At 47.9% G+C, this 56,590-nt stretch carries 63 protein-coding genes (1 of these 63 cut by a window edge); 52 read left to right on the forward strand and 11 right to left on the reverse strand.

The genetic code is table 11. From position 1 onward, the window contains the following. Positions 1-94 precede the first annotated feature (94 nt). The 20 genes from BM359_RS00005 (at position 95) to BM359_RS00100 (ending at position 18,455) form a co-directional block, all read left to right on the forward strand. Positions 95-1,126, forward strand: a complete 1,032-nt coding sequence (locus BM359_RS00005; protein WP_074930731.1) for an IS110 family RNA-guided transposase — start codon at positions 95-97, stop codon at positions 1,124-1,126. Positions 1,127-1,495: 369 nt separating this feature from the next. Next, positions 1,496-2,332, forward strand: a complete 837-nt coding sequence (locus tag BM359_RS00010; protein ID WP_054486725.1) for a CheR family methyltransferase — start codon at positions 1,496-1,498, stop codon at positions 2,330-2,332. Between the two features lie 94 nt (positions 2,333-2,426). After that, positions 2,427-2,831: a flagellar basal body rod protein FlgB gene (gene flgB / locus BM359_RS00015; RefSeq protein WP_054486727.1), complete on the forward strand. Its 405-nt coding sequence runs from the start codon at positions 2,427-2,429 to the stop codon at positions 2,829-2,831. Between the two features lie 6 nt (positions 2,832-2,837). Next, positions 2,838-3,290: a flagellar basal body rod protein FlgC gene (gene flgC, locus BM359_RS00020; RefSeq protein ID WP_054486729.1), complete on the forward strand. Its 453-nt coding sequence runs from the start codon at positions 2,838-2,840 to the stop codon at positions 3,288-3,290. Positions 3,291-3,305: 15 nt separating this feature from the next. Continuing rightward, positions 3,306-3,989, forward strand: coding sequence for a flagellar hook assembly protein FlgD (locus tag BM359_RS00025; protein WP_054486731.1), 684 nt, complete (start codon positions 3,306-3,308; stop codon positions 3,987-3,989). A gap of 15 nt (positions 3,990-4,004) precedes the next feature. Then, complete coding sequence (gene flgE, locus BM359_RS00030) at positions 4,005-5,354, forward strand: flagellar hook protein FlgE (protein ID WP_054486733.1); 1,350 nt, start codon at positions 4,005-4,007, stop codon at positions 5,352-5,354. A 114-nt stretch (positions 5,355-5,468) separates the two neighbouring features. Next, positions 5,469-6,212 carry a flagellar basal-body rod protein FlgF gene (flgF, locus tag BM359_RS00035; protein ID WP_054486735.1) on the forward strand — a complete coding sequence of 248 codons (744 nt, stop codon included), beginning with the start codon at positions 5,469-5,471 and terminating at the stop codon, positions 6,210-6,212. Positions 6,213-6,234: 22 nt separating this feature from the next. Continuing rightward, positions 6,235-7,023, forward strand: coding sequence for a flagellar basal-body rod protein FlgG (gene flgG / locus BM359_RS00040; protein WP_054486737.1), 789 nt, complete (start codon positions 6,235-6,237; stop codon positions 7,021-7,023). A gap of 23 nt (positions 7,024-7,046) precedes the next feature. Beyond that, positions 7,047-7,721: a flagellar basal body L-ring protein FlgH gene (gene flgH, locus BM359_RS00045; RefSeq protein ID WP_054486739.1), complete on the forward strand. Its 675-nt coding sequence runs from the start codon at positions 7,047-7,049 to the stop codon at positions 7,719-7,721. A gap of 10 nt (positions 7,722-7,731) precedes the next feature. Continuing rightward, positions 7,732-8,832, forward strand: a complete 1,101-nt coding sequence (locus tag BM359_RS00050) for a flagellar basal body P-ring protein FlgI (RefSeq protein WP_054486741.1) — start codon at positions 7,732-7,734, stop codon at positions 8,830-8,832. Positions 8,833-8,846: 14 nt separating this feature from the next. After that, positions 8,847-9,824, forward strand: coding sequence for a flagellar assembly peptidoglycan hydrolase FlgJ (flgJ, locus tag BM359_RS00055; RefSeq protein ID WP_054486743.1), 978 nt, complete (start codon positions 8,847-8,849; stop codon positions 9,822-9,824). A 90-nt stretch (positions 9,825-9,914) separates the two neighbouring features. Then, on the forward strand, positions 9,915-11,930 hold the full coding sequence (flgK, locus tag BM359_RS00060; protein ID WP_054486745.1) for a flagellar hook-associated protein FlgK: 2,016 nt from the start codon (positions 9,915-9,917) through the stop codon (positions 11,928-11,930). A gap of 5 nt (positions 11,931-11,935) precedes the next feature. Beyond that, positions 11,936-13,150 carry a flagellar hook-associated protein FlgL gene (flgL, locus tag BM359_RS00065; RefSeq protein ID WP_054486747.1) on the forward strand — a complete coding sequence of 405 codons (1,215 nt, stop codon included), beginning with the start codon at positions 11,936-11,938 and terminating at the stop codon, positions 13,148-13,150. A 240-nt stretch (positions 13,151-13,390) separates the two neighbouring features. After that, positions 13,391-14,836, forward strand: a complete 1,446-nt coding sequence (locus BM359_RS00070) for a flagellin (RefSeq protein WP_054486749.1) — start codon at positions 13,391-13,393, stop codon at positions 14,834-14,836. Positions 14,837-15,043: 207 nt separating this feature from the next. Then, the gene (locus tag BM359_RS00075) at positions 15,044-15,445 is read left to right on the forward strand and encodes a flagellar protein FlaG (protein ID WP_053952963.1); all 402 of its coding nucleotides are present in this window, start codon (positions 15,044-15,046) and stop codon (positions 15,443-15,445) included. A 13-nt stretch (positions 15,446-15,458) separates the two neighbouring features. Next, positions 15,459-16,847, forward strand: a complete 1,389-nt coding sequence (gene fliD, locus BM359_RS00080; protein WP_054486752.1) for a flagellar filament capping protein FliD — start codon at positions 15,459-15,461, stop codon at positions 16,845-16,847. A gap of 16 nt (positions 16,848-16,863) precedes the next feature. After that, entirely contained in the window at positions 16,864-17,286 is a 423-nt protein-coding gene (gene fliS / locus BM359_RS00085) for a flagellar export chaperone FliS (RefSeq protein ID WP_054486754.1), read from the forward strand. Then, a complete protein-coding gene (locus BM359_RS00090) occupies positions 17,286-17,582 on the forward strand; it encodes a hypothetical protein (RefSeq protein WP_054486756.1) in 297 nt (98 codons plus the stop codon). The genes fliS and BM359_RS00090 overlap by 1 nt, the downstream gene beginning before the upstream one ends. 106 nt (positions 17,583-17,688) lie before the next feature. Continuing rightward, a complete protein-coding gene (locus BM359_RS00095) occupies positions 17,689-17,922 on the forward strand; it encodes a hypothetical protein (protein WP_200795856.1) in 234 nt (77 codons plus the stop codon). Next, positions 17,919-18,455 (forward strand): helix-turn-helix transcriptional regulator, encoded by a 537-nt coding sequence (locus tag BM359_RS00100; RefSeq protein WP_054486758.1) that lies wholly within the window; start codon positions 17,919-17,921, stop codon positions 18,453-18,455. The genes BM359_RS00095 and BM359_RS00100 overlap by 4 nt, the downstream gene beginning before the upstream one ends. Before the next feature lie 68 nt (positions 18,456-18,523). Here BM359_RS00100 and rpsT read toward each other — a convergent pair whose 3' ends face one another. Further along, entirely contained in the window at positions 18,524-18,784 is a 261-nt protein-coding gene (rpsT, locus tag BM359_RS00105) for a 30S ribosomal protein S20 (RefSeq protein ID WP_054486760.1), read from the reverse strand. A 193-nt stretch (positions 18,785-18,977) separates the two neighbouring features. On the opposite strand from rpsT, the gene murJ reads away from it, so the two are divergent. From murJ to ispH, 6 genes are all read left to right on the forward strand, one after another. After that, positions 18,978-20,540, forward strand: a complete 1,563-nt coding sequence (gene murJ / locus BM359_RS00110) for a murein biosynthesis integral membrane protein MurJ (protein WP_054486762.1) — start codon at positions 18,978-18,980, stop codon at positions 20,538-20,540. A 61-nt stretch (positions 20,541-20,601) separates the two neighbouring features. After that, on the forward strand, positions 20,602-21,540 hold the full coding sequence (gene ribF / locus BM359_RS00115; protein WP_054486764.1) for a bifunctional riboflavin kinase/FAD synthetase: 939 nt from the start codon (positions 20,602-20,604) through the stop codon (positions 21,538-21,540). Positions 21,541-21,566: 26 nt separating this feature from the next. Next, a complete protein-coding gene (gene ileS, locus BM359_RS00120; protein WP_054486766.1) occupies positions 21,567-24,401 on the forward strand; it encodes an isoleucine--tRNA ligase in 2,835 nt (944 codons plus the stop codon). Then, on the forward strand, positions 24,394-24,921 hold the full coding sequence (gene lspA / locus BM359_RS00125; RefSeq protein WP_054486767.1) for a signal peptidase II: 528 nt from the start codon (positions 24,394-24,396) through the stop codon (positions 24,919-24,921). The genes ileS and lspA overlap by 8 nt, the downstream gene beginning before the upstream one ends. Before the next feature lie 10 nt (positions 24,922-24,931). Further along, entirely contained in the window at positions 24,932-25,372 is a 441-nt protein-coding gene (fkpB, locus tag BM359_RS00130) for an FKBP-type peptidyl-prolyl cis-trans isomerase (protein ID WP_054486769.1), read from the forward strand. A gap of 36 nt (positions 25,373-25,408) precedes the next feature. Continuing rightward, positions 25,409-26,353: a 4-hydroxy-3-methylbut-2-enyl diphosphate reductase gene (gene ispH, locus BM359_RS00135; protein WP_054486770.1), complete on the forward strand. Its 945-nt coding sequence runs from the start codon at positions 25,409-25,411 to the stop codon at positions 26,351-26,353. A gap of 113 nt (positions 26,354-26,466) precedes the next feature. Here the strand turns inward: ispH and BM359_RS00140 are convergent, their stop codons facing one another. Genes BM359_RS00140 through BM359_RS00155 form a run of 4 tightly spaced genes read right to left on the reverse strand, consistent with a single transcriptional unit; the run spans position 26,467 to position 27,941 of the window. Then, positions 26,467-26,811 carry a PulJ/GspJ family protein gene (locus tag BM359_RS00140; protein WP_054486773.1) on the reverse strand — a complete coding sequence of 115 codons (345 nt, stop codon included), beginning with the start codon at positions 26,809-26,811 and terminating at the stop codon, positions 26,467-26,469. Continuing rightward, positions 26,792-26,986 (reverse strand): hypothetical protein, encoded by a 195-nt coding sequence (locus BM359_RS00145; protein WP_054486775.1) that lies wholly within the window; start codon positions 26,984-26,986, stop codon positions 26,792-26,794. The genes BM359_RS00140 and BM359_RS00145 overlap by 20 nt, the downstream gene beginning before the upstream one ends. Positions 26,987-27,021: 35 nt before the next feature. Then, a complete protein-coding gene (locus BM359_RS00150) occupies positions 27,022-27,531 on the reverse strand; it encodes a prepilin-type N-terminal cleavage/methylation domain-containing protein (protein WP_054486777.1) in 510 nt (169 codons plus the stop codon). Continuing rightward, positions 27,525-27,941: a prepilin-type N-terminal cleavage/methylation domain-containing protein gene (locus tag BM359_RS00155; RefSeq protein ID WP_054486779.1), complete on the reverse strand. Its 417-nt coding sequence runs from the start codon at positions 27,939-27,941 to the stop codon at positions 27,525-27,527. Before BM359_RS00155 ends, BM359_RS00150 begins: the two co-directional genes overlap by 7 nt. A gap of 158 nt (positions 27,942-28,099) precedes the next feature. Between BM359_RS00155 and flhA the strand changes: the two genes are divergently transcribed. From flhA to BM359_RS00215, 12 genes are read left to right on the forward strand one after another with little or no spacing between them, the layout of a single operon-like run. Further along, a complete protein-coding gene (gene flhA / locus BM359_RS00160; protein WP_054486781.1) occupies positions 28,100-30,253 on the forward strand; it encodes a flagellar biosynthesis protein FlhA in 2,154 nt (717 codons plus the stop codon). 12 nt (positions 30,254-30,265) lie between these two features. Then, on the forward strand, positions 30,266-31,600 hold the full coding sequence (gene flhF / locus BM359_RS00165) for a flagellar biosynthesis GTPase FlhF (RefSeq protein WP_054486783.1): 1,335 nt from the start codon (positions 30,266-30,268) through the stop codon (positions 31,598-31,600). 56 nt (positions 31,601-31,656) lie between these two features. Beyond that, a complete protein-coding gene (locus BM359_RS00170; protein WP_054486785.1) occupies positions 31,657-32,529 on the forward strand; it encodes a MinD/ParA family protein in 873 nt (290 codons plus the stop codon). Further along, positions 32,522-33,247, forward strand: coding sequence for an RNA polymerase sigma factor FliA (locus tag BM359_RS00175; protein WP_054486787.1), 726 nt, complete (start codon positions 32,522-32,524; stop codon positions 33,245-33,247). The genes BM359_RS00170 and BM359_RS00175 overlap by 8 nt, the downstream gene beginning before the upstream one ends. Positions 33,248-33,284: 37 nt before the next feature. Then, positions 33,285-33,668, forward strand: coding sequence for a chemotaxis response regulator CheY (gene cheY, locus BM359_RS00180; RefSeq protein ID WP_016341317.1), 384 nt, complete (start codon positions 33,285-33,287; stop codon positions 33,666-33,668). Between the two features lie 13 nt (positions 33,669-33,681). After that, on the forward strand, positions 33,682-34,428 hold the full coding sequence (locus BM359_RS00185) for a protein phosphatase CheZ (RefSeq protein ID WP_054486789.1): 747 nt from the start codon (positions 33,682-33,684) through the stop codon (positions 34,426-34,428). A gap of 13 nt (positions 34,429-34,441) precedes the next feature. Continuing rightward, entirely contained in the window at positions 34,442-36,586 is a 2,145-nt protein-coding gene (locus BM359_RS00190) for a chemotaxis protein CheA (RefSeq protein WP_054486790.1), read from the forward strand. A 15-nt stretch (positions 36,587-36,601) separates the two neighbouring features. Further along, the gene (locus BM359_RS00195) at positions 36,602-37,762 is read left to right on the forward strand and encodes a protein-glutamate methylesterase/protein-glutamine glutaminase (RefSeq protein WP_054486792.1); all 1,161 of its coding nucleotides are present in this window, start codon (positions 36,602-36,604) and stop codon (positions 37,760-37,762) included. A gap of 12 nt (positions 37,763-37,774) precedes the next feature. Next, positions 37,775-38,551: a ParA family protein gene (locus BM359_RS00200; protein WP_054486795.1), complete on the forward strand. Its 777-nt coding sequence runs from the start codon at positions 37,775-37,777 to the stop codon at positions 38,549-38,551. 3 nt (positions 38,552-38,554) lie between these two features. Further along, positions 38,555-39,433 carry a chemotaxis protein CheW gene (locus BM359_RS00205; protein ID WP_054486797.1) on the forward strand — a complete coding sequence of 293 codons (879 nt, stop codon included), beginning with the start codon at positions 38,555-38,557 and terminating at the stop codon, positions 39,431-39,433. Positions 39,434-39,451: 18 nt separating this feature from the next. After that, positions 39,452-39,955, forward strand: a complete 504-nt coding sequence (locus tag BM359_RS00210; RefSeq protein ID WP_054486799.1) for a chemotaxis protein CheW — start codon at positions 39,452-39,454, stop codon at positions 39,953-39,955. A gap of 3 nt (positions 39,956-39,958) precedes the next feature. After that, a complete protein-coding gene (locus tag BM359_RS00215; RefSeq protein ID WP_054486801.1) occupies positions 39,959-40,405 on the forward strand; it encodes a DUF2802 domain-containing protein in 447 nt (148 codons plus the stop codon). A 7-nt stretch (positions 40,406-40,412) separates the two neighbouring features. Here BM359_RS00215 and BM359_RS00220 read toward each other — a convergent pair whose 3' ends face one another. Continuing rightward, the gene (locus BM359_RS00220) at positions 40,413-40,694 is read right to left on the reverse strand and encodes an EscU/YscU/HrcU family type III secretion system export apparatus switch protein (RefSeq protein ID WP_054486803.1); all 282 of its coding nucleotides are present in this window, start codon (positions 40,692-40,694) and stop codon (positions 40,413-40,415) included. Beyond that, entirely contained in the window at positions 40,691-42,361 is a 1,671-nt protein-coding gene (locus tag BM359_RS00225) for a flagellar hook-length control protein FliK (RefSeq protein WP_054486805.1), read from the reverse strand. The genes BM359_RS00220 and BM359_RS00225 overlap by 4 nt, the downstream gene beginning before the upstream one ends. Positions 42,362-42,439: 78 nt before the next feature. On the opposite strand from BM359_RS00225, the gene ccmA reads away from it, so the two are divergent. The 11 genes from ccmA to BM359_RS00280 are packed head-to-tail and all read left to right on the forward strand — an operon-like array spanning position 42,440 to position 51,184. Further along, positions 42,440-43,096, forward strand: a complete 657-nt coding sequence (ccmA, locus tag BM359_RS00230; protein WP_054486807.1) for a cytochrome c biogenesis heme-transporting ATPase CcmA — start codon at positions 42,440-42,442, stop codon at positions 43,094-43,096. After that, complete coding sequence (gene ccmB, locus BM359_RS00235) at positions 43,093-43,776, forward strand: heme exporter protein CcmB (RefSeq protein ID WP_054486809.1); 684 nt, start codon at positions 43,093-43,095, stop codon at positions 43,774-43,776. The genes ccmA and ccmB overlap by 4 nt, the downstream gene beginning before the upstream one ends. Position 43,777: 1 nt before the next feature. Next, positions 43,778-44,515 (forward strand): heme ABC transporter permease, encoded by a 738-nt coding sequence (locus BM359_RS00240; RefSeq protein WP_054486810.1) that lies wholly within the window; start codon positions 43,778-43,780, stop codon positions 44,513-44,515. Next, complete coding sequence (gene ccmD, locus BM359_RS00245; RefSeq protein WP_054486812.1) at positions 44,515-44,745, forward strand: heme exporter protein CcmD; 231 nt, start codon at positions 44,515-44,517, stop codon at positions 44,743-44,745. The genes BM359_RS00240 and ccmD overlap by 1 nt, the downstream gene beginning before the upstream one ends. After that, entirely contained in the window at positions 44,729-45,211 is a 483-nt protein-coding gene (gene ccmE, locus BM359_RS00250; protein ID WP_054486815.1) for a cytochrome c maturation protein CcmE, read from the forward strand. Before ccmD ends, ccmE begins: the two co-directional genes overlap by 17 nt. Beyond that, complete coding sequence (locus BM359_RS00255) at positions 45,208-47,163, forward strand: heme lyase CcmF/NrfE family subunit (RefSeq protein WP_054486817.1); 1,956 nt, start codon at positions 45,208-45,210, stop codon at positions 47,161-47,163. Before ccmE ends, BM359_RS00255 begins: the two co-directional genes overlap by 4 nt. After that, complete coding sequence (locus BM359_RS00260) at positions 47,156-47,704, forward strand: DsbE family thiol:disulfide interchange protein (protein WP_054486819.1); 549 nt, start codon at positions 47,156-47,158, stop codon at positions 47,702-47,704. The genes BM359_RS00255 and BM359_RS00260 overlap by 8 nt, the downstream gene beginning before the upstream one ends. Continuing rightward, positions 47,701-48,162, forward strand: a complete 462-nt coding sequence (locus tag BM359_RS00265) for a cytochrome c-type biogenesis protein (RefSeq protein ID WP_054486821.1) — start codon at positions 47,701-47,703, stop codon at positions 48,160-48,162. The genes BM359_RS00260 and BM359_RS00265 overlap by 4 nt, the downstream gene beginning before the upstream one ends. Continuing rightward, complete coding sequence (ccmI, locus tag BM359_RS00270) at positions 48,155-49,363, forward strand: c-type cytochrome biogenesis protein CcmI (protein ID WP_054486823.1); 1,209 nt, start codon at positions 48,155-48,157, stop codon at positions 49,361-49,363. The genes BM359_RS00265 and ccmI overlap by 8 nt, the downstream gene beginning before the upstream one ends. Next, positions 49,360-50,139 (forward strand): MlaA family lipoprotein, encoded by a 780-nt coding sequence (locus tag BM359_RS00275; RefSeq protein ID WP_054486825.1) that lies wholly within the window; start codon positions 49,360-49,362, stop codon positions 50,137-50,139. The genes ccmI and BM359_RS00275 overlap by 4 nt, the downstream gene beginning before the upstream one ends. A 55-nt stretch (positions 50,140-50,194) precedes the next feature. Then, positions 50,195-51,184 (forward strand): response regulator, encoded by a 990-nt coding sequence (locus BM359_RS00280; RefSeq protein WP_054486827.1) that lies wholly within the window; start codon positions 50,195-50,197, stop codon positions 51,182-51,184. Here BM359_RS00280 and BM359_RS00285 read toward each other — a convergent pair. Then, positions 51,153-51,464 carry a DUF6170 family protein gene (locus BM359_RS00285; protein WP_054486828.1) on the reverse strand — a complete coding sequence of 104 codons (312 nt, stop codon included), beginning with the start codon at positions 51,462-51,464 and terminating at the stop codon, positions 51,153-51,155. The two genes, BM359_RS00280 and BM359_RS00285, sit on opposite strands and share 32 nt — an antisense overlap. Before the next feature lie 103 nt (positions 51,465-51,567). On the opposite strand from BM359_RS00285, the gene galU reads away from it, so the two are divergent. After that, positions 51,568-52,452: a UTP--glucose-1-phosphate uridylyltransferase GalU gene (gene galU, locus BM359_RS00290; protein ID WP_054486831.1), complete on the forward strand. Its 885-nt coding sequence runs from the start codon at positions 51,568-51,570 to the stop codon at positions 52,450-52,452. Positions 52,453-52,457: 5 nt separating this feature from the next. Here the strand turns inward: galU and BM359_RS00295 are convergent, their stop codons facing one another. From BM359_RS00295 to cmoA, 3 genes are read right to left on the reverse strand one after another with little or no spacing between them, the layout of a single operon-like run. Beyond that, on the reverse strand, positions 52,458-53,351 hold the full coding sequence (locus BM359_RS00295) for a LysR family transcriptional regulator (RefSeq protein ID WP_054486834.1): 894 nt from the start codon (positions 53,349-53,351) through the stop codon (positions 52,458-52,460). A 22-nt stretch (positions 53,352-53,373) separates the two neighbouring features. Then, the gene (gene cmoB / locus BM359_RS00300; RefSeq protein ID WP_054486836.1) at positions 53,374-54,345 is read right to left on the reverse strand and encodes a tRNA 5-methoxyuridine(34)/uridine 5-oxyacetic acid(34) synthase CmoB; all 972 of its coding nucleotides are present in this window, start codon (positions 54,343-54,345) and stop codon (positions 53,374-53,376) included. 8 nt (positions 54,346-54,353) lie between these two features. Then, positions 54,354-55,085 carry a carboxy-S-adenosyl-L-methionine synthase CmoA gene (gene cmoA / locus BM359_RS00305; RefSeq protein WP_054486838.1) on the reverse strand — a complete coding sequence of 244 codons (732 nt, stop codon included), beginning with the start codon at positions 55,083-55,085 and terminating at the stop codon, positions 54,354-54,356. Between the two features lie 116 nt (positions 55,086-55,201). On the opposite strand from cmoA, the gene BM359_RS13120 reads away from it, so the two are divergent. Continuing rightward, positions 55,202-55,462, forward strand: a complete 261-nt coding sequence (locus BM359_RS13120; protein ID WP_234972442.1) for a hypothetical protein — start codon at positions 55,202-55,204, stop codon at positions 55,460-55,462. Between the two features lie 38 nt (positions 55,463-55,500). Beyond that, on the forward strand, positions 55,501-56,590 hold the 5' portion of the coding sequence (locus tag BM359_RS00310; RefSeq protein WP_234972443.1) for a GGDEF domain-containing protein. The gene runs 41 nt beyond the window's last position; 1,090 of the gene's 1,131 nt are visible here — the first part of the coding sequence; the start codon lies at positions 55,501-55,503; its stop codon lies beyond the right edge, outside the window.

Consider the following 56,590-nt stretch of genomic DNA (forward strand, 5'->3'; position numbering starts at 1 on the left):
TGTAGCCTGATGAGATGGTCCCCTCCCTCTTACGGCATCGCAATGTGCCAATATAGAGGTTCAAGCTTCTATAGGAACAGAGTGGAGAGGACCAATGGCTATTGTAAACAGAATTGCCCTGGATTTGGCAAAGGATTTTATTCAGGTTTTGGCGCTGGATGAAAATGAGCAGGAAGTGTTTAATAAAAAGCTGCGCAGCAACAAGGTGTTAGCGAAGCTGGCGACGCTGAGCCGTACGGATGACTGTGAAGTAGCGGTTGAGTCCTGCGGCATGAGTCATTACTGGCGCCGCGAATGTGAAAAACTGGGTTATAAAACGGTGGCTCTGCCACCACGCTTCGTCAAAGCGTATTTGCAGGGTGAGAAGAACGATGCAAATGACGCCCGGGCGATAGCCGAGGCAGCATCACGGCCTAACCGTCAGACGGTAAGGCTGAAAAGCATTGAGCAGCAGGATTTAGCGCTGATGGTCAACCAGCGAGAAGGCTTCGTGCAGACGAGAACGCAGTTCTCGAACCGACTAAGAGGTCAGTTGGCTGAGTACGGCATTATTTTACCCAAGCGGGTGAGTACCATACTGCAGAGAGTGCCGGAGATACTGGAAGACGACAGCAATGCGCTGACGCTTCAGTCCCGGGACTTAATAAACCGCCTGTATCAAATGCTTCGCACGGTGGACGAAGAGGTTAAAGCACTGGATAAGCGCTTAGCGGCACAGGCTGATAACAACGAAGACAGCCGCAGGCTGATGACGATACCGGGCATCGGCCCGATAACAGCAACATCGTTGTTGGCTCTGATAGGCGATGTGAATGAATTTAAGCGGGGCCGTAACCTGTCGGAATATCTGGGGCTGGTACCACGGCAAAACAGCAGCGGCGGCAAAGACCGTTTAGGTGGTATTACCAAAAAAGGCAATACCAAGCTGAGGACACTGCTGGTGCACGGTGCCCGCTCAGCGCTGCGAGTCGCGCAGAAACGTCAGGACAGGCTGAGCCTCTGGGCACAGGATGTCGCTAAACGCCGGGGCAACAACGTTGCGGCAGTGGCACTGGCCAACAAACACGCCCGGATAATCTGGGCGATGTTAAAGAATAAAGAAGATTACCGAATGACTGCTGCTTAAAAGCAACAGCGTTCAGTAAAAGAGCAAAGCGAAGGCTCATTCCTTCCGGGAGTTGCAAACGTCAACAGGATGGTAAAAAAGGGTAAACCGACGGCAACTGAGACTGGATAACGTCTGTACATATAAGTACGTTAGCCTGATAAGCCAGATGCCGTGCGGAGTTCATCCAGGCCAGGTGCGCAAAGCGCACCATAAACAGGCCGTATATATGCGAGCGCCCCGACATTTACCACGAGTTGCCGTTGCAAAACGGGAGGGGACCATATATGACGTTTACGTCAGGTGAGATATCGGCCCTGACGTAAACGTCAGGCTACGGAGCCGACCCGGCTACGAAACAAGAACCGAAATGGAAGCAGTTTATATAACGTGTTGAATCGCGAATTAAGTTTATCGGAATATCAGGAATTTCGTCAGTTTCTGGAGCATCAGTGCGGAATTGTGCTGGGTGAGAGCAAACTCTACCTGGTGAAGAGTCGTTTAGGTCCTTTGATGGGGCGTTTTAATGTCGACTCTTTAGCTGAGCTGGTAAAACGTTCAATGAAAATTAGTGAACGCGCTTTACGTGCTGCGGTAATTGACGCAATGACCACCAACGAGACTTTGTGGTTCCGTGACACTTATCCGTTCGAAATTTTGAGTAATCGAATCTTCCCCGAATATAAAAATCATTCCGGACCTTTAAAAATATGGTCGGCTGCCTGTTCATCAGGACAAGAGCCGTATTCTATTGCGATGACGTATTTAGAATATAAAGCAAAAAGTCCCGGCGCATTGCGTGCCGGAATAAAGGTAACGGCTACGGATATTTCGAATAAGGTTCTGGAGCAGTGTGGCATCGGAGAATATGACAGCCTTGCTTTGGCCCGCGGCTTGTCAGCAGAGCGACGTAAAAAGTTTTTCACCGACGCCGCAAGTAAGCCTGGTTCTATGAAAATAAAAGATGAACTTAAGCAATTCATTCACTTTCGCCATCTGAACTTATTGGACAGCTATTCTTTGTTGGGTAAATTTGACGTAATTTTTTGCCGCAATGTCCTTATTTACTTTGCCCCGGAAGTAAAGCGGAAAATTATTGCCCAATTCCGGCAATCACTAAACCCCGGTGGCTATCTTTTCCTGGGTGCCTCAGAGTCTATTTCCGGACTCACCGACGATTTTGAAATGATCCGCTGCCAGCCCGGCATTATTTACAGAAGAAAATAACCTTCCGCAGAGAGTACCTGTTAGAAACCTCTCGTAATTAAACTGGCACGCTTCCTGCATTGTCTTCACCATCGAACACTGTGGAGACAAAAATATGGCACTTTCCATGGATAAACTGATGGGAATACAGCAACACACGCTGGGTATACGTACTCAGCGAGCGGAGCTTATTGCCAATAATATCGCCAATGCCGACACCCCGGGCTACAAAGCGAAAGGTCTGGACTTCCAGCAAGCGTTGCAACAAGCGCAGCGTGGTATGGAAAACCATAAAATGGCACGCACCCACGAAAAACACTTCAGCGTTGAGATAAAACCTCAGGGTACAGAAAAGTTCCGAGTTCCATCACAGCCGGATACCGGTGACGGTAATACCGTTGATGTGCAGTTGGAACAAAACTTGTATGCACAAAATGCACTGGAATATGAAATGACCATGAACTTTCTCGACGGCCGTATTAGTGGCGTGAAGAAAGCCTTGGGCGGACAAGGGAGATAATAAGTCATGAGTCTGTTTAATATTTTTAATGTGACCGGTTCTGCCATGAGTGCGCAGTCAGTAAGACTGAACACAACGGCAAGTAACCTGGCCAATGCCAACTCGGTAAGTAGCAGTATTGATGAAACCTACCGAGCGAGAAACCCGGTTTTCGCAACGGCTTTAGCGGATGCCAGAGGGGATTATAAAGGTAACAGTCTGACTAATCAGACTCAGGCAGGACAGGCCGCCGGCGTTAAGGTTTTGGGAATCGTTGAAAGCCAGGACCCACTACAAATTGAATATGCTCCAAATCATCCTATGGCTGACGAAAATGGCTACATCTATAAGCCGAACGTTAACACTATGGAAGAAATGGCCAACATGATTTCGGCTTCGCGTTCCTATCAGACAAACGTGCAGGTAGCGGACACTGCCAAAACAATGACACAGCGTTTGTTGCGCTTAGGTCAAGGGTAAAGCAGGAGATAACAAATGGAAGGCGTAAGCAATAATTCCTACATCGACGGCATGAAGTGGAAAAAAGAAGACGATGCCAGATATGCAGATCCAGACGAGCAGGGAAAGCTGCAGCAAGAAGACTTTTTCAGACTGCTCACTGAACAGCTGAATATGCAGGACCCGTCTAAGCCAGTTGAGAATGATCAGATGATCGCTCAAATGACCAGTTTTACGATGGCAGAAGGCATCACTGGGCTATCGGAGCGTTTTGATCAGTTTGCCACTGACATGACCTCGAATCAGGCGTTACAAGCCTCGACGATGGTGGGTCGCAAGGTATTGGTGCCGACCGATAAGGCAAACCTGGAAGCCGGTGTGGGGGTTTCCGGCATGATAGCCACGCCGCAAACGGCACAAAACGTAAAAATCAGTATTAAAGATTCAACCGGTGCCACGGTGAAAACCATCGACATTGGTGATATGCCCCAGGGAACCAAGGAGTTTGAATGGGATGGAACCACGACAACGGGCGAACAAGCGCCGGCCGGTAATTATACATTCTCAGTGAATGCGACCGTTGGCGGACAAACCGAAGAGCTTCCATTACAAATGCATGCGCGTGTTCAGAGCGTCAGTACTGGCGGTGAACGTGGCGTTGTTCTGAATCTTAAAGGATTAGGTGGCATCACGCTTTCCGATGTCTCTGAAATTAGTTAACAGGTGAGGTGACCTATGTCATTTAAAATTGCACTCAGCGGTATCAACGCATCTCAGAAAGATCTAGATGTAACCGCTAATAATATTTCAAACGTAAAAACGTCCGGCTTTAAACAGTCGCGTGCGGAATTCGCTGACGTTTATGCGACCAGTATTTTCAACGCCGGTAATACGAAAGTGGGTGACGGTGTTTTGACGTCATCAGTGGCTCAGCAGTTTAGTCAGGGCACATTAGAGTTCACGGAAAACTCGCTGGATATGGCGATTTCAGGCAACGGCTTCTTTGCCACTACAGACGGTTTAGGCTCTCGCGATATGACTTACACGCGCTCAGGAGCGTTCAAACTGAACGACGATAAGTTTATTGTGGATAACCAGGGTAACTATTTGCAAGGGTATCAGGTTGACCGTAATAGCGGCACTAACTCCTCAGTTGCTTTGGCAACCACTCAGCCAATTCGTATTCCTGATGTCGCCGGTGCGCCGCAAAGCACTGATAATGTATTTACCGCATTTAACGTCGATGCGCGTCGTTCGCCAATTGATGGCGCAGCGAATCCGTTTGATCCGGAAACACCAAGTACTTACCAAAGTTCTACATCGGCTACCGTTTATGATTCATTAGGTGAATCGCATACGTTGTCTACTTATTATGTGAAGCGCGATAATAACCAGTGGGATGTCTACGCGACTTTTGATGGTGACGAAATTGACATGACTCCTACAGGCACAGCAACAGCCTCGCCGGATGCGTCGGTCAATGGTTATGCCGGTTTACGAGTAGAGTTTTTAGGCAGTGGTGATCCGGATGTCGCGGCAGGCCAGAATACTTTTGACCCAGGCTCAATCGACTTGTCAGGCAACAACGTTGATGGCGACCCGTACCTGAATAATGGTGCTGATGCGCAAACTATCCAGTTTAACTTTCAGGATTTAACAGGAACCACAACGCCGACTCAGTTTGCGTCAGATTTTGAAGTAACTTCTTTGGATCAGGACGGTAGCACCGTAGGCCGTCTGACTAACGTTGATATCGACAAGTCAGGTCTTATTGCGGCAACCTACTCAAATGGTGATGTTCAATACTTAGGCCAGGTTGCTATTGTTCGCTTTGCCAATGAGCAGGGCTTAACGCAAATTGGCGGTACCAAGTGGCGTGAAAGTATTGACTCTGGCGAGCCGCTTTCTGGTGAAGCAAATACCGGGACTTTTGGTGGTATTGAGTCATCAGCGTTAGAAAACTCCAACGTTAACCTGACGAAAGAGCTGGTGGACTTAATTACCGCACAACGTAACTTCCAGGCGAACTCGCGCTCGCTGGAAGTGAATAACACCATTAACCAGACTATTTTACAGATTCGATAATTGAATTAGCAATAAAATATAAAACAAAAGACGCCTTCGGGCGTCTTTTTTTGTTTCTGGCATGAAATCTGCATTATCAAACGCATATGACAAAATTTTGGCTGGAGGTCAGCTATGGACAAGATGCTATGGGTAGCGATGAGCGGCGCAAAGGAGAATATGAACTCCGTTGCCGTACGCGCCAATAACTTAGCTAACGCCAATACCACAGGCTTCAAAGCCGACTTACAACAAGCTCGAGCTATGCAGGCTTTTGGCGAAGGTTTGCCAACACGGGTCTTTTCGATGACAGAAAGCCCGGGGCAAAACTTTGCCAGTGGGGCAATACAGGCGACCGGACGTAACATGGATGTTGCGATTAAAGACCAGGGCTGGATTGCGGTCGACGACGGTAACGGCAATGAGCGTTATACCCGAAATGGCAGTCTGGAAGTTGGCACCGATGGCATGTTGAAAAACTCCAATGGGCAAACGGTGTTAGGCGACAACGGCCCCATTTTTGTGCCCATGCCAATTGATAATCTGGTTATCGGTTCCAATGGCAATGTATCCATACGCCCTATGGGCGCTCCGGCGGATGCTATGGAGGTGGTTGACCGGATTAAGCTGGTGAACCCACCAAACGGCAACATAGAAAAAGGTAATGATGGTCTGTTTAAGCTAAAAGACGGGCAACAAGCTTTTGCTGATGCCAACGTGAAACTGGAAATTGGCGCTCTTGAAGGGAGCAATGTCAATAGTGTCGAAGAAATGACACATATGATTGCACTGCAGCGCCAGTATGAAATGAACGTCAAATTAATGAAGACGGCCGATGAGAACGCACAGCGCTCTGAATCGCTGATGAGAATGAGCTAATCGTAGCCCGAGGAGAAACACTATGAACCCAGCATTATGGATAAGTAAAACCGGACTGGATGCGCAGCAACGCGATATTTCAGTCATTTCCAACAACCTGGCAAACTCCAGCACGATTGGCTTTAAGAAAAGCCGGGCGGTGTTCGAAGATTTGCTGTACCAAAACATTAATCAGCCAGGCGGTCAGTCCGCACAGGACACTGAGCTACCTAATGGTTTGATGCTTGGCGCCGGTACCAAAGTGGTTGCGACGCAAAAGGCGCATACCCAGGGTAATGTTCAGACAACGGACAACTCACTGGATGTGATGATTGACGGTAAAGGTTTCTTTCAGGTGTTGATGCCGGATGGAAACATTTCTTACACCCGTAACGGTCAGTTTTCTTTAAATGAAGAAGGTGAAATGGTGACTTCGGGTAACGGCTACACCATAGAGCCGGCTATCCAGATTCCTGAAGACGCGATGTCGGTCAGTATTTCGCAAGAAGGTGAAGTAACGGTTACTCAACCGGGCAACCCGGACAATGTTGTTGTCGGGCAGCTTAACCTGGTTAACTTTATTAACCCGGCTGGCTTACAACCTATGGGTCAGAATTTATATAAAGAGACAGCCGTAAGTGGTGCGCCTTTAGAAGCCGTTCCCGGTGTTGACGGAATGGGGAATACCATTCAGGGCGCGCTGGAAACCTCAAATGTGAATGTAACTGAAGAGCTGGTGAATCTGATTGAAAGTCAACGGGGTTACGAGATGAATTCAAAAGTGATTTCTTCTGTAGACCAGATGTTGAGCTATGTGAATCAGCAGCTTTAATTGAATAAATAGCGGGTGAGTCTATGCGTTTTTTACTTTTTACTTTAACAGCGTTGGTCATGGCGGGGTGTGCGCAAACGCCACATAAACCGATGCCAAATGACCCATATTACGCACCCGTATTACCGGAAGAGCGTGCCCAGCCCGTTGTACCAACAGGCTCTCTATTTCAGGACGCTTACGCAGACAACCTGTATTCCGATATTAAAGCGCGGCGGTTAGGCGACATTATTACTGTGACGCTACAGGAACAGACAACGGCCAGCAAAACGGCAACCACTGAAACCTCAAAAGAGAGTTCGGCAGAACTCGGCGCACCAACGATGTTTGGGCGTGATATTACCGTTGGCGGTAATCCTTTATCGGCTGGCGTAAATGGCACCAGAAACTTCAGCGGTGACGGAAGCTCTGATCAGAGTAATCAGCTTAACGGTGAGATTACCGTTACGGTTATCAAAGTACTGCCAAACGGTAATTTAATTGTTCGGGGTGAAAAGTGGATGCGAATTAATACCGGCGACGAGTACATTCGTTTAACCGGTATGATCCGGCCTCAGGATATTACAGCCGCTAACCAGATCCCATCCACTCGCGTGGCGAATGCGCGCATAGAGTACTCGGGTACAGGCAGTCTGGCGCAAGTTCAGGAGCAGGGTTGGTTAACTCGGTTCTTCAACAGCCCAGTATGGCCATTCTAAGGAGTAAGGCATGAGAACGGTTAAATTCATTGCACTTTTGGTCAGCCTGATGTCAATGTTGGTTGCTCCGGTACAGGCTTCACGCATAAAAGATATTGCGTCGGTTCAGGGCATTCGTGACAACCAACTTATTGGTTATGGTCTGGTAGTCGGTTTACCGGGAACGGGTGAACAGACGCCGTTTACCGATCAGACATTCCGCACCATGCTGGGTAATTTCGGCATTAATATTCCAGCTAATGAACGACCCAAAATTGATAATGTGGCGGCCGTTGCTGTACATGCGGATCTGCCTGCCTTCGCAAAACCCGGTCAAAAAATTGATGTCACCGTGTCTTCTGTAGGTAGCGCAGACAGTTTGACCGGCGGTACTTTGTTACAAACTTTTTTGAAAGGTGCCAATGGTGAAGTTTATGCGGTTGCGCAGGGCAGCCTAATTGTGGGCGGCTTAGGCGCCGAAGGTAATGATGGTTCCCGTATTGTTATTAACACGCCGACGGTCGGTCGAATTCCGAATGGTGGCGTCGTTGAGCGTGAGGTTCTGTCCGGTTTTGGCTCTTCCGATTACTTTACCTTTAACCTGCACCAGTCAGACTTTACGACAGCCAAGCGTATGGCAGAAACCATTAATGGCTTAGTTGGTGAAGGCACAGCACAGGCGGTAGACGCAACTTCTGTTCGGGTAAGAGCGCCTCGAGATATGAATCAGCGGGTTAGCTATATGTCGACACTGGAAAACCTGGAAGTACAACAAGCCTCGGCGGCCGCGAAAATTATTGTTAACTCGCGTACCGGAACTATTGTGGTTGGTCAGAATGTTGAACTGCGCCCGGCAGCCGTTGCACACGGTAACATGCAAGTGACCATTGCCGAGAACGTGAATGTGGATCAGCCAAACCCCTTTGGTCAGGGAGAGACTGTTGTTACACCCCAGTCGATAATTGACGTCAATCAGGATGATGCCCGTATGTTTGTTTTCGAGCCTGGAACCACGCTGAATGATTTGGTTCGCGCAGTGAATCAAATTGGGGCTGCTCCCAGCGACATGATTGCTGTCCTGGAAGCATTGAAACAAGCCGGTGCGTTATCTGGCGAGCTCATTGTAATCTAGCGGCGGTTTAAACTATGACGGTTTCAGACTCTCATCTAAAGCAAGCGCAGCACGCCATGGACACCCACAGCCTGGACGGGCTGCGGAAGCGTGCGTTCAAGCCCGATGACAAAGAAGCCTTGATGGAAGCCGCGCAGCAGTTTGAAGCCATATTTCTGAATATGGTGATGGGCAGTATGCGAAAGGCCAACGCCGTGTTTGAAAAAGACAACTTGTTGGATAACCGTTACACCAATATGTACCGCGATATGTATGACCAGCAGCTGACTTCAGAACTGTCCAGCCAGGGAACCCTGGGCTTGGCTGAGTTGATGGTAAAGCAGTTAGGCGGTGACGACAGTTATGTTCCTGCGTCAATGAACCGCAATGGCGCGAACCTTGATGACCCACGCATGAAGAACCGCGCGGACATGAACAGCGCCTCGCAGAAAGTCAGTGATCAGGGGGGCATTGATGCCGGCCTGTATTACGGGAATCAGCGAGTGAATACCGCCAAGCTGAGCGATGGTGATGCCACCTTTAACTCTCCGCAAAGCTTTATTGCTGCGCTAAAGCCTCATGCCGAGAGAATCGCCAAAGAAGCCGGTTTAAATCCGGATGTTCTGATGGCGCAGGCGGCACTGGAAACCGGCTGGGGCAAGCGTTTGGTACCAGGGCGTCACGGCGGTTCCAGTAACAACTTGTTCAACATTAAAGCGGATACGCGCTGGGACGGCGATAAGTCTCATGTCAGCACCCTAGAGTTTGACGGTGAAGTCGCCCGCAAAGAGCGCGCAGCGTTTCGTTCCTACGCCAATGTGGAACAGAGCTTGCAAGACTACGTAAACTTTATAAAAGAACATCCGCGTTACCAGCAGGCACTAAAAGTCGCTGATGATCCGAAGCAGTATACGCAAGCACTGCAGGACGCCGGTTACGCGACCGATCCGCAATACGCACAAAAGATTCAGTCGGTGTTAAACAATCCGGCTTTTGCAGATAACGAGATTTAGCAAGGCAGTAGGCGGCAAAAAATTGCCGTGTTGGCTAAATAATATTCGCTCGGTGCCGATAACGGTCATAGAGTAACTGGAGAATCATCGATGAGTTTTGACTTATTAAATATCGGGAAAAACGGCATATTGGCGCACCAGCAAAGCCTGCAAGTGACCGGCCAGAATATTAATAATACGAACACACCGAGTTATGTTCGCGAGCGTACCGAGTACTTTGAAAGTCAGTTCGGAGGTTTAGAGCGCGTTCGTGTCGAACGCATGATTGATCAGTTCGCAAACCGGCAGCTGCGAACGGACATTTCTAAAGTCAGTTACTATGAAGCGAATCTGGAGCAAGCTGAGCAGCTCGATACTTTGCTGGGCGATAGCACGACGAACGTTGCTTCTTCTGTAGAGAGCTTCTTTAACACGTTGCAAGATGCTAATAATGATCCTGGTTCAGTGACTGCGCGCCAACTGGTATTGGCTGAAGCCGACGCCATGGTGACCAAATTTAATGACTTTTCCCAGTACCTCGACCAACAAAAAAGTATTATTAACGACCGTCTGACCTTATCGACCGATCGCATTAATTCAATTTCAGAAAACCTTGCTGAACTGAACTCAAAAATTCAGTCGTCTAATGGGAAGAACAGTGACAACGGCGATATCAACGCTTTACTGAATAAACGCGATGAACAATTACGTCAGCTTGCGGAGTTGGTTCAGTTCAGCACGGTTGAGCAGAAAAATGGCGCGGTTGCGGTCAACTTAAAAAACGGACAGCCATTGGTTTTAGAAGACGGTCGATTTAATGCGGTAGCGGTAAAAAGTAACCCTGATACCGAGCGTTTAGAAATGGTGCTTCAAAAAGAGCATGGCGGCGGTAAGACAAGTGAGTTTTATGTGCCAACGGATGAAGTTGGTGGTTCTGTGGGTGGTTATCTCGAGTACCGGGACGAAGTGTTAATGCCAACGCAAAAGCGTTTAGGGCAGTTGGCAATACGTATTGCGGACTCGATGAATACACAAAACCAAAAAGGCATGGACTTAGATAACCAGCTGGGTCGGAAGATTTTTGACCTGTCAAAAACCGAGTCAGAAGCCATTCCTTATTCTGACAATGGTGGTACCGGCGAAATTAATGTGAGCGTTTTAGAGGGAGACAGTAAGTCGTTTCCATCAGAAAATCTACGTATTACCAAAACCGGAAACCCCGATGAATACGAAATTGTACCGATAAATAGTGATGGTACGATTGTCAGTGGTGCCGATACCATTACGGTTACTCAGGCCTCACCGGGGACGGTTGATATTACTGAGCTGGGTATCTCTCTCGATTTGACTGGTGCTGCAAATGCAGGTGACCAGTTCTTAGCAAAACCAGCGGAAAGTGCTGCGTCAGAAATCAGTTTGGCCATTCGCCGCCCGGAAGATATTGCATTAGCAAACCCTATTCGGGTTAAAGATGGTATGAATAACCAAGGCGCGGCCGGTATTGAAATAGCGGCTATTAATACGCCTGACGATTATTACGACACGACAAACAATACATTGCTAGGCACTGCTCCTGCGCGTATCGAGGTGACGGGACAGACCGGCAATGCTTATGACCTGGATGTATTTGATAAAGACGGTAACCTTATAAATTCCATTGCCGGAACCACAGACCTTAATGGTATTTTGGGTCAAGCTGGCTTAGCCGATCCGGATTACGAAGTCGATATTAATGGTGAGCCCGCCGTTGGTGATGAGTATTTTATTGAATACAACACCAATGGTTTTGACGATAATAGCAACGGGCAGTCTATGGCCGACTTACAACGTCAGCAATTGGTTCGTCGTTCGGGTGGTGAAGAAGCAGAACCGACAATGACTTTTAACGAAAGTTACGGTCGTTTGGTATCTGATGTCGGTAGCCGCGTGAGCCAAAATCGTGTCTTACGCGACTCGGCTGAAGCTATTAAGTCACAAACTGAGGCGCTGTATGACTCACAAGCCGGAGTGAACTTGGAAGAAGAGGCTGCGAACTTAATTCAGTACCAACAAGCTTATACGGCCTCGGCCAGAATTATCACTACGTCGCAAACCATTTTTGACACGCTGCTGAATTCACTGAGGTAATTATTATGCGCTTAAGTACCAACTTATTTTTCCAGCGTGGTCTGGACAGTTTACAAACCTCGCAGAATCAGCTGGATAAAATTCAGCAAATGCTGACTAAGCAAACCAAAATTCTAAGTCCTGCAGATGATCCAATTGGCAACTCTCAGGTACTGGCACTGAATGAAAAAATTGGCCAGAACGAACAGTTTGAACGTAACTCGGTAACGCTGGAAAATAATCTGCGCCGCGAGGAAAGTGTATTAAGTAGCATTACTGATGCGATTCAGAAAGCGCGCACTTTGGCGGTGCAAGCGGGGAATGGTAGTTATGATCAAACCAACCGTAAAGCCATAGCGTCAGAGCTACGAAATATTGAAACCTCGATCTTTGATTTAACCAATGCGCAAGATGAGTCGGGCGAGTATATTTTTGCCGGGTACCAAAACCGTACCCAGCCGATGGAATTTGATGATGCCACCCAGTCGTATCAATATGTAGGCGACCAGGGGCAGCGTACAATTCAGTTGTCACCGACCTTATACCTGCCCGCTAACGATCCGGGTAGCCGCGCGTTTTCAAATGTGTCTAAGCGGGTGGACTTTGAGCTAACGGGCGGAAACAACTTTATTGAAAAAGTAGAAGTTACCGACAGAAACGCGTTAATTGCGGATACTGAAGCGCGCCTCGATGCTGGTGACCCGACCGATTTTACGGTTAATTTTACCGGGCCTGACACTTATGAAATTGATGATGGTGTAAATCCGGTAGTGACCGGCACAGTGAATGAAGGTAAGGTTGAATACAACGGTATGGCACTGGAGCTTAATCCTGACAACTTACCAGCAGCGGGAGATTCTTTTAGCTACAGTATAGGCGAGCCAGTCTCCCGTAACCTGCTGACTCAAATTGGGGATTTAGCTGATGCGTTGGAGGCATCGGGTCCAGACAGTAAAGGCTTCCATGAAAGCGAAATTGGTTTTGCGTTGGATGATTTTAATACGGTGATTAGTGATTTGACGGATACCCAGGCGTCTGTCGGTGCGCGTTTAAACGTTATGGATAACGCAAAACTGAGCAACGCTGATATTGAAATAGTGAATAAAAAGGCACGTGCGGATATATCCGATGTGGACTATTCAGAAGCCGTAACCGATTTGGTAAAAAATGAAACAATTTACTCAGCCGCTCAGCAAGTGTTTACTCGTATCAGCCGTTTGAGTCTGTTCGATTACTTATAATGTGTGATGTAGCCTGACGCTATTGCGTCAGGTGAGATGCACCCCATCGTGTACGCCAGAACTCACACCAATTAAAAAAACTTCAAATTTTTTCAAAAAAATTCTAAAGCTCCCCAAAACCCTGCCGATATCCTTTGTGAGAGGAAAATTTAACCAGGCGAAACACGAAGCCGAACACTTCCTCCGGCTTGGCAACAACGATTGAATCCAAGCTTAGGCTAGAAACTGAGGAGCAATACCATGGCACTATATGTAAACACTAACGTCAGCTCACTGAACGCACAGCGTCAGCTGATGGGCTCAGGTAACTCGCTTGACCAAGCATTTCAACGTTTGTCGTCAGGCTTCCGTATCAACAGCGCTGCAGACGATGCTGCAGGCTTACAAATCTCGAACCGTTTGGGTTCTCAAATCAATGGTTTGAACCAAGGTAACCGTAACGCGAATGACGCGATTTCTTTAGCGCAAACTGCAGAGGGTGCGTTGGACGAGTCAACCAACATCTTGCAGCGTATGCGTACGTTGTCTATTCAGTCAGCTAACGGTTCTAACTCAGCAGAAGACCGAGCTGCGCTTCAGAAAGAAGTTTCAAGTCTTCAAGCTGAATTGACTCGAATCGCAGAAAGTACGACATTCGGTGGCGACAAATTACTTAATGGTGACTTCGGGTCGAAGGCTTTCCAAATTGGCGCAAATGCGAATGAAACAATTAATGTGACAATCGGTGACGTGTCAGCAAACAAAATCGGTGTTGAAAAAATTGATGATACCGGCACTGTTTTTGGTGGAGCAGCTGCACTATCTGGTACTGTCCCGGCAGCCCCCACAGGGTCTACGCCTGGTGATTTCAAAATTTCAGGACCAACAGCAACAAAAGACATCACTGTAACAGCTACAAGTACGCCAACAGCGGTAGTCGATAGCATTAACGATGCAGGCACGGGTGTTAGAGCTGAAGCTGTAGCTTCTGTCCGCTTGGGAGATATTGCTGCTGACGTCGAAGGCACTTTGAAAATCGGTGACGATGAGATTTCTTTGGCTAAGTTCGGTGGTGATGCTGATAAACTAGCAGAGGAAATAGGCAAGCTGGGTTATTCTGCAACAGTTGATGGAGAAACGATTGATATTGAAGCCCGAGGTGTTGATAATATTGGTATTGAGTTGTCGGCTGGTTCCACTGTAGATTTTACCAATTTGGATGAAGACGGAAACGCTGGAACAACAGTTACTGCCGACTCGGGCACTACTGGTAATGAAGCTGCATCTGCTTTCTCACGAATCTCACTATCATCTAGTGGCGAATTTGATATATCAGATGTTACTGCTGGAGTCACTGCAGAACTGTTTGGTGCTACAACTGCGAGTGAATTGAGCTCTGCTTCTGAAATCGATATCACCACGGCTAGCGGTTCTCAGGATGCGATTAGCATCATTGATGGAGCAATAGCTGCAATCGATTCACAGCGTGCAGACTTAGGTGCAGTCCAAAACCGCTTCCAGGCGACAATTCGTAACCAGTCGAACATCGCTGAAAACCTGGAAGGTGCTAAGTCTCGAATCAAAGATGCTGACTTTGCGGCAGAAACTGCGAAACTGACTCAGGCTCAGATCCTGCAGCAGGCTTCACAGACTATCCTGGCGCAGGCGAACCAGCGTCCACAGGCGGCACTGCAGTTACTGGGCTAATTGCTCAACTAACTTAACCGTTACTAAAAACCGGGGCTTTGGCTCCGGTTTTTTTATACCTGTAATTCAGTAACTTAACAATAAAATCGATACCGCTTAAAAAAACTTCAATTAAACGCTAAAGTTTTCAGCAGAGCTTACCGATAACATACATGGATAATTGTTTTAGTGCTAAACTGCACAGTAACTAAGGAAAAGGTGAGTATTATGGCAGACATGTCAGTTGAAAGCCGCGCGTTAAGTCCCTTAAGTAGTGCAGCGGGTGGTTCACCGAACAAGGCGGAGCGGCCGCAGGACCAAAAGGTCATGGACGCGGTCAGCCAAGTTCAGGAACGCACCGCTGATAAAGTGGAAAAGCAGGCAAGTAGTGAGAGTATTGCAGACACGGTAGAGGAAATGAATCAGTCATCGACTATTCGGAATACCAGTTTGCAGTTTGTATTCGATGAAAGAGACGAGCCACCGGTGGTTAAGGTGATTGATACAGACAACGGTGAAATGATTCGTCAAATTCCGTCAGAATTGGTTGTGAAGTTATCTAAAGCTATTGAAGAAATGGCCGATAACGAGAACAGTCGGATGGGATTTTTATTCGACAACCAGATTTAAGTGAGGTGTTGATATGCCATTAATTTCATCAACGGGTGCGCGTTCAGGTTTAGACCTGCAGGGCCTCATCGATGCGACATTACAGGCCGAGCGTGTTCCTAAGAAAAACCGCTTGGACCAACAGGAAGGCCGCTTAACAGTGGAGCTATCGGCTGTTGGTGAAATGCGTTCGGCATTATCAAAGCTCCAGGAAAGTGCTGAGAAGCTGACTGACGGTAGCTTATTTAGTGCTATGAAAGCGTCCGTTACTCAACCCGATTCTGGTGATGTTGTCAGTGTTGAAAGCTCTGAGGATGCCAGTGCGGGTGATTTTGAAATATTTGTTCAGCAGCTAGCAAAAGGTAGCCGAGCAGTGTCTGCAGATGGTGCTTTTGCCAGTGCGGATGATGAGGTTAATACCAATGCAGGTTCGTTAACCTTTGGCGCTGGAGATGAGAGCTTTACGCTAAATATTGAAGCGGGCTCAACGCTGGAAGATATTCGCAATGCGGTCAACTCATCTGATGATAACTTTGGCGTTACAGCGGATATTATTAATACCGGCACTGAGGCCAAGTTAGTCTTCCGCTCAAGTGTCACTGGTGCGGGTAATGACTTAACCGTTACTAACGACAACGCTGAGTTTGATGCTATTTCAACTCAAGCCAACGGCGGTGGTGCTGGGGGCATGGCCATTGCCGCAGATGATCAGGCGACTGATGCCATTATTGAGATTGACGGCATTCAGGCTACCAACGACACCAATACCTTCGCTGATGTTATTCAGGGATCGACCATTACGGCAGTGAAAGAGTCTGAAGGTACGGAAAAGGCGCAGTTGTCGATAGCACGTGACGATGCCGGTGTTCAAAAGTCCATAGACAGCTTTGTAAAAGCCTATAACAGCACTGTTGATTTGCTCAGTCAGATTGGTGGCGAAGACAGCATGATGCAGGGTGATGCAACCGTTCGTACACTAAAAAGCCAGCTCAATAATGTGTTGACCAGCACATTTGGCGAAGGGCAAACTTTGTTCGATTTAGGCTTTGGTTTAGACAACGAAGGTCGCCTGCAGCAGGAAAACCCAGTCACTAACGTCAAGGATGTGCTCGCTCAAAACCCATCGGCATTACAAAATGTCATTGGTGGCGAAAATGGCTTAGCAGCGCGCATGGAAACTCTGCTAGATGGTTATGTAAGTGCCGGCGGCTCACTGCAAATGCGCCGAGACTCTATCAATGAAAGTTTGGACCGTGTCGAAGAAAGCCGAGAGTCATTGGCATTGCGCATGGAATCACTGCGCGAGACACTAAACTCAAAATATCAGGCACTGGATTCCTTAGTTGGCCAGCTACAAAGCCGTGGCAATGCAGTCACTGCACAGTTAGCAAACTTACCGGGTTTTACCCGGGACAATGATTAATTAGAGGTAATTACGTATGAATATGAAGCTTAAAGGCTATACTAAAGGCTCACTAGAAACCCGTGTTGCGGGTGCAGACCCTTATCAGCTAGTACAAATGCTGATGGCGGGTGTGTTAGAGAACCTGAATTACGCCAAAGGAGCGATTCAGCGTAAAGATCTTGAGAAAAAGAGCCATCACTTGAGTAAAGCGCAGGCGATTGTTGATTCACTACGCTACAGCCTGGATGATACTGCGGGCGCTGAAGCGACCGGCAATCTACGAGAGCTATACATGTACATGAGCACGCGTATTGCGGATGCATCCATAGACATGGACATCGAGGCTATCGACGAAGTCGCACGCTTAATGATTGACATTAAAGGCGCTTGGGACCAAATTCCTGTCGACCAGCGTGACGTTGCGATGAACCAAATGCAGCAGGCCGCCGGTGCTTAATGTCCGAAGAGAACCGTTCACCTGAGCAGTTAAGTGCGCTCTATGAGCAGCTAAAACAACAAGTAGCAGACTCAGAGTATGAGTCTGCTGCCGATACTCTATCTAAAATACTTTCTTTTCTAGAACAGCTACCTGATGGTTGGACGGAATCTCGTGAGTGGGTTACTGCTGTTGCCGCAGTCGACGACTACCTCAATGAAGTACAACCAGAGCTAGAAAAAGTCTTTGAAGAAACCAGCGCAGCTATTACCAAAATAGGCAAAAGTAAGAAAGGCGTTAAGGCTTATACCAAATAGTCCCATATAGACATAAGCCATTTCACAATTTACTCCCCACTCATTGAATGTGAACTAGACTATTAACTGTTTTTAGACTGTTGACAATTGTCAACGGTTGATTAATATGGAGTCTGGTATCAAAAAACACCCGAATAAGGAAATTCAGGCAGCCATTGACTTCGCTTTAGTCTATGGCTGGACGTTTAAGCTGAGTAAAGGTCATGCTTTTGGGCGCTTAAAGTGTGGGAAGGGGCATCGGCAACACCAAATTAGTGTTTGGTCAACGCCACGAAACCCATATAACCACGCCAAGCAAATAGTTCGACAAGTCATTGCCTGCGAGGAGTTAACTAAATGAACACCTACAATTTTTCTCTTGTCTTAGGTGGTATTTCCAACCGCACTCCGCTGTTGGAAGACAAGCTTTATAGCGCGGGTTGTGATGATGCATTGGTGTGCTTCTATGGCTCAACAGTTTATTTGCAGTTCGACCGGGAAGCGAAAAGCTTTCAGGACGCGGTGCTGTCGGCCATTCAACAGGTGGAATCATTGAGCGACTGTCGAGTAACAGCAGTTGATGCAGGTGGTTACGTCGGTATTAGTGATATTGCGGAGCGAAGCGACTTAACTAAGCAGTCTATTTCTTTGTTAAAAGAGGGTAAGAGAGGGAGTGGTGATTTTCCATCGCCTTTATATCGTTTAACAGGTAAACAGCCATTATGGCAATGGAGTGAAGTGGCTGAGTGGTTGGCCAGCTATGAGAAAATTCCGAAGCAGTTAGCGGAGCACGCAGAGCTTGTCAATAACCTGAACTTAGCCTTGCAGTTAAGAGACAATAAAGTGCGTACAAAGGTGGGGGAGCTAATGGAAGCCTTACCAAATAAACATTAGACACAAAAAAACCGGCTCAAAAGCCGGTTTTTCTTTCCCTGCGCCTAAGCCCAGGTCAGTAATTCTTCTTACAGTGCTTTGATCTTAGCATTCAAACGGCTTTTATGACGTGCCGCTTTGTTTTTGCTGATAAGACCTTTAGTTGCGTAACTGTCCAGCATTGGGGTTACGTCTTTCATTGCAGTGTTTGCTGCATCTTTGTCTTTCTTTTCAATAGCTGCGATTACACGTTTAAGGTAAGTACGCATCATTGAACGACGGCTTGCATTGTGGCGGCGATTTTTCTCGGCCTGAATCGCACGCTTTTTAGCAGACTTAATGTTAGCCAAGGTGAACTCCTAAATTCATTAACAGAACGCTTCTCTTATAAAGGCCGCAGATTATGCCTTTTCTGCTGTAAAAGTCAACAGCGAAAAGGGAAAAACTCACCGCTTTAAGTCAGGTTTTGATAAAATAGCATCCACCATTGGTCTCAGTTACAATCAAAAACAGAAACTTAGCTGTCAGCCGAAAGGATCTCTCTTGTCAAAAGCTTTGCTCCGTTCAGGATTTATCGTCAGTGCTATGACTCTTATATCGCGCGTATTGGGTTTGGTGCGCGATGTGGTCATTGCCAACCTGATGGGGGCTGGTGCTGCAGCGGATGTTTTCTTCTTCGCGAATAAAATCCCTAATTTTTTACGCCGGCTTTTTGCCGAAGGCGCTTTCGCGCAGGCGTTTGTGCCGGTATTGACTGAATACAAGCAAGGGAAAGAACTACCTGAACAGCAACTGCTGATTGCCCGAGTTTCGGGCACTTTAGGCACCATTGTTACTGTGGTAACCCTATTCGGTGTGGTTGCGTCTCCGGTGGTCGCTGCGCTTTTTGGTATGGGTTGGTTTTTAGACTGGTGGAATGATGGTCCGCAAGGAGACAAATTCGTGCTAGCCAGTGACTTACTCCGCATTACTTTTCCCTACTTATGGTTTATTAGTTTTACCGCCATGGCCGGTGCCATACTTAATACGCTGGGCAAGTTTGCGGTGGCGGCTTTCACCCCAGTCTTTCTGAATGTCGCCATTATTGCGGCGGCTATCTGGTTGGCGCCGCAACTGGAGCAACCAGAATACGGACTGGCTTGGGGCGTATTTTTTGGTGGCTTGATTCAGCTTTTATTTCAGTTGCCGTTTCTTAAAAAAGCCGGGTTGCTGGTTAAGCCCCAATGGGGCTGGAAAGATCCAGGCGTAACCAAAATTCGCAAACTGATGTTACCGGCTATCTTTGGTGTATCGGTTAGCCAAATTAATTTGCTGCTGGATACCCTCATTGCCAGCTTCTTAATGACAGGCTCCATTAGCTGGCTTTATTACTCCGACCGCTTGCTGGAGTTTCCGCTGGGTCTGTTTGGCATTGCCATTGCTACGGTTATTCTGCCGGCGCTTTCTTCACGGCACGTGGACCAGTCAAAAGAAAACTTCAGTTCCACGCTCGACTGGGGCATTCGTATGGTGCTGTTGCTGGGTGTACCGGCCATGGCGGGGCTTTTTGTATTAGCAGAGCCCATGCTTATGGTGTTGTTCATGCACGGCGCCTTCAGCCCGGACGACGCACGCATGGCGTCTTACAGTCTTATGGCCTATTCCACCGGCTTACTGAGCTTTATGTTGGTAAAGGTTCTGGCAACGGGCTTCTACTCCCGGCAGGATACTAAGCGACCGGTCAAGTACGGTATTATTGCTATGGCGGCAAACATGGTGTTTAACATTGCTTTGGCCATTCCTTTTAGTTATGTCGGATTAGCCCTGGCAACGGCAGCCTCTGCGGCTATTAACGCAGGTTTATTGGGCGTTACTTTATGGCGCGAAGGCGTGCTGAAAAAGCAACCGGGAACCGGACGCTTTATACTCCAGGTACTGTTTGCCACCACGGCGATGATAGCGGGTGTGCTCTGGTTAAGTCCGGATATTGCTACCTGGCGGACCAGCTCTCTAGTTGAGCGACCCTGGCTTTTGGCGCAGGTGATTGGGTTCGGCGCGCTGATTTATATTGCTGTGCTTGTAATAACGGGGATGAGGCCACGACATTTCCGTGCGCGCGAGTACTGATTATCGCTTCAGTATCAGTTATAATCGCGTCTTTTCCGGAAAACATTAAGATTGTGCGGGCATGGAACTGATTCGCGGTACTCATAACCTAAGAGCTGAGCATAACGGCTGTGTGTTGACCATCGGTAACTTTGATGGTGTTCATCTGGGCCATCAGGCGGTATTGAGTCAGGTCCGTGAAAAAGCGCAGCAGCTGGGTGTCCCTTCAGCGGTAATGACCTTTGAGCCGCAACCGCAAGAGCTTTTTCAACCTGAAAAAGCCCCTGCACGGCTAACCAATTGGCGTGAAAAGTATCTCGCTCTACAGGCTCAAAATGTCGACCGACATATTGTCATTGAATTTAATAAGAAGTTTGCCAGTCAGCCGGCTCGTGAGTTTATTGAGCAGACTTTGGTTGGCAAGCTGGGTGTTAAGTTTCTGGTGGTAGGCGACGATTTTCGTTTTGGCTATAAACGTGAAGGCGACTTTGAGTTGCTGCAAAATGCCGGTAAAGAGCTGGGTTTTGAAGTGGTGGACACGCGCAGTTATCGCCAGCAGCAACAGCGCGTAAGCAGCACCGCCATACGCCAGGCATTAGAGCAAGGCGACTTTGATCTGGCGGAACAAATGCTGGGCCGGCCTTATCAAATGTGCGGGAAAGTCGTACACGGGCGAAAGAATGGTCGAACTATTGGTTTTCCTACCGCTAACGTGCCGCTAAAGCGCTTAAAAAGCCCGCTACACGGGGTTTTCGCGGTAACCGCTCAACTTGGTAAGGGCGGAAAAACCTATTCCGGTGTCGCTAACTTAGGAACCCGGCCAACATTAAATGGCGACGAAGTACAGCTGGAGGTGCATTTGTTTGAGTTTTCAGGCAATCTGTACGGTCAGCAGATGACGGTCACGCCAGTGGCCAAATTGCGTAACGAGCAACGGTTTGCGTCGTTACAGCACTTACAAGAACAAATTGAAAAAGATGCCGCCCGCGCACGTGATGCATTAGCGTGCCGGAGTCAGTAACTATGCGGAAATGGAAACAGTGACCCATGAGTGATTACAAACACACCTTAAACTTGCCAGACACAGCGTTCCCTATGCGCGGTAACCTGGCTCAGCGCGAGCCAAAAATGCTGGAGCAGTGGTATGAGGCTGACCTGTACGGTCAAATTCGTCAAGCTAAAGCGGGCAAGCCTAAATTTATTCTGCACGACGGCCCTCCGTATGCGAACGGGCAAATTCACATTGGTCACGCCGTAAATAAAATTTTAAAAGACGTTATTGTTAAGGCAAAAACCTTAAGCGGCTTTGATGCGCCTTATGTACCGGGCTGGGACTGCCATGGTCTGCCCATTGAGTTGCAGGTAGAAAAAAAGCACGGTAAGCCGGGTAAAAAATTAAACCTGGCAGAATTTCGTGAAAAATGTCGCGAATATGCCATGACCCAAATTGATCAGCAACGCACAGACTTTAAACGTCTGGGCGTTTTAGGTGACTGGGATAACCCTTACCTGACCATGAATTTTAAGCAGGAAGCGGACAGTGTTAGGGCTTTGGCAAAAATCATTGATAATGGTCATTTGCACCAGGGCTTTAAGCCGGTTCACTGGTGTACAGACTGTGGCTCAGCGCTGGCTGAAGCGGAAGTGGAATATCAGGACAAAAACTCACCGGCTATTGATGTGCGTTTACCGGTTGCAGCAACGGCGGAAACCGTCGAACGTTTCAGCACGCCGGAAGGGCATGTCGGTGAAGGCGATGTCAGCATGGTTATCTGGACCACGACTCCGTGGACCATTCCTGCTAACCGCGCTGTTACTCTGGCAGAAGGGCTTGAGTATACGTTAGTGCAGATTGAAGCCGGCGATGACCAGCCTGCAGAGCGAGTAATTCTTGCTGATGATTTGGTTAACGACTGCATGGAGCGCTGGAATATTACCCACTACCACAAACTGGGCTTCTGCAAAGGTAAAGACTTAGAAGGTCTGCAGCTACAGCATCCGTTGTTTGAGTTGCAGGTGCCGGTAATACTGGGCGACCACGTAACGACTGAAAGTGGTACCGGTTGTGTGCATACAGCGCCAGGGCATGGTGTCGATGACTTTCTGGTAGGCCAACGTTACGGTATTGAAGTTTATAACCCGGTTGGTGATAACGGTGTGTACAAAGACGATACGCCACTGTTTGCCGGGCAGCATGTATTTAAAGCAAACGAGCCTATTGTCGACAAGCTCCGTGAGGTCGGTAACTTGATGCATGCAGAAAGCTACCGTCACTCATACCCGCATTGCTGGCGCCACAAAACGCCAATTATTTTCCGTGCAACGCCGCAATGGTTTATCAGCATGGACAAGAAAGGTTTGCGTGCCGGTGCGTTAGATCAAATCAAAAAAGTGGGCTGGTTCCCTGAGTGGGGACAAAGCCGCATTGAATCTATGGTAGAAGGGCGCCCGGACTGGTGTATTTCACGTCAACGCACCTGGGGTAACCCCATTGCTATTTTCGTCAATCGCGAGACCGATGAGCTTCATCCAAACACGCTGGAGCTGATGGAAAAGGTCGCTCAGCTTATTGAAAAAGAAGGTGTTCAGGCGTGGTTTGATTTAGAGCCGGAAACGCTGCTGGGCGATGAAGCTGACAAATACCGCAAAGTAACCGACACGTTAGATGTCTGGTTTGACTCGGGTGTTACGCATCACTGCGTACTGCGTGAGTTTGATGGCCTGCGCTGGCCCGCTGACTTATATTTAGAAGGTTCGGATCAACACAGGGGCTGGTTCCAGAGCTCGCTGGTCACTGGTGTGGCTATGTATAACGAAGCGCCGTATCACCAGGTTCTGACTCACGGCTTTACTGTGGATGCACAGGGCCGCAAGATGTCGAAGTCTATCGGGAACGTAGTTGCTCCGCAGGACGTGATGAATAAGCTGGGTGGCGATATTCTGCGCTTATGGGTTGCATCAGCAGATTATTCCGGCGAAATGACGGTTTCTGATGAAATCCTTAAACGCTCTGCGGATGCGTATCGTCGCATTCGTAATACGTCGCGCTTTTTATTAGCGAACTTAACCGGTTTTGACCCTAAAACGGACTTAGTTGCCAGAGAAGATATGGTTGAACTGGACCGCTGGATTGTGGGTCGGGCCGCGGACTTGCAGAAAGAACTGCTGGAAGCCTACGACAACTATCAGTTCCATAGCGTAGTGCAGAAGCTTATGCATTTTTGCTCAATTGAACTGGGCAGTTTCTATCTGGACATCATTAAAGACCGTCAGTACACCGCAAAGTCGGAAGGACTGGCTCGTCGTTCTTGCCAGACAGCGCTGTATCATATTGCTGAGGCACTGGTGCGCTGGATGGCGCCAATTTGTAGCTTTACTGCTCAGGAAATTTGGGACTTGCTGCCGAACGAGCGCAGTCAGTATGTCTTTACCGAAAACTGGTATCAGGGCTTTGATAAATTTGCCGGTGTGAAAGACGATGAAAACGCTTTCTGGATGCAGTTGCTGGAAATTCGTGACGTGGTTAATCAGGCATTGGAGCAGTCACGCCGTAACGAGGTTATTGGTGGTTCATTACAGGCCGAAGTGACCTTGTATGCTGATGACAAGCTGGCGACCTCTCTGAACCGTTTAGGTGAAGAACTGCGTTTTGCACTGCTGACATCAGAAGCGCAAGTGGCTTCTATTAATGATGCACCTGACGACGCAGTTAAAGCTGAAAAAATGCCGTTGGCGGTTAGTGTGACGAAGTCGGAATACAAGAAGTGCGAGCGTTGCTGGCATCATCGCCAAGAGGTTGGCACATTAGAGAGCCATGCCGATTTATGCCAGCGTTGTGTAACTAATATTGAAGGTGAAGGTGAGGAGCGTCGTTTTGCCTGATTTTGCTAACCAGACTAACCGTGCAACCGGGCTACGTTTTTTGTGGCTAACCTTGTTGCTGGTGGTTGTTGATCAAATTACGAAGATTTGGGTTGCAGGTGAATTTGAGCTTTACGAAAGCCGGGTTGTTATTGAAGGCTTATTTAACTTCACCTACGTGCACAACTATGGTGCCGCATTTAGCTTTTTAAGTGACGGTGGTGGTTGGCAGCGTTGGTTCTTCACCGTTATCGCTATTGCTATTAGTGCTGTTTTGCTTATCTGGATGCGTCGTAACCCGGTAGGCTTGTGGCGCCAGAACCTGGCCTTTTCGCTGATTCTGGCAGGGGCTATTGGTAATGTAGCTGACCGTTTAATGTACGGCTATGTCATCGACTTTTTTGATGTGCACTATCAGGGGTGGCATTGGCCGGCCTTTAACGTAGCGGACATGGCTATTACTATTGGTGCTGCACTCATGTTGCTGGAAGCTTTTTTTGATAACCGTCGGGATAAAGCTGAAGACGGTCACAAGCAGTAAGGAGTTTCGTTTGAGTCGTTTACCTATTGAGCACGGACGTGAAGTGGTTATGCACTTTACCATTAAACTTGCCGATGGTTCGGTTGCGGACAGCACCAAAATGTCTGGCAAGCCAGCGAAGTTTCGTATGGGCGATGGCAGCCTGACGGAAAACTTTGAAGCTTGTCTGGTAGGCCTGCGTGAAGGCGCCGAGCGTGAATTCACATTAGAGCCCAAAGACGCTTTTGGCGAACCCAACCCGGACAACTACTACTATGTCGACTCGGCAAAGTTTAGCGACGAAACAAAACCGGAAGTTGGCGCTATTTTGGCGTTTACTCAACCTGATGGTACCGATTTACCGGGAATTGTTCGTAAAATTGAAGGTCCAACAGTGACCATCGATTTTAATCATCCGTTAGCCGGACAAACGGTGATTTTTGAAGTAGAAATTATCAGCGTTGAGCCGTGACTGGTTAAACAAGCGGGCTGAGCGCAGGAGGAAATGATGCAGATTTTGTTGGCGAACCCACGTGGCTTTTGTGCCGGAGTTGATCGCGCTATTACTATCGTCGAGCGGGCCCTGGAAATATTCGAGCCGCCGATTTATGTGCGTCACGAAGTGGTTCACAACAAGTATGTCGTCAGCAAGCTGCGCGATGCCGGTGCGGTATTTGTGGAAGAGTTGCACGAAGTGCCGGACGACCAAATCGTTATTTTTAGCGCCCATGGCGTTTCTCAGGCGGTCAGACAAGAAGCCAAAGATCGCGGTTTGAGGGTGTTTGATGCCACTTGTCCATTGGTAACCAAGGTTCATATGGAAGTGACGCGTGCCAGTCGAAAGGGACATGAATGTGCACTCATTGGCCATGCGGGACACCCGGAAGTTGAAGGCACCATGGGTCAGTATAAGAACGCCGATGGTGGTATCTACTTAGTTGAGTCGCCTGAAGACGTGAATAAACTGGAAGTGAAAGACTCGAAAAACCTCCATTATATGAGTCAGACAACCTTGTCGGTTGATGACACCGCCGATGTTATTGAGGCTTTGCGTCAGAAGTTTCCTGACATTAATGGTCCACGTAAGGACGACATCTGCTACGCCACCCAAAACAGGCAGGATGCGGTGCGTGAATTAGCCAGTGATGCCGATGTTATGTTAGTTGTGGGCGCACGCAATAGCTCAAACTCAAACCGCTTACGCGAGCTTTCAGAGAAAATGGGAACTCCGGCTTATCTAATTGATGATGCCAGTTGCATCGACAAAGCCTGGTTAGAAGGTCACGATAAAGTTGCGGTAACCGCTGGCGCTTCTGCACCAGAAGTGTTGGTGAAAGAGGTTATTGCTAAACTGCAGGAATGGGGTGGTAAGACCGCCATTGAACTCAGTGGCCGTGAGGAAAATATCACTTTCTCAATTCCTCCAGAGCTAAGGCCGCACCCGGCAGCATAGCGCTAATATCTAGCGCACGAGCGATGCGTTTTAACGTGTCGCTCCTTCTCACTTTTTCACGCGCAAGCAATTGGGAAGTCTTTGCAAAGCTGATACTTAAGTTATTGCTAATTTTATCGAGACAACCAGATTTTCAATAAATACCTATTTTTTTCTCCCCAGGTTATTTCAACACCCATAGAAGCGTTGTTTTCGTCTATTGAATTAACATCTGAATGGATAATAAAACCGTTCGAAATGACTTCAGGTGATGGGGAAGAGCCATTTAACCAGTCAATATGGGTGTCTTGTATATAGCGATTCAAAACTTCGACGGCCTGGGCTTTGCGCTTTGCTTTTTCAATAGCGCCTAACCCAATCTGAAGCAGCTGCTGACTACTGACAGCCCAAATAGCGACTATTGCAGAAGCAACCAAGGTTTCGGTCAGGGAAAAACCTTTACTTTTGCGCTGACTCATAATGTTCTTTCTGTCGGTTAAAATCGGCTTCTAACTGGCCAGAAAGTACTTGCCACTGATGCTCTTGCTGAGCTTCCAGCATTTGCGCGTAGAAAAACAGGGCGGCGACGCTTGCGGAGCTTAGACTAATGAGTGTTACTAAGGTGAGTATTAACGCGAATCCTTTCGCTTGCATTGTGAACATCCTTCTCTGTGGTTAAAAGCAAAGGGCTAAGAAAATATCGTTATGCTTCGTTTAAACGGTTGCTCTTGCACGCCGTTTTTAGTGACCCGTGAAATAATCAGTGTAATAAACAGCTTTGAGGCGCCGTCAGACACTGACGGAACACTGGTTTCAACCATTAACTCCTGAACCTCAAACTGTGTTTTGTCGGTCAGTGACTGCCAACCATACCCTGAACAGTCCAGTGTCATAGGGTTATGCTGTAACTGGGAGTTCCTGACCCGAAAGCCAACCGACCCGCCGCTTTGGGTAGGGAAAATAAAGCAATTGCTTTGTGGATTTTGCACACTGCTCGCGATTGTCTGATTCAGGCTTTCAAAGAACTGATAAGAAACGGCTTGCCCACCCAGAATAAATTGTGCACTCGACACCGCACGAAACTGAGCGCCTTTTTGCCACTGCATTATTTGCTGAGTGGTGATCACAATAATAGAACCAAGTGCAGCAGCAATGAGTACTTCAACCAAGCTATAGCCATTACTTTTACTAACTAGCATAATGAGGTTCCGGGCAATGGCGAGCCAAGGCTAACGCAAGAGCGAATGCGACCTTTGCTGCTTATAATTACTTTTATCATTCTGTCACCGCTTACAATCCGGACATGCCCAGGTACAGCCGCACCGGAGTTACCGTAGAACTTGAGTGGACTTGCTGCGCTGTACGTCGATTCTGTCATTGCTTTAAAAACACTGGAGCGAGCGTCAAGAGGTACCAGTTCAGCAACTATTGAGCGCTGTTCCTTCTGTGCCTTTGCTTTTACTTGATGCAAATACAACAACCAGCGATTACTGGCCTGCTGCAACAGTAAGGTCTCCATTTGTTGACTCAATAACGGCATTGATAACGCACCTAAGCCAGCGCTAATTGTCAGTGCAATAAGCATTTCAACGAGGGAATAACCACGCACGGTAATAACCTTTTTGTTAAAGAGCAGAGAGTGTAGCTGCCAGACGATAAATATCTGTAGGCCAAAACGTATCAACGAGTCAGAAAATATTTAAAAAGCTGGCTCGATTCTTGAATGAAGCACCGCAGGTTCAACTTTTTGACGCAACAGGAAGACGTATGGCGGGCGGTGCCGAAAAGTTAGTAGGTTTAAGAAATTTCACGCAGAACAACGCGCATCTGATTAAAGGATTCGGAACGCCTGTGGCCATTATGGCCATTCTGGCGATGGTAGTTCTGCCAATTCCGGCCGTGGTGCTGGATATTCTGTTCTCGTTTTCAATTACCTTGTCGCTGGTAGTTATGCTGGTGGCGGTTTATACCCAACGTCCGCTAGATTTCGCTGCGTTTCCGACGGTATTGCTTATTGCTACGGTCTTACGGTTAAGCCTTAACGTTGCCTCAACCCGTATTGTTTTGCTGGAAGGTCATAACGGCCCCGGCGCGGCGGGCTCAGTGATTGAAGCCTTCGGTAGCGTGGTCATAGGCGGTAACTACACCGTTGGTCTGGTGGTGTTTGCCATTCTGGTTATTATTAACTTTGTGGTTATCACCAAAGGTGCCGGCCGTATTTCAGAAGTTACTGCCCGTTTTACCCTTGATGCCATGCCGGGTAAACAGATGGCTATTGATGCCGACCTGAACGCGGGTTTAATCAATCAGGAAGAAGCCAAAGCCCGACGCAGTGACGTAACCCGTGAAGCCGATTTCTACGGCTCTATGGACGGTGCCAGTAAGTTCGTAAAAGGGGACGCCATAGCCGGTATCCTTATTCTCTTTATTAACATTATCGGCGGCCTGCTCATTGGTATGATCCAGTACGGCCTGACCTTTAATGAGGCCGTGGAAGTTTATACCCTGTTGACCATTGGTGACGGCCTGGTCGCGCAAATCCCCTCTTTATTACTGTCGGTTGCTACCGCCATTATCATTACTCGCGAAAATGACAGTAAAGACATGGGTGATGCCGTTGTACTGCAACTGCTTGATAACCCCAAGGTTTTGGTCATTACCAGTGCGGTACTCTTTGCTATGGGTGTTATCCCGGGTATGCCACATCTGGCGTTCTTGAGTATGTCAGCGGTACTAGCCGGTGCAGCGTACTTTAAGCTTAAAAAGTCAAAAGTCGAAGAAGGCGAGCTGGTAGAGAAAGAACAGGAGCAGCAAGTCCAGCAGGCGCAGCAAAAAGAGCTTAGCTGGGACGATGTGCGCCATGTAGACACTATTGGTCTGGAAGTTGGCTATCGTTTAATTCCTTTGGTCGATAAGCAGCAGGGCGGCGAGCTCCTGTCACGCATAAAAGGCGTGCGTAAGAAGCAGTCACAGGAATTTGGTTTCCTGGTGCCAGCTGTTCATATCAGAGACAACCTGGATTTAGGCCCTAACAGTTACCGAATTACCCTAATGGGTGTGACTATGGGCGAAGCTGAAATTCGCCATGACTGGGAAATGGCGATTAACCCGGGTCAGGTTTTCGGCGAATTGGAAGGCGAAAAAACAACTGACCCTGCCTTTGGCCTGGATGCGGTCTGGATCCGTCCGGAACAACGAGAGCATGCGCAGACCCTGGGTTATACCGTGGTGGATGCGGCAACTGTGGTTGCAACACATTTAAGTCAAATAGTGACAAACCATGCGTCACAGCTACTGGGTCATGAAGAAGCACAAGAATTACTGGATCGTTTAGGTCGCACGCATCCTAAGCTGGTTGAAGGCCTGATTCCGGATCTGCTGTCATTGGGCAATTTTGTGAAAGTACTGCAAAACCTATTGGATGAAGGTATTGCGATTCGTGACATGCGCACCATTGTACAAACCCTGGTTGAGTATGCTGGGCGTAGTCAGGACCCAGAAGTATTAACGGCTGCGGTCAGAATCTCACTACGCCGTTTAATTGTTCAGGATATTGCTGAAGGGGCGGCTGAACTGCCTGTCATAACTTTGGCACCAGAGTTGGAACAGATGTTGCATCAGTCATTGCAAATGGCTGGTAATGACGGAAATCAGCAAGGCGCCGGAATCGAACCAGGTTTGGCCGAACGCCTGCAACAGTCATTACGCGAAGTGCATCAGCAGCAGGAAATGAATGGTGAACCTTCAGTACTGCTGACCTCCGGACTTCTGCGGTCAACCATGGCGCGATTTGCGCGTCACGCTACCGATGGTATGCGAGTGTTGTCCTATCAGGAAGTACCGGATGATAAACAAATTCGCATTGTCAGCTCAATTGGTGGACAACAAAACGGTGGTGAACAAACCGCCACACAAGAGTAACGGGAGTCGCTTGTGAAGATTAAACGCTTTTTTGCCGAAGATATGCGCCGTGGTTTGCAACAGGTTAAAGAAACCTTAGGTCCGGATGCTATTATCCTTTCTAATAAGAAGGTAAATGGTGGTATTGAGCTGGTTGCAGCTATTGATCCAGATGCGCAACAGGCACAGCCAATGGCTGAGCAGGCACCGAATGAGCCGGCCGCATCAAAGACACCGGAAGTACCGGCTGAATCTTTGCAGGAACTGTTACAGCGTCAGACACAGGCTGAACAGCCTGCGCAACGCACGGCTGCGCAAGCGGTTGCTGAGCCCACACAACGACCAGAACCAAAGCCAGAGCCACAAGCTTTCGCCGATACTCAGTTAAGCGACGACATTTTTCCCGAACAAGTAAACGCACCAGCAGCGGACGACTCCCAGGCCATTGCTGAGCTGCGCTCTCAGGTAAACGGTATTCGTCAACTATTGGAACACCAGTTGAGTGGCTTGATGAAGCAGGAAATGGATCGCGAAGAGCCGACCCGTGCTATGCTGATGAATCGCTTGATGTCTATGGGCTTAAGTGAACGAGTTGCGGACCAGATTGCTTGTTTTATTCCCGAAGGTGGCTCAGACGATGAAGCATGGGAACAGACCCTGCATTTATTAGAAGGTCAGTTGAATACAACGTCCGACGATATTTTGACACGCGGCGGTGCGGTTGCTTTAGTCGGCCCAACCGGCGTGGGTAAAACCACCACTATTGCGAAGCTGGCGGCTCGTTACGCTCAGCGCCATGGTGCGGATAAGGTGGCATTAATTACCACGGATACCTTCCGTATTGGTGCCAGTGAACAATTACAAACCTATGGTCGTATAATAGGGTGTCCGGTAAAAGTTGCTAAAAATGCACAAGAGCTGGCAGATGCGTTACTTTCACTGCGCCAGAAGAGCTTAATTTTAATTGATACGGCCGGCATGGGCCAACGCGACAAGCGTTTGAGCGAGCAGTTAAGTCAGCTTATCCAGAATTCAAGACTGCGTATTCGCCCATATCTGGTACTTTCAGCGACATCACAGAATCAGGTATTGATGGATGCTGTTAAGCAGTTTAAAACCTTGCCTTTATCCGGTTGCATTTTTACCAAGCTGGACGAATGCTTAAGTTTAGGTGAGAGTATCAGCGTGGCTATTGAGCATGGCTTACCAGTAGGCTATTTAACCAATGGTCAGCAGGTTCCTGAAGACATTCGTGTTGCCGATGCGAACTTTATGGTAGCGGAGGCCGAGCGTTTGCTTGATAAAAGCATTTGTTCCTCAGTGTCAGACGTGCCAAAATCGTATTGGAATGCGGCGTTTTCTCGCTGAATGAGCCGAAGTAATATGAAGCTGTTGTCAATTTAGTCAGAAAAGAGATACGCCCGATGGATCAAGCAAGCGGTCTGCGAAGAATGAAACAATCAAAAGTAAAAGTTATTGCGGTAACCGGTGGTAAAGGTGGCGTTGGTAAAACCAATGTGTCGCTGAATATGGCTATTGCAATGGCAAAGCAGGGCAAACGAGTATTGGTGCTGGACGCCGACTTAGGCCTGGCTAACGTCGATGTGATGTTGGGTCTTCGTGTTGAGCGTAATCTCTCTCATGTATTAAGCGGCCAGTGTGAACTGGAAGATATTCTGATAGAAGGCCCTGCGGGAATAAAAATTGTTCCGGCAACGTCTGGTACACGTTCGATGGTGGATCTCAGTGAATCTGAGCATGCCGGTTTAATTAGAGCGTTTAGCCAGTTACAGGGTAATTATGACGTGCTGATTGTGGATACTGCAGCTGGCATAGGTAACACCGTTGTCAGTTTTGCCCGAGCCTCACAGGACGTGCTAGTCGTAGTTTGCGATGAACCAACATCGATTACCGATGCTTATGCTCTTATTAAAGTATTGAGCCGTGAGCAGGGGCTTTTCAAATTCAAAGTAGTTGCCAATATGGTGCGCAATATGCGTGACGGGCAAGTACTGTTCAATAAGCTCACTAAGGTTACCGACCGGTTCTTAGATGTTGCGCTGGAGCTGGCAGCAATTATTCCTTTCGATGAAAACTTGCGTTTAGCCGTGCGGAAACAGCAATCCTTTGTCATGGCTTACCCTAAATCGCCGGCGTCATTAGCGATAAAAGCACTGGCTAAGAAGGCGCTGGACTGGCCCGTTCCGGCTCAAGCCGGAGGACATTTAGAATTTTTCCTTGAACAATTGATAACTTCTGCCGATAACGAGAGTAAGCGGGATGTTGCCAATGAATAAAGCTGCCGTTTATGCCGCCACCGCTGACAACCGGAATGCCATTATTGAGCAGCATACCGGACTGGTTAAGCGTATTGCCCACCACATGATGGCGAGACTACCCGCCAGCGTGCAAGTGGATGATTTAATACAGGCAGGCATGATTGGCTTACTAGAAGCTGCGCGTAACTTTGATAACAGCAAAGGTGCCAGCTTCGAAACTTTTGCCGGCATTCGCATTCGTGGTGCAATGCTGGACGAAATTCGTCGCGGCGATTGGGCCCCTCGCTCAGTACACCGTAACCACAGACGTGTGCTGGAAGCCATTCGCCAGGTTGAAAACGAGACCGGGCGGGACGCAAAAGATACAGAAGTAGCCGCAAAACTGAATATGGGTATGGATGAATACCACCATATTTTGCGGGATGTGAGTTCAGGACGAATTGTTGGAATTGAAGATCTTGGCGTGTCAGAAGATGCGTTAATGCCAGAGCAGGTCACAGGTTCAGCTTATGAGCCACAACGAGATGTTGAGAACGCTGCGTTTCATAAAGCATTGGTTTCGACAATTTCATCGTTACCAGAACGTGAAGCCTTGGTGCTTTCGTTGTATTATGACGAAGAATTGAATTTAAAAGAGATAGGTGAAGTGCTGAGCGTGAGTGAATCACGTGTCAGTCAGATTCACAGTCAGGCAATGTTGCGGCTGAAGTCGCGAATGCAAAATTGGGTTGAATAAACTTTGGTGGTAATCGAGAGCCTCAGTGGAGGGTGCTTTGGATAAAAATATGAAAATTCTTGTTGTGGATGACTTTTCTACAATGAGACGAATCATTAAGAATTTACTTCGTGATCTTGGCTTTACCAATATTCAGGAAGCTGATGACGGTAATACGGCTTTACCCATGTTGCAGAACGGTGATTTCGACTTTGTCGTAACCGATTGGAACATGCCCGGTATGCAGGGAATTGACTTGCTACGTGAAATTCGCAAGGACGATAACTTGGCGCATTTACCGGTATTGATGGTAACGGCCGAAGCTAAGCGTGAGCAAATCATCATGGCCGCACAAGCGGGGGTTAATGGTTACATCGTAAAACCGTTTACAGCCGTAACGTTGAAAGAAAAGCTCGACAAGATTTTCGAACGTATTAGCTAAAGGGCGAATGACTATGTCTGATAACGCCCATGATATTTCTCTGGAGCAAGCCAAGGAACTCGTAGCCTTGCTTGAAGACGGGAAGCAGCAGCAGGCAAATCAATTACTGGAAGACGTTTACAACCGTCGTAACGACAAGTTGTTTACCTCTGTCGGCCAGTTAACACGCGACCTCCACGAAGCACTTCAGGACTTTCAGGTAGACCCTCGCATTGTGCAAATGACACAAGATGATCTTCCTGATGCGCAAAACCGTTTGTTGTATGTCATTGAGAAAACCGAAGACGCAGCCAATAGAACAATGGATGCGGTAGAGGCTTGCCTGCCGTTAGCAGATGAGATGCATCAGCGTGTAGAGAAGGTCATGCCGGCCTGGAACAGGCTGATGAGTAACGATATTGAGTTAAATGAATTCAAGTCTTTATGCCATCAGGTCGATGACGTACTTAAGCGCTGTGGTGAAAACATGCCACAAGTGCATGGGTTGATGACTGAAGTATTGATGGCTCAGGACTTTCAGGATATTACCGGGCAAGTCATTCGCCGGGTTATTCAGTTAGTTGAAGACGTTGAAAAGAACTTAATTGAGCTACTCAAAATATTCGGTAAAGAAGAAGAGCGCCGTAAGGCAGCAACCTCAACGCCTGATAAGAAAAATGCAGGTGTTGCGGAAGGCCCTATTATAGATGCTGATCAACGCGATGACGTGGTTGGCGGACAAGACGAAGTGGACGATTTGCTGTCCAGTTTAGGTTTCTAGGAGCATCAGTCGCATGAGCTTTGATATGGACGAAGACATTCTGCAGGACTTTTTGATCGAGGCGGGAGAGATCCTCGAGCAATTGTCTGAACAGCTGGTTGAACTGGAAAATGATCCAGAAAATAAAGACCTGCTGAATGCTATTTTCCGTGGTTTTCATACCGTGAAAGGTGGTGCCGGGTTTTTGTCGCTGGGCGCACTCGTTGATACCTGCCACGGTGCGGAAAATGTGTTCGATACCCTGCGTAATGGCCAACGTACCGTCACCTCCGACTTGATGGATGTTATTCTACAGTCGCTGGATACCATTAATGCTCAATTTGCACAGGTTCGGGCTAAAGAAGAGCCCGAAGCTGCATCACCTGAATTACTGGAACTTCTGCATAAGTTGAGCCAGCCGGAATCGGAAGATGAAGAGCCGGTTAAAGCGCCGGAACCAGAACCCGAACCAGAGTCCGAGCCCGAGGTAGCTGACGCGAGTAGCGGCGAAAGTATTGATGAAATTCAGGACGACGAATTTGAAGCTTTACTGGATGAACTGCATGGTGAAGGTAAAGGACCGGGCAAGAAAGAAGAAGCTAAAGCTTCCGCTGCTGAGTCGGCACCGGGCGATGACAACGATGAAATAACAGACGATGAGTTTGAATCGTTGCTGGATGAATTGCACGGCAGTGGTAAGGCTCCTCAGAGTGCTGAAAAAACACAAGAGAAGCAAAAAGAGCCAGCAAAAGATGACGAAATAACAGATGACGAGTTCGAGTCGCTGTTAGATGAACTCCATGGCAGTGGTAAAGCGCCGACGCCTAAAGGAGATAAGCCAGCAGAAAAAGCCGCTGAGAAGAAACCTGAGCCAAAACCGCAAGCTAAACCTCAACCTAAGCCTGCAGCTAAACCAGAGCCGAAAGCAGCTGCGGCCAAAGCGGAAGATAAACCTGCGGCAGCAAAAGCCGTGGATAAAAAGCCAGCGGCGCCGGCACCAGCTCAGGCTGAAACCACAGTCCGGGTTGATACCAAACGTTTAGATGAAATTATGAATATGGTCGGTGAGCTGGTTTTAGTCCGGAATCGTCTATTAAGCCTGAGTAACTCAGATGAATCAGACAGTGACGAGATGGGTAAAGCCATTTCTAATCTGGATGTTGTAACTGGCGACTTGCAAGGCGCGGTTATGAAAACCCGTATGCAGCCTATTAAGAAAGTTTTTGGGCGTTTCCCTCGGGTTGTCAGGGACTTAGCGCGCAGCCTTAAGAAAGAAATTAACCTTGAGATGTACGGTGAAGATACCGACCTGGATAAAAACCTGGTAGAAGCACTGGCCGATCCTTTGGTGCATTTGGTTCGTAACTCTGTTGACCACGGTATTGAAATGCCGGACGTGCGCGAAGCTAATGGTAAACCGCGTGCGGGGACGGTAACGCTGTCGGCGTCTCAGGAAGGCGACCATATTATGCTGTCGATTAAAGACGACGGTGCAGGTATGGATGCGGAAAAGCTTAAGGGCATTGCTATCAGCAAAGGTATTCTCGATACCGACGCCGCTGCGCGTCTGAGTGACGAAGATGCTTATAATCTGATTTTTGCCGCTGGCTTTTCGACCAAAGAAGAAGTTTCAGACATATCCGGCCGCGGTGTCGGGATGGATGTGGTTAAAACCAAAATTAGTCAGCTTAACGGTAGTGTCAAAATTCAGTCTGAGCTGGGTAAGGGCACGGAGCTTTTAATTAAAGTTCCACTGACTCTGGCGATACTGCCTACCTTAATGGTTGCGGTAAAAGAGCAGACATTTGCTCTGCCACTGGCTGTGGTAAGCGAAATTATCGATCTGGATATGAAGCGTACCAATACCGTTGATGGTCAATTAACACTGATTGTACGTGACCGTGCTATTCCGCTGTTTTTCTTAGAGCATTGGTTGGTTCGTAATCCGGATCGTTCAAGCCGTAATGAGAAAGGCCATGTCGTGGTTGTGCAAATTGGCAACCAACAGGTTGGTTTCGTCGTCAACGCATTGATTGGTCAGGAAGAAGTGGTCATAAAACCATTAGATAAGCTATTGCAGGGTACACCGGGTATGGCTGGAGCAACTATCACCAGTGATGGCGGTATTGCTTTGATTGTTGATGTACCAAGTATGCTTAAGTATTACGCAAAACGATAACGGGACACACCGTTCATGACTGTAAAAGTTCTCGTGGTAGATGACTCGGCGTTTTTCCGCCGCCGGGTGACTGAGATTTTAGAAGACAATGCCAACATTAAAGTGATTGGTAGTGCCAATAACGGAGAAGAAGCGGTTTCACAAAGTCGCGTGCTTAAGCCGGATGTCATTACCATGGACATTGAAATGCCGGTAATGAACGGTATTGATGCTGTGAAAGCCATAATGAGCAGCAACCCTTGCCCTATTTTGATGTTTAGCTCGCTGACTCATGAAGGCGCTACAGCTACGTTAAACGCGTTAGAAGCGGGCGCCGCTGACTTCCTGCCAAAGAAATTTGAAGACATTGCACGGAATCGCGATGAAGCAGTGAAAACGCTGCAGGATCGCGTACTGGCAATTGCCCGGCAACCTGTTAGCCGCACGCCTGCCAGACCCTCACCGGCACCGGCAGTAAAGAAACCAGCAGAACGCCCGGATGAGCCAAAGACCGCGCTTGAGCGTATTCGTCAGCGCAACCAGGAATTACAGAGCCAGCGTGAAAGTGATGCCCGCACCGCAAAGTCTGCAGGGTCACTAACAACGAACCGGGCGTATCAGATTTTGGCAATAGGAACGTCTACTGGAGGCCCTGTCGCGCTGCAGAAAATACTGACTCAGCTACCGGCTAATTTCCCTTATCCAATTGTAATGGTTCAGCATATGCCGGCAGCGTTCACAAAAGCTTTTGCACAGCGTCTGAATGGTTTGTGTCAGGTTAATGTGAAGGAAGCAGAAGACGGCGACGTGCTCAGAGCCGGGACAGCGTATTTAGCGCCGGGCGGAAAACAACTTATGGTCGAAGGCAGGCCGGGTAGTGCACGTTTAAGGGTAAAAGACGATACCAGTGGACGCATTACTTATAAGCCGAGCGTGGATTTAACCTTTGCAAGCTTATCAAAGACCTATATGGGTAAAGTGCTTGGTGTCATTTTAACCGGTATGGGAGCCGATGGTCGTGATGGTTCTCGTATGCTGAAAGATCAAGGGGCCACGATATGGGCTCAGGATCAGGCCAGCTGTGTCGTCTATGGTATGCCGCAGGCTGTTGCGCAAGCGGGAATTTCAACTCGCAGTATTAGCCTGGATGACATGGCCAGGATGATTATGAAAGAAGTCGGTTACAGCGGCTTATAGCGGGATGAGTGAATGATCGTATGGACGGTAGCTAATCAAAAAGGCGGGGTCGGCAAGACCACGACAGCTGTTGCTTTGGCTGGACTTTTGGCTGAGCAGGGTAAGCGGGTCCTTTGTATTGATACCGATCCTCACGCGTCATTAACTTACTATTTTGGCATTGACTCGGAAGAGCTTGAATCTAGTGCTTTTGATGTATTTAGCGCCGGTAAGAACATAACAGCTGAGCTAATGCGTCGCAGTATTTTGCCAACCGAGTTTAACAACCTGAGTGTAATGCCGGCGACTATGGCATTAGCAACGCTGGATAGAAAGCTGGGGACTCAGGATGGCATGGGGTTAGTACTTAAGCGCGGCCTGGCGATGATAGCCGATGACTTCGATTATGTCCTGATTGATGTACCGCCGGTATTGGGGGTTCTTATGGTGAATGCGCTTGCCTGTTGCCGCCGAGTGTTAATTCCGGTGCAGACTGAGTTTTTGGCCTTGAAAGGCCTTGACCGTATGATGCGAACCCTGACACTCATCCATAAGTCGCGTGGCGAAAACTACGCTTATACCATTATCCCGACACTTTACGACAAACGAACCAATGCATCGCTGCAAACTTATAAAAAACTTATTGCCCGTTATGGACGTTCGGTCTGGAATGGCATGATTCCAATAGATACTAAATTTCGGGATGCATCTAACGAGCAACAACCTCCTTCAGTTTATGCGCCTAAGGCGCGGGGAGTTTTGGCTTATCAATCCTTGTTGACCAATTTACAGCAGTTGGATGTACGTTGATTTATGAACATGAAACGCGATAACAGTGAAGCGGCAATGGCCGAATACCTCGACGCTTTGTTGCTCGAGGAAGAAACGGTTGAGTTCGATAACGAGCCGGTAAAGCGACTGCTTGCACAGGCCGCGCCGAAAATTCAGGCAGTATCTGAGAAAGAAACTGTTAGTCTGAATCGCGAACAGGATTTATTACCTTTAGTTTCTGTAAAAGCTGACGATATCTATACAGAGCCGGAAGTTGAAGTTGCCACGGAAGTGGATACCTCGACCGAAGCAGTAACCGATGATTCATCGGCTGCTGAAATAGATAACGAAACAGATAACGAAACAGATAACGAAACAGATAACGAAACAGAAACTGAAGCGGAAGCTACTGAAGAACTGGAGACACAGGCAGAGCCGCTCCCGGATGCGATGTCTGAGTACATGGAACACGATTTTCAGGCTCTGTTTTTTAAAGTAGCCGGACTGACACTGGCAGTACCATTGAAAAGTCTTGGCGGTATTCATCAATTGGGAAAAATTAGCCCGTTGATGGGTAAACCGAAATGGTTCCGCGGTATTATGACCGAACGAGACAACAAGCTTCAGGTGGTCGATACGGCTCGCTGGGTTATGCCGGAGAAGTGCACGCCTGAGTTGGAAGAAAGTTTAGACTATCAGTATTTGATTACACTAAACGACAGCCCGTGGGGCTTGTTGTGTGAAGAGCTGGTCACCAGCGAACCTTTGCAGCCGCATTCAATTCAGTGGCGTAAAGAGACGAATAACAAGCGACCCTGGCTTGCCGGGGTTGTCCGTGACAGAATGTGTGCATTGCTCGATGTTAACGCATTGATTACACTTCTGGATAAAGGTCTGGGACATATCCAGCAAGATAAATAACGCATGGCGGAGTAAGACATGAGTAAAGACAATCGCGCTATCAAGAATGAAACCGACGTTGATAGTAATGACGAAGTTCTGCAGTGGGTAACATTTCAGCTGGAGCAGGAAACTTACGGTATCAATGTAATGCAGGTTCAGGAAGTGCTGCGCTACAGCGAAATTGCTCCGGTACCTGGCGCACCTAACTATGTATTAGGCATTATCAACTTGCGCGGAAATGTCGTTACCGTTATTGATACGCGTCTGCGTTTTGGTCTGCAAACAACAGAAGTCACCGACAACTCTCGTATCGTCATTATTGAGTCTGAACAGCAGGTGATTGGTATACTGGTCGATAGCGTGGCTGAGGTTGTCTACCTGAAAACTTCAGAAATTGACAGCGCACCAAATGTTGGCACCGATGAAAGTGCCCGCTTTATTCAGGGTGTCAGTAACCGCGATGGTGAGTTACTGATTTTAGTCGATTTGGACAAAATGCTAACCGATGAAGAATGGGATGAAATTTCCCGTCTGGGTTAATTCATGACGAACTGGTTATTTGTTATTTCAGCGCTGGCTCTTGGGCTGGCGCTTATTGCGTTAGTAGCCGTGGTTATTACTTCGCGGCGGCAGGCTGAGTTAATTGAGCGTCAGCAGCAGCGCTTATTAATGCTGACAGAAACGGCCAGTGAAGTATTATCGCTGCGTGAGCAGTTTAAACAGCAGCCAGAAGCATCATCTAAAGCTGATTTCGCTCAGCAGCAGGTGGTTGCACAACTGCAACAGCAGGTTGCACAGCTAAACGATGAGCAACAACAGTTGCAGCAGAAATTACAGGAAGTGGCGGAGCAGGACCCGGGCAGTAAGCTTTATCATCGCGCGGCTAAACTGGTTGCCAGTGGTGCCAGTGCAGAGGAACTGATGCAGGAGTGTGACTTACCTCAAGCCGAAGCCGAGTTGCTCATTTCCTTGCATAAAAAAGGCGCGTAGTTTCATTCTAACCTTCCTCCCATTGCCTTGGGAACTTGCCATCCAACAAATAAGCGAAAGCAATAATTTCGGCAATAATAATGTAAAGCTCTCTGGGAATTTCATCGCCTACATTGAGCTTTGCCAGTGAATCTGACAAGAGTGGATCTTCGTGCACTAAAACTCCATGCTCTTTAGCTACGGCGATGATTTCTTCCGCTAGCTCGTCGAAACCGCGAGCGATTACCTTGGGCGCATTAAAGCCGTCGTACGACAGTCCTATTGCCTGCTTTTCTTTTTTCTCACTCATACTGTCACCCGAATAATACCACTGTGCTGCTGCGCCAGGTTGTCTGGAATTTTGCCTTGCTGAACCCTAAGTTTAACGCTGTTTACTTCTAATTCTTCCAGTCTTTTCTCGAGCTTTTCGACATGGCTTTCCACCACTTTTTGTGCTGTTTTAGTTTCAGTATAGAAATCAACCGAAGAGCCTTGCGGGTGGTAGCGACCTTTGACCAACAGAGGACCTGTGCTATCTAATTCGAAGCGCAGAGTAAATAGCCATAAAGTACGGCCGTTGTCTTCTTTGTTGCTACTGTCCTTTTCTCTGCGAATAAGAAGCTCGTGTTGCTGTGGTTTTTGTGTGTCGGCCGGTAGCAAAATGTAATATTCCGGTTGCTGCGGAGCCGACTCCTGCAGGCGTGCCTGACTACTTTGCGCTGAATTCAGAATGCCGGTAAAGAGTTGCAGTAGTCGCTGTAATTGCTGTTGTGGCAGCTGTTGTAACAGCGCATTTATGCGCTCACGAACCTCTCCGGCATTTTCCGGAGCCGGGTTAAGTACCTGCTGTATCAGCGCTTGGGTAAACTGGTTAGGCAAAGCTCTTGGGGCTGAGTTATTGACCGTTGTTGTTTCAGGCTTTTGTTGCATAGCCAGCCCCAGCAGAGTCATCAGCATTTGCCCCAGACTGCCCATTTGCTGACTGGGTTGGGCACTGACCGGGCGTGCGGCAAACCAGTCACTGACCCAACTCTGTAGCGCTTGTGGGCGTTGCATAGACTCTGGAGCAGGCATTTGCTGCAACACCTTCAACAAAAGCTGCTGCAGGGCTTTCGGTGGCGACTGAGTGGCTTCTCGCATTGCATCAGCAGACAGCCGCGGGGGTGTTTGTTGTACCCCTTCAACCTGTTGTGGCTGAGTAAAGAGCTTAGGCCTGATATTTTCAGGTATAAAGCTCTGCAGGGCTTGCTGAAATTGTTTTGGGGTCAGCTGTTGAGCTTGTTTGATTGCCAGCCCACTGGCAACAGGCACCGTTAATTTTTGCGCTGCCTGCAAGTTTAAGTTGCTTTGGCTGCCCGGCTGGCTATCGACTTTAGCTGCAGGAGCTGTTTGAACGGCTGACTGCGAAATAGGTTGAGGTTTAACCGGTAGCTGCACGGTTGCAACTTTTCCCTGTTCAACAAAGGCTTTAACCAACTTGGCCGGTAACTGTGTTAACGGTATTTCTGCAACGGCAACAGGCTTCGAATTACCGGTGGTATTCAGGCTTAACTGCACAACCGGTAACTTGGGATCCGGCTGGGTAATGGCTAGCTGCAATTTTGCAGGGGCGGTCAACTGGGGTTGTAAATTCTTAGGTGGATTCGGCCACTGCCAGTTGTTGCCCTGAATACGCGCTGGTTGCTGTTCGCCTTTTGCCGGTTCATAAGTTACGGGTAAACTAATTTGAACCAGTAGTTTAGCGAGTAATTTTGCAGTGCTGGCCTGAACTAAAGGTGAATTGTTGGTGGTAGCTGATACCGTCTGGCCCTGTTGAATGTTAGCCGAAGGCGCAGATGGCATATTATTGGTTTTCGGTGTATCTGCCCCACTATTAAAAATACGCATGAGACTGGATAATTGCTGTTGTTCGGCACGAGCTAAAGTCCGTTCCGGTGATGCCATCATTTGTTGTAGCAGTTGCTTAATATCAGCCATGCGCTTTACCTAAATTTTATGGTAGAATCGTGGGCATTTGCGTCAGCTTACCAGTAAGGTTTCGGTTGTAAAATCCGCATGACACAGGTTGCTTCCACCAATAGTCCACTATTGCACGCAGAGCAGTTAAGCTCAATCCGTGGTGGGCGAGTATTGTTTGAAAATCTCAACTTTTCGGTAAGTGCTGGTCAGTTGTGGCAAGTCAGCGGACCTAACGGAGCTGGCAAGTCCTCACTGTTACGCATTCTGACAGGCTTATTAGCGCCGTCAAATGGTCTTGTGTCGTTTTACGGCAAGCCATTAAGTCATAACTGGTCAGAGTATTGCGAACAACTTTTGTTCATTGGTCATAAGGCCGCCGTCAAAGGCGAATTAAGTGCCCGTGAAAACTTTCACTGGCAGCAACAATTGTCTTCGACCGAAGATATCGACGCCTGGGAGCTACTTGAAAAGCTCGGTTTACTCGGTTTAGAGGATGAACTGACAGCCCGTTTATCGGCAGGGCAGCAAAGGCGGGTCGCTTTAACCCGGCTGTGGGCTACGCAGGCTTCACTTTGGATCCTGGACGAACCTTTCACTGCACTCGACGTGCAGGGAATTGCTTTGTTGCAGCAGCGCTTTGTCGAGCATATACAAAACGGCGGTACTATCATTTTTACTTCGCACCAGTCGCTGACCCTTTCTGATCTGACCCCTGAAAAACTGTCACTGGAATATCAGGGGGAAATACTATGAGCCAGTTATCGAGCCGGCAAATTTGGGTGACCTTGCTAAAGCGCGATCTTCGCATAGCGGCACGGCGGCGCAGTGACGCACTGAACCCGTTACTTTTTCTGTTGATGGTTGTGACTTTGTTCCCCCTGGGCATTGGTCCAGGACCGGATATTTTAGCCCGCATTGCACCGGGTATTATTTGGGTCGCGGCATTATTAGCCAGCTTACTGGGTCTTGAACGGCTGTTCCGCGATGATTTCCAGGACGGTACATTGGAGCAACTATGCTTGTTGCCCCAGCCTTTGGCTTTTACTGTGACGGCAAAAATGGCCGTACACTGGTTGTTAAGCGGCTTACCCTTAGTTATTTTGTCACCCGTGCTGGCATTGCTGCTGAGTTTACCGTTGCAAGGCTGGTGGGCATTGGCATTAACTTTATTGTTGGGCACACCGGCGTTAAGTGCTTTAGGCGCTATTGGTGCGGCGCTGACCTTACAAGTTCAGCGCGGTAGCTCGCTGGTGAGTTTAATCCTCATTCCGCTCTTTATTCCTTTATTGATATTTGCCACAGCTGCGGTGGAAAATGCGTCGATGGGGCTTGCAGTTCATGGCCAGTTAGCGATACTGGCGGCAATTTCTGTTTTAACCGTAACATTGGCTCCGCTGGCTGTCGCAGCGGGCATTAGAATGAGTGTAAATTAATATGTGGCGATGGTTACACCCCTATGCAAAACCGGAAGCAACTTACCATTTATTGCAGAAACTGCTCCCTTGGTTCGTAGCTCTGACATTAGTGACCCTGGTTACAGGTGTTATCTGGGGGCTGGCGTTTGCTCCGGGTGACTACCAACAGGGCGACAGCTATCGAATCATTTTTCTGCACGTGCCTTCCGCTATTTTCTCTATGGGTGCGTACATGGGCATGGCGATAATGGGGGCTATTGCTCTTATCTGGCAGATTAAGACCGCGGAGTGGTCTATCCCGGCCATAGCTCCGGTTGGTGCTGCGTTGACTGTGGTTGCTTTGCTTACCGGGGCTATCTGGGGCAAACCAATGTGGGGAACTTGGTGGGTATGGGATGCACGACTGACCTCTGAACTCATCCTGCTGTTTCTTTATGTTGGCGTTATGGCTCTGTATTTTGCCTTTGATGACGCCCGAACAGGGGCAAAAGCTGCGGCGATATTGTCTCTGGTAGGGGTTATCAACTTACCGATTATTCATTTTTCTGTGGAATGGTGGAACACCTTGCATCAAGGCGCCACCATTACAAAATTCGAGCGGCCTTCAATAGCGACCAGTATGCTTATACCTTTACTGATATGCCTTGCAGGCTTTGCTTTTTTAACGGTTTCACTAGTGATGATGCGGTTAAAAAATGAGATACTCAGACATGAATTACATCGTCCATGGGCACAACAACGACTGGAGCAGGACTAATGGCTTTTGACAGCTTCACCGACTTTGTCGCAATGGGTGGTTATGGACTTTATGTCTGGTTGTCATTCTTTCTCAGTTTTGTCGTGCTGGCTGGTGTTGCGCTTGAAACTTTATTAGCAAAACGACAACTGGCTAAGAAAAGCAAGCAGTTACAGCAGCGTCAAGAGCGCTTAGCAAGACGCAAGGCAAGCCGTGCAGAAGTAGGAGACGGTAATGAATCCAAGACGTAAAAAACGCTTAACCTGGGTGGCTGTTTTAGTCATTGGGGTATCTGTTGCAACCGGGCTTATGTTGTATGCCCTAAGTCAAAGTATTGACCTGTTTTATACACCAACTGAGTTGGTAGAAGGCAAAGGTAAAGACAAACAGAAGCCGCAGGTTGGTCAGCGCATACGAGTCGGCGGTATGGTGGTTGAGGGTTCCGTTGAACGTAACCGGGAAACTCTGGAAGTCTCCTTTGAAATTACTGACATTGGGCCAGAAGTTACAGTGCTGTATCAGGGCATTTTGCCGGACTTATTCCGCGAAGGTCAGGGCATTGTCGCGCAAGGTGAACTGATAGAGCCAACGGTGTTAAAAGCCAGCGAAGTATTAGCTAAGCATGACGAAGAATATATGCCACCGGAGCTTGCCGAGCAGATGAAAGGCATAAAGCACGTTAACCCCAATAAAGTTGAAGAGGGTGGCGAGCAATGATTGCTGAAGCAGGACACCTTGCCATAGCCATTGCTCTGGCTTTTTCAGTATTACTGGCGGTTTACCCGTTATGGGGAGCGGCAAAAGGTAACGGCGGTATGATGTCACTAGCCCGGCCTTTTGCCTATGGTCAGTTCTTCTTTACCGCTATTGCCTTTGCTTTACTTGTCGCAGGCTTTGTTACTAACGACTTTAGTATTGCTTATGTTGCTGCTAACTCAAATAGCCAACTACCGGTCGTGTATCGGGTAACGGCTGTATGGGGCTCTCATGAAGGGTCGTTCCTGTTATGGATGTTAATGCAGGCCGGTTGGATAGCTGCCGTTGCGATATTCTCCCGATCTATGCCGCTACCAATGATAGCTCGTGTGTTAGCTATTCTGGGTTTGATTAGCATTGGCTTTTATCTGTTTATGATCACGGTATCTAACCCATTTGATCGCAGTTTGCCATTAATTCCCGTTGACGGAAGAGACTTAAACCCGTTATTGCAGGACCCGGGGATGATCATTCATCCGCCGTTGTTGTACATGGGTTATGTTGGTTTCTCAGTTGCTTTTGCCTTTGCTATAGCCGCACTATTGTCGGGTAAACTTGATGCTGCCTGGGCGCGCTGGTCTCGTCCCTGGACACTCGCCGCGTGGATTTTTCTGACACTGGGCATTGCTATTGGTAGCTGGTGGGCTTATTACGAGCTTGGCTGGGGTGGCTGGTGGTTCTGGGACCCGGTCGAAAATGCGAGCTTTATGCCATGGCTGGTAGGAACTGCATTATTGCACTCCTTAGCAGTAACTGAGAAGCGGGGAAGTTTTAAATCCTGGACCGTTTTATTGGCAATTTCTGCCTTTAGCTTAAGTTTACTGGGGACATTCCTGGTGCGTTCAGGCGTTCTCGTTTCAGTGCACGCCTTTGCTTCCGACCCCACTCGTGGTCTGTTTATTCTGGTTCTGCTGGGGCTGGTTGTTGGCGGCTCTTTGATTCTATATGGATTGCGTGCCGGCAAAATGCAAAGTTACAGTCGTTACGAATTGCTCTCTCGCGAAGTCATGCTTTTGGGTAATAACGTACTGTTAATGGCAGCCATGGTGGTGGTGTTTTTAGGAACCATGTTACCGCTGGTTCATAAAGAAATAGGGCTGGGTACCATTTCAATTGGCGAGCCTTTCTTTAATGAACTGTATAGCTGGCTGGTTATTCCATTTGCGTTAATGCTCGGCCTGGGGCCTTTAATGCGCTGGCGCCGTCAGGCTATGAAGCCGCTTTTAAAACCGCTGGCGTTGGCGTTATCTATAGCTATTGTCCTGGCGTATGCGTTACCCAAAATTTGGGCTGATGAGCTTCCTGCGATGGTTGTTATTGCTTTGTTTCTTGCCTTCTGGGTAGCGCTTGCGACTCTAACGGAAGTTCAGCAAACCGTGAAGCAACGCAAGCAAGGCTTATCGGGGCTTACGAAAATCTCCGGTAGTCACTGGGGGATGGTGCTTGGACATTTAGGTTTTGCCGTCACACTGATTGGTATTAGCTTAGTATCGCACTATGAGCAGGAGCGCGACATTGCACTTGCTCCGGGCCAGTCCGTTGAAGTTATGGACTATCAGGTGGTGTTCGAACGATTACAGCACCGTGAAGGACCTAACTACGACTCCGATGAAGGTTTGTTTACGGTTTATCAGGACGGTGAACAAGTTACTCAGCTGACAAGTGAAAAACGCTTCTATAGGGTTCAGCGTACCAGCATGACCGAAGTGGGTCTCGATGCCAGTCTATTACGTGATATTTACATTGCCATGGGTGAGCCCTTAGATGACGAAACCTGGGCAATTCGCTTTTATATAAAACCTTTTGTGCGCTGGATATGGCTCGGTGCCATTATTATGGCCATTGGTGGCGCTATGGCGTTGGCCGACAAGCGCTATAGAAAGCGCAGTAAAAAGGAGGCAGCCGATGACTAAGTTTCGTTGGTTGATTCTGTTTGGGCCGTTGGTTTTGTTTGCAGGTCTTGTGCTTTTCTTACTGAAAGGTTTAGGTAGTGACCCGACGGAGCTGGATTCTGCACTGGTCGATGACCCCGTGCCGCAGTTTCAGGCGAAAGACCTTTATGATACTGATATTACTTATGACCAGTCTGTACTTCATGACGGTCCGCTACTGATGAATGTATGGGCAACCTGGTGTCCTACTTGCCGGGCTGAACATGAGTTTCTAAATGAGTTGGCGGCTAAGGGGATTCCTATTGTTGGTCTCAATTATAAAGACGACTCCAGGGAAAAAGCGGTTAATTGGCTGAACACGCTGGGCGACCCTTATACCGTTAACTTGTTCGACCCTGAAGGTGAAATTGCCTTTGATTTTGGTGTCTATGGGGCGCCGGAAACCTACTTTATTGACCATAAAGGTGTTATCCGATATCGCCACGTGGGCGATGTGAATGAACGTAATTGGTCGAATAAACTGCAGGGAATTTATCAGCAGTTGGTGGAGGAAGCGAAATGATACGCACACCTCTATTGGCTTTAATGACTGCTTTTTTGATGGTTTCTTTTGTTTCCGCGGAAGATGAGAACACTCGCCAGTTCGAAAACGAGCAACAACATGAGACCTATCGTCAGCTGATAAAAGAATTGCGCTGTCCTAAGTGCCAGAACCAGAATATAGCCGACTCTAATGCCCCTTTAGCTGAAGATATGCGCGATCGCACATATCAGATGCTGAAAGAAGGCAAATCGAGAGAAGAGATTATCAACTTTATGATCGCGCGTTATGGTGAATTTGTTCACTACCAACCTCCGTTTACGAAAGTGACCAGTATTTTGTGGTGGGGGCCATTATTAATTCTGGTTATTGGTGTGGGCACAGCGATAGCACTGACCCGAAAGAAAAAAGCAGTAGCGGAATTAACACAGGATGAGCGTGAGCGTTTAGAGCAACTGAGGAAGTCGCGCGATGAGTAGTTTATGGTTATTAATGTTGTTGATGTTGCTCGTTGCCGTAGTTTTCGTATTACTGGCAACAGGCAAGCAACGCCGTTATCACAAGCGTCAGGATGAAAACCAACGCTGGTATGAGCAACGTCTGGCTGAGTTGGAAGAAGAGCGCTCTCAATATGACTTGCCTGATGAAGATTATCAGCACGCAAAGCAAGAATTGGACAAAACGTTTTTGAATGACAGCCAGGATGTTGAAGAAAACGTTCACTGGCACCGGGCTCCTGTGGCATTGCCTATTGTTTTGTTGTTGGTTGTTTCTGCTGGTCTTTACTGGGCTTTTGGAAGTTGGCAACTACAACTACAGGCGGAAGATGCACGCAGGCAACTTCCGGAATTAGGCAAGACTTTACTGCAGCAACAGAACCAACAAGCCAGTCGAGAAGATTTAAATACCTTTGCATTAGGCCTGCGACAGAAGCTGATGCGTGAACCAGAGGACGCCATTGCCTGGTGGATTTACGCGGGCATAATGGTTGATTTAGGAGCCGGAGAGGATGCTGATGAAGCATTCCAGAAGTCACTGCAAATTGAGCCCAATAGGGTTAATACGTTAGTCAGCTATAGCCGTTTTCTATTGATGTCAGGTGCTGAAGATGGTCAGCCTAAAGCAGCTCGTCTGCTGGCCCGGGCATTAAAGCAAGACCCGGACAATATCGAGGCTCTATCTTTACTGGGCTTTGTTGCTTTTGAACGTCAGGACTGGGCACAGGCAATCAGTGCCTGGGAGTTACTAAAAGAACGGTTGCCGAAAACTTCCGAGCGATATCAGGCTGTAGTCAACGCGTTAGACAACGCTAAAGAGCAGCAGGAAAAAGCCGAGGTGCAATTACAGGTCAGGGTGACGTTAAGTGATAACATGCGCCATCACCTGCCGGAGAATGGCACGCTCTTTGTTTATGTAACGGGAATGGAACAGCCTATGCCGGCTGCCGTCGTTCGCCAACCAGTCAGCGAGTTTCCGGTTACTGTAACTTTGTCCAATCAAAACGCCATGCTACCTGATTATAAGATGAGCGACCTCGATCAATGGCAGGTGCATGCACGTATTTCGCAAGACGAGAAAATAGATCGACAAGCGGGTGATCTTGAAGCAGAAAGAGTCACTATAAATGCTGACGGTTCAGCCGAATTAACTTTGACCTTATCAAGCCGGATTGAAGAATGAAAAAATATGGATTGTTACTACTTGTTTCTCTACTAACGGCGGGGTGTTCGTCAACACCAGACGACCCTTATGCAGACCCTCGTGACCCGTTTGAAGATTTTAACCGGGGAATGTGGGAGTTCAACCGCGATGTAGACAAAGCGGTTATAAAGCCTGCAGCGGAAACCTATGAATATATTCCGCAGCCAATTCGAACTTCTTTGTATCAAGCCGTAGAGAATCTTGAAGAACCGTCTTCATTTGTGAATAACTTACTGCAGTGGAAAGTAGCCGATGCCGGCATCTCTCTGGGCCGCTTTGTTGTGAACTCCACCGTTGGTTTAGTGGGTTTGTTCGACGTTGCAACACCTATGGGTTTGACAAAGCGGGAAGAGAGCTTTGGGCAAACACTGGCAGTCTGGGGTGTGCCTGAGGGGCCTTATTTAATGTTGCCGCTTATGGGGCCGACAGTAGTGGTTGATCGCGGTGGTGATTACGCCGATGGCCAGTACTTTCCGTATCCTCTTTTAAGCTGGCCTCTGGATGTTGCACGTTATGCAATCAAAGGTCTGGAAATGCGCCTGCGTTTACGTGAACAGGAGCAAGTATTAGAAAACTCTCTTGACCCCTATTCTTTTGTTAAAGACGTGTACTATCAGCGCTGGCAGGACCAAGTTTTTGATGGCAACCCTCCGCTTGAAGACGAAGACTTCGATGACTTTGACGATTTCGACGATGACTGGGACGCTGATGATGAATTCGACGACTCTGACGATTCCGGCGATGAGTCTTATTGACGATTAGCCATTCCTGAACAATGCTTAGGGTATGAGTCAAAGCAAAGAGTAGACCATGCCCCGAGCACACATCGCACTAATTGAAGATGATCCCGTCTTCCAGTCTGTTGTCAGACAGTATCTGGAAAAGAACGGATACGATGTGTGCTGTGCTGATAATGGTATTGAGGGAATTGAAATTTGCCGTACCCAGTGTCCTGATATTGTCCTTTGTGACTTAAAGCTGCCGGATATTGATGGTCTTGAGGTCATTGAGCAACTTCTAAAAGTCTGCACCCACATTCCAATTATTGTTATTTCCGCTTCGGAGAAAATGTCAGACATACGCGAAGCCGTGCGACTGGGAGCCTGGGACTATCTCGTAAAACCAATTCAAAGCCTGGATATTATTGAAAATGCGGTTGAGCATTGCTTACGCCGTTATCAGTTGGAAGAAACCTACCTGCACGATGTTTGGGAGTTAGATGCACACATTGACATCCTTTATCAGGACGACTTGATAGTCGGCCGCCTGGTAGAAGAGCTACACCCCGACGGAGTTTTAAGCCTTAACGATTACCGGTTTGACTGTAGCTTTAATGATATTGGGCAAGCACCGGTTTGGGTTGATTACAGGCCTTTAACTGATGGTAAAGTGCTGGTTATTATGGCTGCCGCGCAGAATGCGACAGAGCAGAATTTGCTGCCGCTGCTGGTATTAAAAACATTGATTGATCCACTGATAAGACAACATTTATCCGGCCATGATGACACTCTGCTGTCGCCGGGCGTGTTATTAAGCCACTTGAACCACGAACTATGCCATTCACAAGTCAGAACCGCATTCGACACTCTGGTTGGCGTGGTGGATACACAAAAACACAGTTGGGTATGGGCTCAGGCCGGGGATAAATTTAAACCTGAGCCGGGCGCTAAACCTGATTTGGCTCTCGGTATCTGGCAACACGCTAACTTTCGTGAGCACAAAATTGAATATTTACACAAGTTACACTGCGCTTTTCAGGGCACCGAACTTATTGTGAGTGCTGTGCCTCAAACTGCTTAATGGCTCTATCCAGATAAGGTAATGACATATTCAGATTAATGGGCTGAGTAAATAATGGATACCCAATACCGGCGGCCAACAACGCCGGAACTTTCCACCATCCCTCAACTTCGACAATAAAGAAGAAAATAAGACAAATAGGCACCAGTTTGGCCATATTGCAAATGAGGCGACGGGGAACCGGCATCTTTTCCTGTGCCATGGACAAAATCATAGCGCGTTGAGTAAAGCTGTACCGGGATAGTTGCGGGATGTTACGCGAAGAAAAATACAAAGCCATAGTCAGTCTTTCATTTGAATTTTGTTAATTGGGTTGCATTATAACATGGGAAAAGGTTATAAACTTCCGCTTCTGAAGCGAACAGAATTTAAGGACAGCTGTTATGGTCAAAAAAGTCGTTATTCCAGTAGCCGGGCTCGGAACTCGGATGTTACCCGCTACCAAAGCCATCCCGAAAGAGATGTTACCTTTAGTGGACCGTCCGCTGATTCAATATATTGTTGAAGAGTGCGCAGCAGCAGGGCTGACGGATGTTATTTTAGTGACTCACTCAAGTAAAAACTCCATAGAAAACCACTTTGATACCAGTTTTGAACTGGAAACGACTTTAGAACAGCGCGTAAAACGTCAGTTACTGGCTGAGGTTAAAGCTATTTGCCCAGAGAAAACCACTATTATGCATGTCCGTCAAGGTGTTGCTAAGGGACTGGGGCATGCGGTTCTTTGTGCTCGTCCTTTAATTGGAGATGAACCATTTGCGGTTGTTTTGCCCGATGTTTTAGTTGATGAAGCCAGCTGTAAACTGAATAAAGATAATTTGGCAGAAATGGTTAAAAACTTTGAGGAAAGTGGTCATTCACAGGTAATGGTTGAAAAGGTGCCGCAACAGGATGTCAGTAATTATGGTATTGCAGACATTAATGGCGCAGACCTTAAGCCGGGTGAGCAAGCGGAAATTACACAGTTAGTTGAGAAACCGCCGGTTAAAGAAGCGCCATCTGATCTCGCTGTTGTCGGGCGTTATGTTTTCTCGGCTGACTTATGGCCGCTGCTTGAAAAGACGCCTGTTGGTGCCGGCAATGAAATTCAGTTGACCGATGCTATGGCAATGTTGCTTGAAAAACAGCCGGTAAATGCTTACTACATGAAGGGAAAAAGTCACGACTGCGGTAATAAGCTAGGCTATGCTCAGGCTTTCGTTGAGCACGCACTGCGTCACCCGGATTTGGGTGACGATATGAAAGCCTATATAAAGTCTTTGAAATAATTGCCTCAGCGGGGCTGGTGCTTGAGTATCAGCTCCGCTAAAGTTTTTGCACAGGGACCGGTCTGCTCCGCTTTGGGCAGTACCATGTACAAGCTGCCTTTGCGCGAACTGCTCCCTTCAATTTCTATGCGACTCAGTCTGCCGGAATCCAGATCCTCCTGAACGACATAAGGTGGCAGCCAACAGAAGCCGAGGCCGTTGCGAATAAGCCTTAAAGCCTCATCGAAGTGACTGACGGTCCAACGCTGTTCAGCTTTCAACCAGCCTTCATCTTCGACCGGGTTACTGCCGGTATCCTGAATAACAATTTGTAAGTGCTGAGACAATTCATTTTGATCAATAGGTTGCGGTAAGTCAGCTAACGGATGGTCAGGGTGACAGACGAGATCCATACTGTATTGACTGATGGGCTCACCAATAAATCCGCGGGGCAAATGATGAGTGATCACGACATCGGCGGTCTGTTCCTGAATTTGTTCTACAGTACCGGTTAAGACTGTGTCGTTAATGAGAAGACGACTGCCGCGACTTAGCTGCTGAAACTCGTTAAGAACAGGAATGAGTTGACTACGGTCAAAAACCATTTCCAGAGCAAGCTTTACTTCGGGTTCCCAACCTTGTTCCAGGTTATCAGCAAGCTGTTCTATCTCTTCTGTAAGGTTAGTTAGCTGACGGGAACGCCGCAGTAAAACCTCGCCAGCGGTGGTTAAGTGAGCCTTTCTGCCTTTGACCTCAAGCAATTGAACACCAACCACTTGTTGCAGTTTTGCTACTGCGTGATTCAGTGATGATTGGCTTTTATTCAAGGCTTCAGCGGCGTGGGCATAACCGCCATAGTCAACGACCGCTTGCAATATGCGCCATTGTTCAATGGTCGACTTGGGTCGATAAACACTCATTTAGATTCTACTCCGGTGGGCGTTAAACCCGGGCAGTAATTACCGCCCGAATCGGTGCTTGGTAACCTTCAATAGTCATATTGGTGTCATTTGGATCAAGAAAGTCCGCTAAAGATTCTCCTGTCATCCACTGCGTTCGTCTTTGTTCGTCTAAAGATGTGGTGTTGTGATCAACAATAGCGATATCTTTAAAGCCGAGCCGCTCTAACCAAACAGATAGCGCACGGGCACTTGGCAGAAACCATACATTGCGCATCTGTGCGTATCGCTCACCGGGCATCATCACGGTTGTTTCGTCACCCTCAACAACAATGGTTTCTAATACCAGCTGGCCGCCAGGACGAATTAACCCTTTTAGCTGCTGCAAAAAGTCGATGGGTGAACGGCGGTGGTAAAGTACGCCCATGCTAAAAACGGTGTCAAAGCTTTTTAGCTCGGGCATTTGCTCAATACCAACCGGGAAAAAATGTGCGCGCTGTTGTAAGGCCAACGGCATCAGTTGGCGAATAGCCCGAAATTGCATAAGAAAAAGCTCGCCGGGGTCAACGCCCCAAACCGCTTCGGCACCTGCTTCAAGCATGCGCCACAAGTGGTAGCCACTGCCACATCCGACATCCAGTACCTGACGGCCATTTAAGTCGTCTAAATGAGGTGCAACGCGTTGCCACTTCCAGTCTGAACGCCATTCGGTGTCAATAAAAACACCAAATAAGTTGAAAGGGCCTTTGCGCCAGGGTTGTAGCTGCTGAAGTAAGCCCGTTAAACGAGCCCGGTCGGCATCGGATGCCTCGTCAGAGTGACCAACCTGAACGGTATCAGATAGTTCGATATGTTCAGCGTTTAACTCGGGCAGTTGTTGTAAAACGCGCTGCCAACGTTTTAAGTTGCCATGAGGGTTATTCTTAAAAGCGGTAAGCTGTGGCGCTAAGGTATCCAGCCATTGAGCGTGCGGGCTTTGCAGAAGTGCACGGAGCTCCTTGCTAAAATCGATCATAGTATTCCTTATTTAACCGCGAGCATTGCTGCAAAATTAAAGCACTGGAACCAGACTGTACTGTGGCGAAAGCCTGCATCCTGAAAGCGTTGCATATGGTCTTCTAATGTATCGACTTTCATGACATTTTCGATAGCTGCACGTTTCTGGCTGATCTCCAGTTCGCTATAGCCATTAGCGCGTTTAAAGTTGTGGTGCAAATCGACAAGTACATCATTCATATTAGCATCGCTGTGGCGCACCTTTTCTGCCAATAACAGGGCTCCGCCATTGTTCATGCCGTCAAAGATACGTTGAATAATGTCGTTTCTCTTCTCTTGTGGAATGAACTGTAGGGTAAAGTTTAATACAACCACAGAAGCATTCTCAATGTCGGTTTCAGCTAAGTCCTGACAATGAAGTTCTGCAGGGATTTGGCTTTTAAAACCCTCCAAATGTAACCTTGCGCGCTCTATCATTGGTTGGGAGTTATCTACACCAATAATTCGGCAGTGACTTGTCTGTTCGCAACCTTTGCGCATAGCAAGTGTAGCTGCGCCAAGGGAACACCCTAGATCGTACAAATTGGAATTTGGCTGAACGTAACGGCTCACCAATTGAGGCAGAGTTTGTAATATACTGGAGTAGCCCGGCACCGAACGGTTTATCATATCCGGAAAGACTTCCACGACTTGTTGATCGAAACAAAAGTCGGAAATGCTGGGTAAAGGTTTTGCAAATAACGTGTCGTGTTGCGTCATAAAGCTACTTTTATTCAATAAATGGCTTAGATTTATTGGTATTTTACCGATAAATGAGACAGACGCACAGGCAATATTGGACTAAAATTCGGCCATTAGTCCGGGAGGAGAGTACATTGAATCGAGTTTTGGCTATCGTCAGTGCCTTTTTCGCTGCATTTTCGGTGACGTTATCGAGTAGCTATGCCAGCCAACCCGAGAGGTGGCTGGAAGACTATAAAGAAATTCGTGTCGGAGTGCCGGATCAGTTGGCGCCCTTGGTGTCCGTTGAAAATGGCAAAGCCGAAGGTCTGGATGTCGATTTGCTGAAAAAGTTTACTCGCAATTTGCCGGTAGAGATTGTTGGAAACCCTGTGGAGCATGGCAGCAATGCCTGAACGCAATCAAAAACAAAGAAATTGACGTTCTCACCAGTGTGTCATATTCAGTCGAACGCAATCAGTTTATGGACTTTACTCAAAGCTACTGGTCAATGCCATGGGCTGCAATTTCCCCGGTAAATCAACAAGCTAACGAGGGAAGTATTGGTTTAAATCAGTTAAGTGATAGTAAAGTTGGTGTGGTTGAAGGCTACAGTATAGAGTCACAGTTGTCTCAGTTGAGAGGTATTCAGCTTATTCAGGTTGATGGCATTCGTGAAGGTCTGAATTTAATACGCAATAGTGGTGTTGATTATTATGTCGACAGTCTGCCTATGCTGGTCTACGAACTGCAGCGAAGACCTCTGCCGGGCGCAAAGCTTTCGGTTATTGACGATACTCAGGGTGAAGAGCTTTATTTAGGCGTTAGGGAAGACTGGAAGCCACTGGTTATGGCGCTGAATGGTGGTATTGACTCAGTTACTGAAAGTGAGAAAAGTCAGCTTAAACAGAAATGGTATGGTTTTGAGCTAGAGCAGGGCTGGAGTAATAAAGAGCTTCTGGACATTGCTATGAAAGTGGGCTCAGTTGTTTTGTTAATCATTGTTAGCTTTGCGGTCTGGAACAGTCGGCTGCGTAAGGAAATTAAGTTACGCAAAGCTGCCGAAAGACAAATTCGGCATATCGCAACTCACGATGAATTGACGGGTCTTCCCAACAGAAACTTAATGCAGGACCGACTGGAGCAGACTTTAAGTCAAAACGAAAGAACCGGAAAGCCATTCGCTGTTCTGTTTCTGGATCTCGATGGTTTTAAAAAGATTAACGACGATTTTGGTCACAGTTATGGTGATGAGCTACTGGTACAGGCTGCGCACCGCATGAGCAGTCTTTTACGCCGATCAGATACGGTATGTCGTCATGGCGGTGATGAGTTCGTAGTGATTCTTCCGACGGCGAATAATGTTGGGTCCGCACTGGCGGTATCGCGTAAGCTAGTTGTGCAGTTGGCAAAGCCCTACAAAGTGAAGAAAAAGTCGCTGGATATCAGTGTGTCTATTGGGGTCAGCCTTTACCCCCAGCATGGATTAACCTCAGACGATTTATTACGTTCGGCGGACAAGGCGATGTACCGTGCCAAGGCCG

Origin of the sequence: Idiomarina abyssalis, assembly GCF_900116625.1 — a bacterium.
GTDB classification, from domain to species: Bacteria; Pseudomonadota; Gammaproteobacteria; order Enterobacterales; family Alteromonadaceae; genus Idiomarina; species Idiomarina abyssalis.

Excerpts from the sequence above, each read along its gene's own strand:
- BM359_RS00090 (WP_054486756.1), top strand. The coding sequence starts at position 17,286 with ATGTCCGAAGAGAACCGTTCACCTGAGCAGTTAAGTGCGCTCTATGAG.
- fliS (WP_054486754.1), top strand. The coding sequence starts at position 16,864 with ATGAATATGAAGCTTAAAGGCTATACTAAAGGCTCACTAGAAACCCGT.
- ileS (WP_054486766.1), top strand. The coding sequence starts at position 21,567 with ATGAGTGATTACAAACACACCTTAAACTTGCCAGACACAGCGTTCCCT.
- flgJ (WP_054486743.1), top strand. The coding sequence starts at position 8,847 with ATGACGGTTTCAGACTCTCATCTAAAGCAAGCGCAGCACGCCATGGAC.
- BM359_RS00050 (WP_054486741.1), top strand. The coding sequence starts at position 7,732 with ATGAGAACGGTTAAATTCATTGCACTTTTGGTCAGCCTGATGTCAATG.
- BM359_RS00205 (WP_054486797.1), top strand. The coding sequence starts at position 38,555 with ATGAACATGAAACGCGATAACAGTGAAGCGGCAATGGCCGAATACCTC.
- BM359_RS00210 (WP_054486799.1), top strand. The coding sequence starts at position 39,452 with ATGAGTAAAGACAATCGCGCTATCAAGAATGAAACCGACGTTGATAGT.
- flgB (WP_054486727.1), top strand. The coding sequence starts at position 2,427 with ATGGCACTTTCCATGGATAAACTGATGGGAATACAGCAACACACGCTG.
- flgG (WP_054486737.1), top strand. The coding sequence starts at position 6,235 with ATGAACCCAGCATTATGGATAAGTAAAACCGGACTGGATGCGCAGCAA.
- flgK (WP_054486745.1), top strand. The coding sequence starts at position 9,915 with ATGAGTTTTGACTTATTAAATATCGGGAAAAACGGCATATTGGCGCAC.
- flgL (WP_054486747.1), top strand. The coding sequence starts at position 11,936 with ATGCGCTTAAGTACCAACTTATTTTTCCAGCGTGGTCTGGACAGTTTA.
- BM359_RS00095 (WP_200795856.1), top strand. The coding sequence starts at position 17,689 with ATGGAGTCTGGTATCAAAAAACACCCGAATAAGGAAATTCAGGCAGCC.
- BM359_RS00220 (WP_054486803.1), bottom strand. The coding sequence starts at position 40,694 with ATGAGTGAGAAAAAAGAAAAGCAGGCAATAGGACTGTCGTACGACGGC.
- ispH (WP_054486770.1), top strand. The coding sequence starts at position 25,409 with ATGCAGATTTTGTTGGCGAACCCACGTGGCTTTTGTGCCGGAGTTGAT.
- fliD (WP_054486752.1), top strand. The coding sequence starts at position 15,459 with ATGCCATTAATTTCATCAACGGGTGCGCGTTCAGGTTTAGACCTGCAG.
- BM359_RS00195 (WP_054486792.1), top strand. The coding sequence starts at position 36,602 with ATGACTGTAAAAGTTCTCGTGGTAGATGACTCGGCGTTTTTCCGCCGC.
- BM359_RS00285 (WP_054486828.1), bottom strand. The coding sequence starts at position 51,464 with ATGGCTTTGTATTTTTCTTCGCGTAACATCCCGCAACTATCCCGGTAC.
- cmoA (WP_054486838.1), bottom strand. The coding sequence starts at position 55,085 with ATGACGCAACACGACACGTTATTTGCAAAACCTTTACCCAGCATTTCC.
- BM359_RS00295 (WP_054486834.1), bottom strand. The coding sequence starts at position 53,351 with ATGAGTGTTTATCGACCCAAGTCGACCATTGAACAATGGCGCATATTG.
- ccmD (WP_054486812.1), top strand. The coding sequence starts at position 44,515 with ATGGCTTTTGACAGCTTCACCGACTTTGTCGCAATGGGTGGTTATGGA.
- BM359_RS00140 (WP_054486773.1), bottom strand. The coding sequence starts at position 26,811 with ATGAGTCAGCGCAAAAGTAAAGGTTTTTCCCTGACCGAAACCTTGGTT.
- BM359_RS00240 (WP_054486810.1), top strand. The coding sequence starts at position 43,778 with ATGTGGCGATGGTTACACCCCTATGCAAAACCGGAAGCAACTTACCAT.
- ribF (WP_054486764.1), top strand. The coding sequence starts at position 20,602 with ATGGAACTGATTCGCGGTACTCATAACCTAAGAGCTGAGCATAACGGC.
- cmoB (WP_054486836.1), bottom strand. The coding sequence starts at position 54,345 with ATGATCGATTTTAGCAAGGAGCTCCGTGCACTTCTGCAAAGCCCGCAC.
- BM359_RS00145 (WP_054486775.1), bottom strand. The coding sequence starts at position 26,986 with ATGCAAGCGAAAGGATTCGCGTTAATACTCACCTTAGTAACACTCATT.
- BM359_RS00070 (WP_054486749.1), top strand. The coding sequence starts at position 13,391 with ATGGCACTATATGTAAACACTAACGTCAGCTCACTGAACGCACAGCGT.
- BM359_RS00275 (WP_054486825.1), top strand. The coding sequence starts at position 49,360 with ATGAAAAAATATGGATTGTTACTACTTGTTTCTCTACTAACGGCGGGG.
- flgC (WP_054486729.1), top strand. The coding sequence starts at position 2,838 with ATGAGTCTGTTTAATATTTTTAATGTGACCGGTTCTGCCATGAGTGCG.
- BM359_RS00200 (WP_054486795.1), top strand. The coding sequence starts at position 37,775 with ATGATCGTATGGACGGTAGCTAATCAAAAAGGCGGGGTCGGCAAGACC.
- BM359_RS00190 (WP_054486790.1), top strand. The coding sequence starts at position 34,442 with ATGAGCTTTGATATGGACGAAGACATTCTGCAGGACTTTTTGATCGAG.
- BM359_RS00280 (WP_054486827.1), top strand. The coding sequence starts at position 50,195 with ATGCCCCGAGCACACATCGCACTAATTGAAGATGATCCCGTCTTCCAG.
- galU (WP_054486831.1), top strand. The coding sequence starts at position 51,568 with ATGGTCAAAAAAGTCGTTATTCCAGTAGCCGGGCTCGGAACTCGGATG.
- ccmI (WP_054486823.1), top strand. The coding sequence starts at position 48,155 with ATGAGTAGTTTATGGTTATTAATGTTGTTGATGTTGCTCGTTGCCGTA.
- BM359_RS00005 (WP_074930731.1), top strand. The coding sequence starts at position 95 with ATGGCTATTGTAAACAGAATTGCCCTGGATTTGGCAAAGGATTTTATT.
- flgH (WP_054486739.1), top strand. The coding sequence starts at position 7,047 with ATGCGTTTTTTACTTTTTACTTTAACAGCGTTGGTCATGGCGGGGTGT.
- BM359_RS00215 (WP_054486801.1), top strand. The coding sequence starts at position 39,959 with ATGACGAACTGGTTATTTGTTATTTCAGCGCTGGCTCTTGGGCTGGCG.
- flgE (WP_054486733.1), top strand. The coding sequence starts at position 4,005 with ATGTCATTTAAAATTGCACTCAGCGGTATCAACGCATCTCAGAAAGAT.
- ccmB (WP_054486809.1), top strand. The coding sequence starts at position 43,093 with ATGAGCCAGTTATCGAGCCGGCAAATTTGGGTGACCTTGCTAAAGCGC.
- BM359_RS00175 (WP_054486787.1), top strand. The coding sequence starts at position 32,522 with ATGAATAAAGCTGCCGTTTATGCCGCCACCGCTGACAACCGGAATGCC.
- BM359_RS00150 (WP_054486777.1), bottom strand. The coding sequence starts at position 27,531 with ATGCTAGTTAGTAAAAGTAATGGCTATAGCTTGGTTGAAGTACTCATT.
- BM359_RS00100 (WP_054486758.1), top strand. The coding sequence starts at position 17,919 with ATGAACACCTACAATTTTTCTCTTGTCTTAGGTGGTATTTCCAACCGC.
- BM359_RS00185 (WP_054486789.1), top strand. The coding sequence starts at position 33,682 with ATGTCTGATAACGCCCATGATATTTCTCTGGAGCAAGCCAAGGAACTC.
- flgF (WP_054486735.1), top strand. The coding sequence starts at position 5,469 with ATGGACAAGATGCTATGGGTAGCGATGAGCGGCGCAAAGGAGAATATG.
- BM359_RS00075 (WP_053952963.1), top strand. The coding sequence starts at position 15,044 with ATGGCAGACATGTCAGTTGAAAGCCGCGCGTTAAGTCCCTTAAGTAGT.
- BM359_RS00265 (WP_054486821.1), top strand. The coding sequence starts at position 47,701 with ATGATACGCACACCTCTATTGGCTTTAATGACTGCTTTTTTGATGGTT.
- ccmA (WP_054486807.1), top strand. The coding sequence starts at position 42,440 with ATGACACAGGTTGCTTCCACCAATAGTCCACTATTGCACGCAGAGCAG.
- BM359_RS00260 (WP_054486819.1), top strand. The coding sequence starts at position 47,156 with ATGACTAAGTTTCGTTGGTTGATTCTGTTTGGGCCGTTGGTTTTGTTT.
- BM359_RS00225 (WP_054486805.1), bottom strand. The coding sequence starts at position 42,361 with ATGGCTGATATTAAGCAACTGCTACAACAAATGATGGCATCACCGGAA.
- flhA (WP_054486781.1), top strand. The coding sequence starts at position 28,100 with ATGGCGGGCGGTGCCGAAAAGTTAGTAGGTTTAAGAAATTTCACGCAG.
- BM359_RS00025 (WP_054486731.1), top strand. The coding sequence starts at position 3,306 with ATGGAAGGCGTAAGCAATAATTCCTACATCGACGGCATGAAGTGGAAA.
- BM359_RS00255 (WP_054486817.1), top strand. The coding sequence starts at position 45,208 with ATGATTGCTGAAGCAGGACACCTTGCCATAGCCATTGCTCTGGCTTTT.
- BM359_RS00170 (WP_054486785.1), top strand. The coding sequence starts at position 31,657 with ATGGATCAAGCAAGCGGTCTGCGAAGAATGAAACAATCAAAAGTAAAA.
- ccmE (WP_054486815.1), top strand. The coding sequence starts at position 44,729 with ATGAATCCAAGACGTAAAAAACGCTTAACCTGGGTGGCTGTTTTAGTC.